At 37.2% G+C, this 51233-nt stretch carries 53 protein-coding genes (1 of these 53 only partly in view); 22 read left to right on the forward strand and 31 right to left on the reverse strand.

Annotated elements, in window-relative coordinates; all coding sequences use genetic code 11:
• From ACG94X_RS11440 to msrA, 3 genes are all read left to right on the forward strand, one after another.
• Positions 1-183 carry the 3' portion of an Lnb N-terminal periplasmic domain-containing protein gene (locus ACG94X_RS11440; protein WP_419383853.1) on the forward strand. It extends 879 nt beyond the left edge of the window, so the window shows 183 of its 1062 coding nt (coding positions 880-1062); its start codon lies off the left edge, out of view; its stop codon occupies positions 181-183.
• A 326-nt stretch (positions 184-509) separates the two neighbouring features.
• Positions 510-953 (forward strand): META domain-containing protein, encoded by a 444-nt coding sequence (locus ACG94X_RS11445; RefSeq protein ID WP_419383854.1) that lies wholly within the window; start codon positions 510-512, stop codon positions 951-953.
• 147 nt (positions 954-1100) lie between these two features.
• Positions 1101-1625 carry a peptide-methionine (S)-S-oxide reductase MsrA gene (gene msrA / locus ACG94X_RS11450; RefSeq protein WP_419383855.1) on the forward strand — a complete coding sequence of 175 codons (525 nt, stop codon included), beginning with the start codon at positions 1101-1103 and terminating at the stop codon, positions 1623-1625.
• Positions 1626-1707: 82 nt separating this feature from the next.
• Here msrA and ACG94X_RS11455 read toward each other — a convergent pair whose 3' ends face one another.
• The 5 genes from ACG94X_RS11455 to ACG94X_RS11475 all read right to left on the reverse strand — a co-directional run bounded on the left by ACG94X_RS11455 (position 1708) and on the right by ACG94X_RS11475 (position 5485).
• Positions 1708-2112: an ExbD/TolR family protein gene (locus tag ACG94X_RS11455; protein ID WP_419383856.1), complete on the reverse strand. Its 405-nt coding sequence runs from the start codon at positions 2110-2112 to the stop codon at positions 1708-1710.
• Positions 2112-2735, reverse strand: a complete 624-nt coding sequence (locus tag ACG94X_RS11460; RefSeq protein WP_419383857.1) for a MotA/TolQ/ExbB proton channel family protein — start codon at positions 2733-2735, stop codon at positions 2112-2114. The genes ACG94X_RS11455 and ACG94X_RS11460 overlap by 1 nt, the downstream gene beginning before the upstream one ends.
• A 27-nt stretch (positions 2736-2762) precedes the next feature.
• Entirely contained in the window at positions 2763-3593 is an 831-nt protein-coding gene (locus ACG94X_RS11465) for an energy transducer TonB (protein ID WP_419383858.1), read from the reverse strand.
• A 234-nt stretch (positions 3594-3827) separates the two neighbouring features.
• Positions 3828-4694, reverse strand: a complete 867-nt coding sequence (purU, locus tag ACG94X_RS11470; RefSeq protein ID WP_419383859.1) for a formyltetrahydrofolate deformylase — start codon at positions 4692-4694, stop codon at positions 3828-3830.
• Positions 4695-4792: 98 nt separating this feature from the next.
• A complete protein-coding gene (locus ACG94X_RS11475) occupies positions 4793-5485 on the reverse strand; it encodes a TetR/AcrR family transcriptional regulator (protein WP_419383860.1) in 693 nt (230 codons plus the stop codon).
• A 113-nt stretch (positions 5486-5598) separates the two neighbouring features.
• Here ACG94X_RS11475 and ACG94X_RS11480 point away from each other — a divergent pair, with 113 nt between their 5' ends.
• The 4 genes from ACG94X_RS11480 to ACG94X_RS11495 all read left to right on the forward strand — a co-directional run bounded on the left by ACG94X_RS11480 (position 5599) and on the right by ACG94X_RS11495 (position 9510).
• Positions 5599-7047 (forward strand): coniferyl aldehyde dehydrogenase, encoded by a 1449-nt coding sequence (locus ACG94X_RS11480; RefSeq protein ID WP_419383861.1) that lies wholly within the window; start codon positions 5599-5601, stop codon positions 7045-7047.
• A 165-nt stretch (positions 7048-7212) separates the two neighbouring features.
• Positions 7213-7449, forward strand: a complete 237-nt coding sequence (gene rpmB, locus ACG94X_RS11485) for a 50S ribosomal protein L28 (protein WP_053578814.1) — start codon at positions 7213-7215, stop codon at positions 7447-7449.
• Positions 7450-7461: 12 nt separating this feature from the next.
• Positions 7462-7617: a 50S ribosomal protein L33 gene (gene rpmG, locus ACG94X_RS11490; RefSeq protein ID WP_003654787.1), complete on the forward strand. Its 156-nt coding sequence runs from the start codon at positions 7462-7464 to the stop codon at positions 7615-7617.
• A 174-nt stretch (positions 7618-7791) separates the two neighbouring features.
• Complete coding sequence (locus ACG94X_RS11495) at positions 7792-9510, forward strand: cation:proton antiporter (RefSeq protein WP_419383862.1); 1719 nt, start codon at positions 7792-7794, stop codon at positions 9508-9510.
• 181 nt (positions 9511-9691) lie between these two features.
• On the opposite strand, the gene ACG94X_RS11500 is transcribed toward ACG94X_RS11495, so the two are convergent.
• The 6 genes from ACG94X_RS11500 to ACG94X_RS11525 all read right to left on the reverse strand — a co-directional run bounded on the left by ACG94X_RS11500 (position 9692) and on the right by ACG94X_RS11525 (position 15093).
• A complete protein-coding gene (locus ACG94X_RS11500; protein WP_419383863.1) occupies positions 9692-9970 on the reverse strand; it encodes a hypothetical protein in 279 nt (92 codons plus the stop codon).
• 108 nt (positions 9971-10078) lie between these two features.
• On the reverse strand, positions 10079-10582 hold the full coding sequence (locus ACG94X_RS11505) for a DUF6586 family protein (protein ID WP_419383864.1): 504 nt from the start codon (positions 10580-10582) through the stop codon (positions 10079-10081).
• A 160-nt stretch (positions 10583-10742) separates the two neighbouring features.
• Positions 10743-11111 carry an ASCH domain-containing protein gene (locus tag ACG94X_RS11510; RefSeq protein WP_419383865.1) on the reverse strand — a complete coding sequence of 123 codons (369 nt, stop codon included), beginning with the start codon at positions 11109-11111 and terminating at the stop codon, positions 10743-10745.
• Between the two features lie 145 nt (positions 11112-11256).
• A complete protein-coding gene (locus ACG94X_RS11515; RefSeq protein ID WP_419383866.1) occupies positions 11257-11508 on the reverse strand; it encodes an RNA recognition motif domain-containing protein in 252 nt (83 codons plus the stop codon).
• Between the two features lie 87 nt (positions 11509-11595).
• Positions 11596-13587 carry an ATP-dependent helicase gene (locus ACG94X_RS11520; protein ID WP_419383867.1) on the reverse strand — a complete coding sequence of 664 codons (1992 nt, stop codon included), beginning with the start codon at positions 13585-13587 and terminating at the stop codon, positions 11596-11598.
• A 366-nt stretch (positions 13588-13953) separates the two neighbouring features.
• On the reverse strand, positions 13954-15093 hold the full coding sequence (locus tag ACG94X_RS11525) for a glycerate kinase family protein (protein WP_419383868.1): 1140 nt from the start codon (positions 15091-15093) through the stop codon (positions 13954-13956).
• A gap of 345 nt (positions 15094-15438) precedes the next feature.
• On the opposite strand from ACG94X_RS11525, the gene ACG94X_RS11530 reads away from it, so the two are divergent.
• Entirely contained in the window at positions 15439-15888 is a 450-nt protein-coding gene (locus ACG94X_RS11530; RefSeq protein WP_419383869.1) for a carboxymuconolactone decarboxylase family protein, read from the forward strand.
• 187 nt (positions 15889-16075) lie between these two features.
• Here the strand turns inward: ACG94X_RS11530 and ACG94X_RS11535 are convergent, their stop codons facing one another.
• The 7 genes from ACG94X_RS11535 to ACG94X_RS11565 all read right to left on the reverse strand — a co-directional run bounded on the left by ACG94X_RS11535 (position 16076) and on the right by ACG94X_RS11565 (position 22954).
• The gene (locus ACG94X_RS11535; RefSeq protein WP_419383870.1) at positions 16076-16639 is read right to left on the reverse strand and encodes an HdeD family acid-resistance protein; all 564 of its coding nucleotides are present in this window, start codon (positions 16637-16639) and stop codon (positions 16076-16078) included.
• A 137-nt stretch (positions 16640-16776) separates the two neighbouring features.
• On the reverse strand, positions 16777-17535 hold the full coding sequence (locus tag ACG94X_RS11540; protein ID WP_419383871.1) for a hypothetical protein: 759 nt from the start codon (positions 17533-17535) through the stop codon (positions 16777-16779).
• Between the two features lie 67 nt (positions 17536-17602).
• Entirely contained in the window at positions 17603-18049 is a 447-nt protein-coding gene (locus ACG94X_RS11545) for an NUDIX hydrolase (RefSeq protein ID WP_419383872.1), read from the reverse strand.
• A 73-nt stretch (positions 18050-18122) separates the two neighbouring features.
• The gene (topA, locus tag ACG94X_RS11550) at positions 18123-20765 is read right to left on the reverse strand and encodes a type I DNA topoisomerase (RefSeq protein ID WP_419383873.1); all 2643 of its coding nucleotides are present in this window, start codon (positions 20763-20765) and stop codon (positions 18123-18125) included.
• A gap of 27 nt (positions 20766-20792) precedes the next feature.
• Positions 20793-21242, reverse strand: a complete 450-nt coding sequence (locus ACG94X_RS11555; RefSeq protein WP_419383874.1) for an ammonium transporter — start codon at positions 21240-21242, stop codon at positions 20793-20795.
• Between the two features lie 214 nt (positions 21243-21456).
• Complete coding sequence (locus ACG94X_RS11560; RefSeq protein ID WP_419383903.1) at positions 21457-22494, reverse strand: coiled-coil domain-containing protein; 1038 nt, start codon at positions 22492-22494, stop codon at positions 21457-21459.
• A gap of 214 nt (positions 22495-22708) precedes the next feature.
• On the reverse strand, positions 22709-22954 hold the full coding sequence (locus ACG94X_RS11565; RefSeq protein ID WP_419383875.1) for a SlyX family protein: 246 nt from the start codon (positions 22952-22954) through the stop codon (positions 22709-22711).
• A gap of 34 nt (positions 22955-22988) precedes the next feature.
• On the opposite strand from ACG94X_RS11565, the gene ACG94X_RS11570 reads away from it, so the two are divergent.
• Complete coding sequence (locus ACG94X_RS11570) at positions 22989-24893, forward strand: ATP-binding cassette domain-containing protein (RefSeq protein WP_419383876.1); 1905 nt, start codon at positions 22989-22991, stop codon at positions 24891-24893.
• Positions 24894-25227: 334 nt separating this feature from the next.
• Positions 25228-25443, forward strand: coding sequence for a hypothetical protein (locus ACG94X_RS11575; RefSeq protein WP_419383877.1), 216 nt, complete (start codon positions 25228-25230; stop codon positions 25441-25443).
• Positions 25444-25638: 195 nt separating this feature from the next.
• On the opposite strand, the gene ACG94X_RS11580 is transcribed toward ACG94X_RS11575, so the two are convergent.
• Both ACG94X_RS11580 and ACG94X_RS11585 read right to left on the reverse strand, forming a co-directional pair.
• Positions 25639-26616, reverse strand: a complete 978-nt coding sequence (locus ACG94X_RS11580; RefSeq protein ID WP_419383878.1) for an acyltransferase family protein — start codon at positions 26614-26616, stop codon at positions 25639-25641.
• 41 nt (positions 26617-26657) lie between these two features.
• Entirely contained in the window at positions 26658-27209 is a 552-nt protein-coding gene (locus tag ACG94X_RS11585; protein ID WP_419383879.1) for an O-acetyl-ADP-ribose deacetylase, read from the reverse strand.
• 279 nt (positions 27210-27488) lie between these two features.
• On the opposite strand from ACG94X_RS11585, the gene ACG94X_RS11590 reads away from it, so the two are divergent.
• Positions 27489-28424 (forward strand): LpxL/LpxP family acyltransferase, encoded by a 936-nt coding sequence (locus ACG94X_RS11590; RefSeq protein ID WP_419383880.1) that lies wholly within the window; start codon positions 27489-27491, stop codon positions 28422-28424.
• A 93-nt stretch (positions 28425-28517) separates the two neighbouring features.
• On the opposite strand, the gene ACG94X_RS11595 is transcribed toward ACG94X_RS11590, so the two are convergent.
• The 3 genes from ACG94X_RS11595 to ACG94X_RS11605 form a co-directional block, all read right to left on the reverse strand.
• Positions 28518-28949, reverse strand: a complete 432-nt coding sequence (locus ACG94X_RS11595; protein ID WP_419383881.1) for a hypothetical protein — start codon at positions 28947-28949, stop codon at positions 28518-28520.
• Between the two features lie 85 nt (positions 28950-29034).
• Complete coding sequence (locus ACG94X_RS11600) at positions 29035-29358, reverse strand: hypothetical protein (protein WP_419383882.1); 324 nt, start codon at positions 29356-29358, stop codon at positions 29035-29037.
• A gap of 347 nt (positions 29359-29705) precedes the next feature.
• Positions 29706-30821 (reverse strand): endonuclease/exonuclease/phosphatase family protein, encoded by a 1116-nt coding sequence (locus tag ACG94X_RS11605; protein WP_419383883.1) that lies wholly within the window; start codon positions 30819-30821, stop codon positions 29706-29708.
• A gap of 185 nt (positions 30822-31006) precedes the next feature.
• Here ACG94X_RS11605 and asd point away from each other — a divergent pair, with 185 nt between their 5' ends.
• From asd to truA, 5 genes are all read left to right on the forward strand, one after another.
• Positions 31007-32125: an aspartate-semialdehyde dehydrogenase gene (gene asd, locus ACG94X_RS11610; RefSeq protein WP_419383884.1), complete on the forward strand. Its 1119-nt coding sequence runs from the start codon at positions 31007-31009 to the stop codon at positions 32123-32125.
• Between the two features lie 162 nt (positions 32126-32287).
• Positions 32288-33700 (forward strand): type IV pilus assembly protein FimV, encoded by a 1413-nt coding sequence (locus ACG94X_RS11615; RefSeq protein WP_419383885.1) that lies wholly within the window; start codon positions 32288-32290, stop codon positions 33698-33700.
• Positions 33701-33748: 48 nt separating this feature from the next.
• On the forward strand, positions 33749-35035 hold the full coding sequence (gene fimV / locus ACG94X_RS11620) for a T4P machinery localization factor FimV (protein WP_419383886.1): 1287 nt from the start codon (positions 33749-33751) through the stop codon (positions 35033-35035).
• Positions 35036-35083: 48 nt separating this feature from the next.
• Positions 35084-36070 (forward strand): asparaginase, encoded by a 987-nt coding sequence (locus tag ACG94X_RS11625; protein ID WP_419383887.1) that lies wholly within the window; start codon positions 35084-35086, stop codon positions 36068-36070.
• Positions 36071-36078: 8 nt separating this feature from the next.
• Positions 36079-36876, forward strand: coding sequence for a tRNA pseudouridine(38-40) synthase TruA (gene truA, locus ACG94X_RS11630; protein ID WP_419383888.1), 798 nt, complete (start codon positions 36079-36081; stop codon positions 36874-36876).
• 218 nt (positions 36877-37094) lie between these two features.
• Here the strand turns inward: truA and ACG94X_RS11635 are convergent, their stop codons facing one another.
• Positions 37095-38105: an AraC family transcriptional regulator gene (locus tag ACG94X_RS11635; protein WP_419383889.1), complete on the reverse strand. Its 1011-nt coding sequence runs from the start codon at positions 38103-38105 to the stop codon at positions 37095-37097.
• Between the two features lie 228 nt (positions 38106-38333).
• Between ACG94X_RS11635 and infA the strand changes: the two genes are divergently transcribed.
• The 3 genes from infA to ACG94X_RS11650 all read left to right on the forward strand — a co-directional run bounded on the left by infA (position 38334) and on the right by ACG94X_RS11650 (position 40060).
• On the forward strand, positions 38334-38555 hold the full coding sequence (infA, locus tag ACG94X_RS11640) for a translation initiation factor IF-1 (RefSeq protein ID WP_004692529.1): 222 nt from the start codon (positions 38334-38336) through the stop codon (positions 38553-38555).
• 589 nt (positions 38556-39144) lie between these two features.
• Positions 39145-39555 (forward strand): hypothetical protein, encoded by a 411-nt coding sequence (locus tag ACG94X_RS11645; RefSeq protein ID WP_419383890.1) that lies wholly within the window; start codon positions 39145-39147, stop codon positions 39553-39555.
• A 100-nt stretch (positions 39556-39655) separates the two neighbouring features.
• On the forward strand, positions 39656-40060 hold the full coding sequence (locus ACG94X_RS11650; protein WP_419383891.1) for a hypothetical protein: 405 nt from the start codon (positions 39656-39658) through the stop codon (positions 40058-40060).
• 79 nt (positions 40061-40139) lie between these two features.
• Here the strand turns inward: ACG94X_RS11650 and leuB are convergent, their stop codons facing one another.
• The 4 genes from leuB to leuC all read right to left on the reverse strand — a co-directional run bounded on the left by leuB (position 40140) and on the right by leuC (position 44053).
• Positions 40140-41219 (reverse strand): 3-isopropylmalate dehydrogenase, encoded by a 1080-nt coding sequence (gene leuB / locus ACG94X_RS11655; RefSeq protein ID WP_419383892.1) that lies wholly within the window; start codon positions 41217-41219, stop codon positions 40140-40142.
• A 39-nt stretch (positions 41220-41258) separates the two neighbouring features.
• Positions 41259-41828: a hypothetical protein gene (locus ACG94X_RS11660; RefSeq protein WP_419383893.1), complete on the reverse strand. Its 570-nt coding sequence runs from the start codon at positions 41826-41828 to the stop codon at positions 41259-41261.
• Positions 41829-41932: 104 nt separating this feature from the next.
• Entirely contained in the window at positions 41933-42583 is a 651-nt protein-coding gene (gene leuD, locus ACG94X_RS11665; protein WP_419383894.1) for a 3-isopropylmalate dehydratase small subunit, read from the reverse strand.
• A 21-nt stretch (positions 42584-42604) separates the two neighbouring features.
• A complete protein-coding gene (gene leuC, locus ACG94X_RS11670; protein ID WP_419383895.1) occupies positions 42605-44053 on the reverse strand; it encodes a 3-isopropylmalate dehydratase large subunit in 1449 nt (482 codons plus the stop codon).
• A gap of 442 nt (positions 44054-44495) precedes the next feature.
• On the opposite strand from leuC, the gene ACG94X_RS11675 reads away from it, so the two are divergent.
• Positions 44496-44738: a DUF2061 domain-containing protein gene (locus tag ACG94X_RS11675; protein WP_419383896.1), complete on the forward strand. Its 243-nt coding sequence runs from the start codon at positions 44496-44498 to the stop codon at positions 44736-44738.
• A gap of 28 nt (positions 44739-44766) precedes the next feature.
• Here the strand turns inward: ACG94X_RS11675 and ACG94X_RS11680 are convergent, their stop codons facing one another.
• The gene (locus tag ACG94X_RS11680) at positions 44767-45609 is read right to left on the reverse strand and encodes a UCP032817 domain-containing protein (RefSeq protein WP_419383897.1); all 843 of its coding nucleotides are present in this window, start codon (positions 45607-45609) and stop codon (positions 44767-44769) included.
• 209 nt (positions 45610-45818) lie between these two features.
• Here ACG94X_RS11680 and ACG94X_RS11685 point away from each other — a divergent pair, with 209 nt between their 5' ends.
• Positions 45819-46676: a LysR family transcriptional regulator gene (locus ACG94X_RS11685; RefSeq protein WP_419383898.1), complete on the forward strand. Its 858-nt coding sequence runs from the start codon at positions 45819-45821 to the stop codon at positions 46674-46676.
• Between the two features lie 285 nt (positions 46677-46961).
• Here the strand turns inward: ACG94X_RS11685 and ACG94X_RS11690 are convergent, their stop codons facing one another.
• Both ACG94X_RS11690 and ACG94X_RS11695 read right to left on the reverse strand, forming a co-directional pair.
• Complete coding sequence (locus ACG94X_RS11690; protein WP_419383899.1) at positions 46962-47207, reverse strand: DUF2789 family protein; 246 nt, start codon at positions 47205-47207, stop codon at positions 46962-46964.
• Between the two features lie 330 nt (positions 47208-47537).
• Positions 47538-49556, reverse strand: a complete 2019-nt coding sequence (locus tag ACG94X_RS11695) for a CARDB domain-containing protein (protein WP_419383900.1) — start codon at positions 49554-49556, stop codon at positions 47538-47540.
• A 139-nt stretch (positions 49557-49695) separates the two neighbouring features.
• Here ACG94X_RS11695 and ACG94X_RS11700 point away from each other — a divergent pair, with 139 nt between their 5' ends.
• Entirely contained in the window at positions 49696-51075 is a 1380-nt protein-coding gene (locus ACG94X_RS11700) for a dihydrolipoyl dehydrogenase (protein WP_419383901.1), read from the forward strand.
• Positions 51076-51233: the final 158 nt, after the last annotated feature.

Below are 51233 nucleotides of genomic sequence, written 5' to 3' on the forward strand. Positions count from 1 at the left end.
GGTTATTTACCCAATTATTTATATGATTTAGGCGCTCTAAGCCATAATTGGACAATGAAAGAATGGTATCAAAAAGCACACATTAATCCGAGAACTGCTGAATTTGATCATTTTAAATATCAAAACAGCCGAAATTTTTCAGAAGTTATTCGTTATGGTTTACCAGTAGAAAAAGCTGAATAACTTACATTAGACTTCTTTCATTAGTTAAAAACAACCAAGTATTTACAATTAAAGATGTCATAAAACTAATATTGGTCGTTCCTTCTCCCTTTAGGAGAAGGCTAGGATGAGGAACGCTTATCAAAAAATCCTCTCCTTCTTGCGAAACCCTGTTTCTCATCCTTTAAAAGGAGAGGGAACTCCAATGAAAATCAAAATTGATTACAAGTTACTTTAGCAAGAGATGTATTGAATATTGAAAATATGCAAAGTGATACATTCTAAACCTAGAAATTAATTCATTTTTTTGTTTAGATCGTAAAAGTAAATTGACCGTGAGATAAGCCATGTTAAAAAAAATCATTATTTCTAGTTTAATCGCCTGTTCATGCACATTAGTTGCATGTACTTCTATGCCTACTGCAGATCAACAAGCTAAAAATGTCAGCCTCTTACAAAATACCAATTGGGTACTGACCCATATTGGCGCTATTGAATACAAACCTAATCCAAATACACGTAATGTACCTACTATTCAATTTAACCCTGACTTAGTCGTGAGAGGCAGCGATGGTTGTAATCGCCTCGCAGGTGTTTACGCGATTAAGGGCGAGCATATTACATTGAGCCAATTGGGTTCTACTCGTATGTATTGCGAAGAAACGGCACAACTTGCACAACAATACTCAGAAGCTCTTGGCAAAGTAAAAGGCTATCAAGTTTATGATAAAACGCTCAAATTATTAGACCAGCATGGTAATCGTGTTTTGCAATATTCTGCTCAACAATAGGTTTTAGATATATTTATCTATATTCCATCTAATAAAAGCCTTAATTTTCAGGCTTTTGTTACGTTTAAAGATAAATTATACATGATTAATTCACAAAATTTTTCTATATTAATCATATCGGTCATTTATAAATAAAAGGATTTCAACATGCAACAAGCACTTTTTGGTGGTGGATGTTTTTGGTGTTCGGAAGCAGTATTTTTGCAATTAAGAGGTGTTCACCAAGTCATCAGCGGTTATGCAGGTGGTGATACGGCTCATCCAAGTTATGAAGATATCTGTACAGGTCAGACTAACCACGCAGAAGTGATTTTGATTGATTACGACGAACAACAAATCGACTTTAAACAATTATTAACCGTATTTTTTGCAACGCATGATGCAACCACATTAAATCGTCAGGGCAACGATATCGGCACACAATATCGCTCAGTGATTTACTATTTTAACGAACAACAAAAACAAATCGCAGAAGACTTTATAACGCAACTCAAAGCAGACGGATTAGATATTGTTACAGAACTCAGCCCTGTACCTACGTTCTACCCTGCGGAAGATTACCATCAAAATTATTATGCAAAAAACCCTGCTCAAGGTTACTGTAATTTTGCCATACCGCCTAAATTAATGAAATTACAAAGTCAGTTTCAAGCTTTGCTCAAATCTGAATAATAAATAATGAAGCATAAAAAAGCGATCTTTCTAGATCGCTTTTTTTACTTAAATTGGCTGTAATCATTCGCCCATAGATAACTTAGTTATCACTCATAAATGCTAAATCATTTAGACCCGCTTCACTTGCACGAGACATCACTTGCGCTACAGTGTCATAACGAGAATTTTTATCAGCTCTTAACTGTACAGCTGGCTTCGTTGCATTTTTTCCAGCTTCATCAAAACGCTTAGATAATTCTTCTAAACTAATCAGTTGATCATTCCACGCCACTTGCCCATCTTGATTAATACTAATCGTAATCGCTTCTGGTGGTGGGGTAATCACTTCTGCTGTAGTTTTTGGTAAAGTTAATGGTATCGATGGGTTAGCAACGGTTGCTGTCACCAAAAAGATGATCATCAATACCAACATAATGTCGATTAATGGAATGAGGTTCATCTCATTCATACCAGAATCGTTGTCTTCTCCCAATTGAAAAGCCATTAAGCTTGACCTCCAACTAGACCTTTTTGTGTAGATACAGCTTCAACTTTCTGTGCAGAAGAATCTTGCTGAAGCATGGTATCAATGAGTAAGCCATGTGCTTGGTCTTGTAATTCATTTGATAATGTACGGTTGAAACGCACACAAATGTTATAAGCCAATACCGCTGGAATTGCGACTGCTAAACCTAGACCCGTCATAATCAAAGCTTCACCTACTGGTGTCGCAACTTGAGCGAGTCCTGCTTGACCACTTTTACCCACGGCAACAAGTGCATGGAAAATTCCCCAAACCGTACCAAATAAACCAACAAATGGTGCAAGAGAGGCGATTGTTCCTAATACAGAAACGCCTTTTTCAGCATTGGCTTTCTCAACTGAGATTTGACGTAATAAAGCTTGTTCTGCGACAGCTTTACGTTGATCAAAACTCAATGGTGCAAGCTTCGCTTTTAAAGCACTCACGGCTTGAGAAAGTTGAGCTTTGGCAACTTGCTTTAACTGACGTGTACCTAGAATTCGTAATATGAATACCGTCCATGTCACAATAGACATGGTTAATAGTACGAAGTACAGTGTTTTACTGACTGCATCAGCATGTTGCCAATAGACTGAAAAGTTCATATTCAGATTTCCTAATTCCTAAAAAAATTATCTACCTTTGGATACAGACAAAGTAAAATCTTGTTTAATTGCAAAAGGAACATTCACCCCATTCTCTTTATAAGGCTTGAATTTCCCTGCATATGTTTGTTTAACCACATAACTGTCTAATGCACTATTTCCACTCGATTGTAAAACAGTCACATTAGTCACTGTCCCATTCGCATCTGCATTAATTTTTAAATTAATCGTTTTCGCACCATCTTCTGGCTTCATATTACGCAATAAAGCCACTTCAGAAATTTTTGGTGAACGAACCCACGAAACATCACCAGAACTCACATTACGTGTACGATTTTGATCTGCATTACGTTGACGATCACGTTCTTCTTGATCACGTTTTTGCTGATCTTGACGTTTTTGCTCGTCTACACGTTTTTGGTCTTCTACACGTTTTTGATCATCTAAACGCTTTTGGTCTTCTAAACGCTTTTGATCATCTAAACGTTTTTGATCATCCACACGCTTTTGCTCTTCAAGCTTACGTGCCTTTTGGTCATCTACAACAGGTTTTTTCTGTTGGATAATTTTAGGCTTAACCACTGGTATAGGTTCAACTTTCTTCTCTACGGGTTTCGGTTGAACTTGCGGCTTAATCGGCTCAGCTGGAGGAGGTGGCGGTGGTGGTTCATCTTGTTTAAGTTTTACAAATTTAACTTTTAAGGGTTCTTTTTTAATCACAGGCAATTCAAATGCTTTCATTTGGCCAATAGCCCATAAAACACCCACATGCCCAACAGCAACTGCTAAAATTGCAGCAATGACTTTATTCTTCATCGATGGTGGTGTTTGAAGTGGTGCTGTGGAAGACTGACTCATATGAATCTAAATACCTAAAATTCGACATTGAACATGCTACAAATTCAAATAAATGCTTTTGCAGATGAAGCTCATCGGATAGAACAATTAAAGTGTGCTAATGATAAATGAGAAGTGTTTTCATTTGCAACTACTTTTTGGTTGTTTTTAATCGATTTTCTTAATCAAAAAGTAAAAAAAGGACGCATAAAGCGTCCTCCAGTCATCATTATTTCACTTTAAAAACACTTCATCTTATTGAAAAACAACAGTCTTATTGCCATCAACAATAATGCGATCTTCTAAATGCCATTTTACAGCACGTGCAAGTACATTTCGCTCAACGTCTTGACCAAGCTCACGTAATTGTTCAACAGTAAAATCATGGCTTACACGCTCTACATCTTGCTCAATGATTGGACCTTGATCTAATTCAGCAGTTACATAATGCGCCGTCGCACCAATCAACTTCACACCCTTTTCATGCGCTTGCTTATAAGGATTTGCTCCTACAAATGCAGGTAGGAATGAATGATGAATATTAATGATCTTCATTTCCCATATTTTAACAAATTCTTCATCTAGAATTTGCATATAACGGGCAAGTACCAATAAATCATTACCTTGCATTAACTCATCGATTCGAGCATAAGCTTCACGCTTATTTTCTTTATTGACGGGAACGACTTCAAAAGGAATACCAAAGTTTTCTACAGCTTCACGTAAATCTGCATGATTAGACACAACTTTAGTAATTTCGCAAGCCAATCCACCACGAGCATGACGCCATAATAGCTCAAGCAAGGCGTGATCAACTTTAGACACGAGAATACCGACTTTTTTGACATCGCTGACCAACGCCATGCGCCAATGCATGTTGTAACGCCCTGCAACATTGGTTGCAAAAGTTTGCAACAAACTTTCTCTACGCGCTTGTAAGTGGTCAAGTTCAAATTCAACGCGCATGAAATAACGTCCGCCCTGAGCTTCAGTCGCGTATTGATCAAGCGCAGTAATATTTGCGCCTTGATGATACAAAAAGCTCGATACAGCTTGTACAATCCCTGGCTTGTCTTCACAAGTAATCAGTAGCCGTGCTGTGTTAGCAGTCGTCATGTTCATGTTGATTGATACCACTTATAAATTAATTTTAAAAACAGCCGAATATTCTAACCCTTTTTCGCAAGCTTTCAATCATCGCGTAGGATTAACCACATATTTTAACTATGTTTGCTCGCAGATAAACTTGCAAATAATTCAGAAGAACCAAAACTTTCTAATAGTCTTTCGTAAGTCTCACGACTTTCTCCACGTAAATATGGGCCTTCTAAAAACACCATTTGACGTAAAGCTTGCCAAATCCATTTTTCATCTAAGTGGTTTGAATCACTCAAATGTCCAGACATATATAAAAAATTCGTCCAGTTGGTCAGCACGATCCATAAATTAATAATCAATGCTTCAATTTCTGTTGCCGTCATCTGCATTAGTCCTGCATCAACAAAAGCCTGATAGATTTGCTGACCTTGTTGCATGACTTTTCCAGCAAAGCGTGGATAAAGCTTTCTGAAGTCATCATTATTTTCAATTAAATGATAAACATCACGATGCAAAAAACGATATTCCCATAATTGACTGCTTAAAACTTGAAAATAACGAATTTTATCGTTGGCATTGACTATACGGTCATCTGGTAATGAAAGCATATCCAATGTTTCTTTTTGGTACTGCTCCATCAACTCTTTGATGATTTCTTGCTTGTTGCGAAAATGATAGTACAAATTCCCAGGACTGATCCCAAGCTCAGCAGCAATATGGTTTGTCGTGACCGCACGTTCGCCCCGCTCATTAAAAAGTTGCAGGCTAATTTGTAAAATTCGGTCTTTCGTTTTTAACGTTTTGGAACTTGACATCCTATTACCATTTCTAACCGTTAGCGCAGCTAACACATAAAGTGACTTGACTATTTAGAGCATTTACTCTAAAAAATATAGTATATTAACCAATTCGTAAATGGTGTTCTGTCATGAACAGTCAAACAAAAACAAATTCAATGACTCCCTTCTCGCCTGAAGTACAGCATATGCATGACATTCTTGCGCAACAAAAAATTGCGTATCAACGTTATCCAGTGCCTACGGCGAAGGAACGTATCGAACGTTTAGCTCGTTTGAAAAGAGTATTGGTAAAGTACCAAGATCAATTTGCAGATGCAATCAACCAAGATTATGGTAATCGTGCAATTAGTGAAACTAAAATTGGTGAGTTACTCACGTGTTTAGAGCAAATCAAATATTATAGCAAGCATTTAACTGCTTGGATGAAACCCTCGAAACGTCATGTTTCTATGTTACATCAACCTGCTAAAGCATGGGTACAATATCAACCTTTAGGTGTGATTGGAATTATTGCACCTTGGAACTACCCTTTACTACTTGCAGTTGGACCTTTAATTTGTGCATTGGCAGCGGGTAACCACGCCATGATTAAAATTTCAAGTTCATCAAGTAATTTAGGTCATGTGCTGGAAAATGCATTATCTGAAGCATTCCCACAAGAACTTGTTGCAGTTATCAATGGTGGTGGTGCAATTTCAGATGCATTTTCACATTTAGCTTTTGATAAAATTATTTTCACAGGCTCAACCAATGTCGGTAAAACGGTGATGTCTGCTGCTGCTGAAAATCTCGTTCCTGTGATTCTAGAACTCGGTGGAAAATCACCTGTAATCGTTCATCCATCCAGTGACTTAAAACTCGTTGCTGAACGTATTGCTTTCGGTAAATTATGGAATGCAGGTCAAACCTGTGTTGCACCTGACTATATCTTTTTGCCTAAAGGCAAAACCGAAGAGTTTATTGAAAGTTTTAGAAAAGTTACAACAACAATGTATCCAACGATTCGCGATAATCAGGATTACACCAGCATTATTAATGATAAACAATACAATCGTATTCAAGGCTATTTAGAAGATGCTCGCCAACAAGGTGCTCAGTTGGTTGAAATTAATCCAAATAATGAAGATTTAGATTCCGTCCGTAAAATTGCGCCTACTTTCTTAACGGGCGTATTACCAACAATGGATATCATGAAGAATGAAATCTTCGGTCCAGTATTGCCAATTATGGAATATGACCAAATTGATGAAGTGATTGACTTTATTAATGGCAGACCGCGTCCACTTGCTTTATACTATTTCGACTTCGATAATGCTCGTGCAGAATACGTTTCTCAACGTACTCATTCTGGGCATTTCGGTCAAAATGCTGTAGTTACCCATGTTGCACAAGACGATTTACCATTTGGTGGCGTTGGTGCTTCGGGTATGGGCAAATATCATGGCCCAGAAGGTTTCTTTGGTTTGTCGCATGAACGGTCAGTAATGTCTATTCCTAAGCTTTTCAGCTTAAAATTCATTTTACCACCGTACGATAAACCGCTAAATAAAATTTTAGAGAAGGCTTTCCTACGCTAACTGATCAAGGCATGACCTATTGAATTGGGTCATATTGCTTTTTGACGAATTCCGCTTGTCTTTTAAGCGGAATTTTGGTATAAAACGCCCCTTGAATGAATTCAATCCGTTTTATTTTGACTGGCCATACAGATTTGCTGTTGGCTAAATCAATGGAGTTACACCATGTCTAAGGTTTGCCAAGTTACCGGCAAGCGTCCAGTCGTTGGTAACAACGTCTCACACGCCAACAACAAAACTAAACGCCGGTTCGAACCGAACCTGCATCACCACCGTTTCTGGTTAGAAACCGAAAAACGTTTCGTACGTCTTCGTCTAACCACTAAGGGTATGCGTATTATCGACAAATTGGGCATTGAAAAGGTTGTTGCTGACCTTCGTGCTCAAGGTCAAAAGATCTAAGGAGTCTGAACCATGCGTGATAAAATTCGCCTAGTTTCTACTGCTGGTACAGGTTATTTCTATACCACTACTAAAAACAAACGTACTATGCCGGAAAAAATGGAAATCAAAAAATTTGATCCAAAAATCCGTCAACACGTAATCTTTAAAGAAGCTAAAATTAAATAATTTTAGCTTTCTTAAAAAATCCGACCCTTTTGGGTCGTTTTTTTTGCCTTTTTTTTATTCGAGTTGTTAAACTAAATGTGCGCTTTGGCACTGTCTGTGCTTTAAACTGAGCGCTATCATAATTTTTGAAATGATTTTTTGAATGATTTCTCCTCAATAGTTAAGGAGTATTTAGTGCCTCATGATGTAGATTTGATTGTTTTACTTGCAGTTGGTTTTGGTATAGCACTTATTTTTGGCTATATCGCTGCACGGCTACGTCTTCCTCCCCTCATCGGATATTTAATTGCTGGGATTATTATCAGCCCAAATACGCCTGGCGTAGTGGCAGATTTAGCACTTGCCAATCAACTTGCTGAACTTGGGGTGATGTTCTTGATGTTTGGTGTGGGAATGCATTTTTCCCTCAACGACCTGATGCAAGTGCGTCGTATTGCTGTACCTGGTGCAATTTTACAAATTGCAGTTGCGACTTTACTGGGTATGGCTGTTTCGATCTTTTGGGGATGGAGTTTCGGATCTGCATTGGTTTTTGGTCTAAGTCTGTCCTGCGCAAGTACTGTTGTTTTACTGAAAGCTTTGGGTGATAAAGGCTTACTCAACTCTGTTAATGGAAAAATTGCAGTTGGATGGCTCTTGGTCGAAGACCTTGTGATGGTCTTGGTTCTGGTATTACTCCCTGCCACTGCCGTACTTTTAGGTGGTCATTCTATTGAAGGAGATGCTCCTGATCAGAATATTTGGCTAACACTCGGTATTACATTATTAAAAGTCACTGGCTTCATTGCATTCATGTTAATTATTGGCAAACGACTCGTTCCGTTGATCATGCAATATGTCGCTCGTTTGGGCTCTAGAGAGCTTTTCACATTAACGGTCGTTGCAGCAGCAGTATCCATTGCCTATGGCTCATACGCTATCTTTGGCGTGTCTATGGCGCTTGGTGCATTCTTTGCAGGAATGGTGGTTAAAGAATCTGACTTTAGTCATCGTGCAGAGGAAGAAACTTTACCGTTAAGAGAAATATTCTCAATTCTATTTTTCGTTTCTGTCGGGATGCTATTCGATCCAAGAATCCTAATCGAACAACCTTTACAGATTTTGGCTGTCATCGCCATCATCATGATTGGTAAAACAATTGCAGCAATGGCACTGGTTTTATTCTTCCGCTACCCCATCAATACAGCTTTAACTGTTGGCGCTAGTTTGGCACAAATTGGGGAATTCTCGTTTATTCTTGCAACACTAGGTTTATCACTGGGTTTACTTACACCCGATGCTCAAAACTTAATTCTAGCCGGTGCATTATTCTCGATCACGCTCAATTCATTCTTATTTTCTGCTATCGAACCAGTGCAAAACTGGATTCGTGAGCGTTCACACCTTGCTCGTTTATTGGAGCGCAGTGGCGACCCATTGGCAATGCTGCCCGATGAAGTAGATCAAGATTATTTACGAGATCAAGTGGTGATTGTTGGTCATGGTGAAGTAGGAAGACGTATTACCAAGACATTAATGGATGATGGCATTAAGGTTGTGATTGCAGAAGAAAATCGTGAAATTGTAGAAAACTTGCGTGAAAAAGGTATCGCAGCAGTTTCTGGTCGTGCAACTGAACCGAGTGTTTTGATCCAAGCACATATTCAACATGCTCGCTTATTAGTGATTTCCCCAATGGATATTGTTGATATTCATAAAATTGTTGATACCGCCAAACTGCTTAATCCACAAATTCAAGTTTTAGTTTGTGCAGAGAATAAAGAAGAAGCAGAAGTCATTCGCAGAGACAATATCGGCGATGTTTACTATGCCAAAGAGGAAATGGCGAAGAATATGAGCAATTATATTTTGAATCAAATCCAAATTGCGCATCATAACGAACCAACGCATTAATTACACTGATTGAAAATACAGGTTGCACATGTTGCAGCCTGCATTGATTTATCGTAAATACAAAAAAACAAAATCTCCCCCATCCTATTTTCAATCTTACATTTTCAGACATCAATTTTCAGGCAAAGAAAAACGCACTCAAGAGTACGTTTCATTGTATTTATAATTCAGAATAAATGAGTTAACTCATAAATTGTGGTTGCTCATCGACGACTTCAGCTTCCCATTCATTACTCTGTTTTTCGATTAATGCGAATAAAGCCGCTTGTACCATCTGTTGTGCAATCATTGGGGTTTGGTCACCAAACAATGCTTTCACTTCGTCACTAAATTGAATGATGACCAAAGGTTCTTTTTCAGAGCCAGCACTACACAAAGCCACGCCTCCACCTTCGAGTTGAACCAACTCTAAAACGGCTTCTTGGTGACCAAATAACTCTTTTAACTGTTCAATTGACATAAACCCTCCATGCTCAACATGGGGCAAAATACTGAATGTATTTTGCATCGTGTAAGTATTCTATATAGTCATTCAAAACAAAATTTCAAGTAAAACTCATCAAAAAGATCAGAATTCCACCATTTCATTACGAAAACCATCAATAAGCTGCGTTAAGTCACGGTGCCATTCTCTTAAAATTTTAGCATCTGGCAACCATGCTTGGGGAGTTTGAGTCACTTTAATAATCAAGTTTGATGATGTCTCATCTTCTGGTTCTGGTGCACTCGGTTCTGGTGCGTACTGGCACAGACGGTAAGCTCGTTTTAGTTCTGCAATAAAACCGTCTTTGGCTAGTTTTTGCATCACTAAAACCTCTGGTGAAACTTGTCCTTTAGCCGCCATATTTTCTTCGATTGATTTTAACGTCGGAGAAAAATCATTTAAACGGTAATAACGGACTAACTCTTGTAAAAATGCTAAAACTGAACCATGTAAATGAAACACTGCTGCTTCACGATGAGCTTGAGCTTGTTGTACATTTTCAGATTGCTCAGCTTGAACGCATGCAAGACGCGCAAAGTATAATTTCTGATTGGTGCGGTCTGCATGAAAGCGAGCGACTCTTGACATGAAAATTCCCTATAGTTTTGGCATTTAATACACATGTAGCTTAATCTTTATTATATAAAAATCACAATCATTTTTACTCACATCTAAGATCACTTTTGTGAATTATCTTCTAAAAAATTTAAGCATTTACAAATAAACAGAGCAATTTAAAACCATTAAATTAAAACGATTCAAGTTCTAATTCCAAACGATAAATTTTCCGCTTCGCAGGAACATCTTTATTATTTTGAATGGGGCGAACATTGCTAATCACCCATGCCCAATAGCCTGCTTCCCAATAAGTTGCACAAGCTGCGTCAAACTCATCTTGTTGCCACGCATGAACAGATTCGATGTCTACGATAGCAACAATTTTACCCATATCTTCATCATTTTCATTATTGAGAAAGCGTTGGTTTTCCACAATTACTAAATTTTTAAGCGGAAGTTGCTCAGGCTGCCATGAACGAATTTCTAGCGTTTTTAAGCCCTGAGCAATTTTTGTTGCACTAGGCGCGACTATGGATAAGGCATGATATTGTCGTTTCATCTTATTTTTCCAATATCCAAGTTACTTTGTATATTCTAATGATTTTCATTGTCAAACTTTATGGTGCCTAGCCCCACAATAAATTGACAATAAAAAGGAGCATCATTCGCTCCTTTCAATTTCGATCAAACCTACATGCGTAAATTTAAGCTTCTGGCTTCTCGTCAGCTATTTTCACACGAATACCATGACCATGTAAGCGTAAAGTATTTAAGCCTTTAACCGCTCTCACACCTTCACGAACATGTGGCATTTCTACAAATGCAAAACCTTTTGACTTACCTGTACTCGCATCCAATACCAAATTACACGAAGCCACAGTACCAAATTGTTTAAATAATTCAAGTAATTCTGGTTCAGTCACAGTGCGTTCTAAATTACGAACTAAAATTTTCATCTTACAACCTTAAATATAAAATAGGCAAAAAACATCAAAAAGCACTCGCCTACTCTACTTTTCGAATAAAAACATAATGACTATAGTTTAATCCAGATCAATCCCAAAATCTAAATTAATCACCTTTCGTTCGATCAATGCACTTTTTACAGTTTGTTCACGCTGTCTATAATGCGTTTCGGTGGTACATAAATGTCGTTTTAAATCATTCAGAAAATAGCTTTCAATCTTTTGGCCTTGCTTATCTGTTTGAGTATCCGCCCAAAAACTTAAATTTTGTTTGGTCAGGATGAGTTCGTTTTGCGCACGAGTTAATGCCACATAAAGCACACGACGCTCTTCCTCAACATTATCAAAATCACCCTGCGCACGTGCATTGGGATATTGCCCTGGGGAGACATTTGCCACATAACAAACTTTTTGCTCGGTTCCTTTAGCAGAATGAATAGTGATTAACGTCACGACATCATCTTGCGACTGACGTTCTATTTCTGAAATAGAAACAGGGTCAAGCACATATTCTTCTAAAAACTCACTGAGTTGGGAATGTTTAGAAGACAATTGTTTAACTAAATCAAAATCCCCAACTCGTTTATGCCAATCTTTCTTAGCATAATTTTCTTCAAGTTGATTGAGAATTGCTTCAACACCCAATTTTACACACGCTTCTACTTCATTTTTTAACACACTCATTTGCTTCATAATCAGCAAAGTATGGTCAGGAATACGTCCAAACTTTTCTAATTTTTCAGCAATTTTTTCAATATCTGGTTCAAGCAATAACTGTTGTGCAAGCTTACTTGCACTGACATCACCCACACCATTCCAAAGTGTTAAAAAGCGCATCCAAGCAATGTCATCCAAAGGATTTGCAATCACACGCAATAAACTAATTAAGTCTTTCACGTGTGCTGTTTCAAGCAATTTCATACCACCAATAAAGCGATACGGTACATTGGCTTGAATAAATGCTGCCTCGATATGACGAGCAGCAAAGCCTGAACGCACCAAGACCATGTGGTCATTCCATGCAGCACCTTCTAGTAAATGACGCTCTTTAATATCTATAGCGATCCACTTGGCTTCATCAAATTCATTCGGAAAAACGTGCATGCGAGGTTTTATGCCATCACCACGATAAGCTTCGAGTTTCTTATCATAATGAATGTGGCTCTCATCAAGCAGCCAATTGGAAATATCTAAAATTTCTTGCGTTGAACGGTAGTTTTTTTCTAATTTGAAAATCTGAGTGTTTGGAACACGTTCTTTAAAATGGTGAATATTTTCAAAATCGGCACCACGAAATCCATAAATCGACTGAGCATCATCACCCACACAAAACAGGGATGTTTTATCTTTTAAGGGTTCAAGAATCGCCCATTGTAAAGGATTAGTATCCTGCATTTCATCGACCAATAAGTGTTGGCACAACGACGCAACATAATCGACTAAACCTTCAGATTGAGCCAAAGCTGAAGCAACAACTGCAAGAATATCATCGTAATCCAAGAAAGAACGCGCTTGTTTACGTGCCTCGTATTCTTTCATTATTTCGGCAATTTGATCTTTATATTCTAAAAACTCAGGATGCTGTTTTTCTAAAGCTAAACTGAGTTTTTGACGTGTATTTCGAGCAAAAGAATATACGTCACACAATTGTTGAGGTTTTGGTAAGCCATTCGGATGCTTTTTGTCATCTTTACCACGAATCAAACGGAACAGCATCAATTGATCATCACGATCTATAATTGAAAATTGCTCTAACCCAAAAGCTTTCGGTACACGGCGCAATAAATACATGCAAAATGTATGAAATGTGGATGCACGTAACCCTTTCGCTTGATCACCTAGAGCCAATTCAACACGTGCCACAATTTCACTGGCTGAGCGACGAGTAAAGGTTAGAATTTGAATTTGGTTGGCAGGTACACCTTGATCAATCAGGTAAGCTGCTCGTGCCACAATGGTTTTAGTTTTGCCACAACCTGCTCCAGCAAGTACCAAGCTGTGTTTTGACTCTGTTGTTGCAGCTTGCTTTTGTTGCGGATTTAATTCATCAATCAGGTTGGCTAAACTCATTTTTACTCATCGGTGGGTGGATGAGGATAGTTTAACAGAGCTTGTTGGATATAATCCGATTTCAAAAAATGATAAGTCTGCATTTAACGTACTTGATTATTGAATCTGCGATTTTAAATTTTGTAAAATAAAATGAATAAAGATCCTATTGACCAATTTTTTAATTTTGACACTGAGAGCTGGGATCGTAACTAACTCATTCACCAATAAGTCTTTAATAACAAAAATAGTAAAAAAGCTGAATATTATTAAAATGATATATGAATACATAGATTGAAAAATAGACCATTTAAGTCATCATTGAATCAGTAAGAAAATTGCCTTTCTTTTGGAAGATACTAAGGCGGGGCCAAAATCACAATATATTCAAAGATTCATGCTCAAAATCCTCACCACATTTTCACATGTCCTTTCCAAATTTTTCTCACCATTTCTCAATGCTGTTTGTAAATCGCAAGCTCCTTCAACAATACCAAAAATTGCAGTAAAGCCTTCATCATAGAGTTCTTCAATACCCTCACCGATATAGCCTGAAAAAGCAATCGCGGGTTTATTTAACCGCTTTGCCACTAGTGCCACACCAAAAGGCGTTTTACCAAATTTGGTTTGAAAATCAATCCCACCCTCGCCAGTAAACACATAATCTGCTTGGGCAATTTTTTCCTCAAGTCGGGTTTCTTTAATCACGATTTCGACACCTGAACGGATTGTCGCTCCTGCAAATGCCATGAGCCCAAAACCCAAACCACCGGCTGCACCTGCGCCTGCAACATCTTGCTTCTGGAGATTTAACGTCGATTCTACAAGTTCGGCAAAATACTGAAGATTTTGCTCCAAAATTTCAACCATTTTGGTACTTGCGCCTTTCTGCGGTGCGAAGACTACCGATGCGCCATTTTCACCATACAATGGATTATTCACATCACTGGCGATAATAATGTCTATATTTTTTAAACGTGAATCTAAGTTTGAAATATCAATGCGTTGAATTTGATTGAGCTGCCCACCACCCAAAGCAACGTCGTTATCATGCTGATCTAAAAATTTCGCACCCAAAGCCTGTGCCATTCCTGCACCTGCATCATTGGTCACACTACCACCTAGCCCAATAATGATTTTAGTAACAGCTAAATCTAGCGCAGCTTTAATCATTTCACCTGTACCCAACGTCGATGTGATGAGTGGATTACGTTGTGATTTTTCAATCAGGTGAATACCATTCGCCATCGCCATTTCAATGACAGCCGTTTGATCATTTTCAATTAAGCCAAAATAAGTTTGAATTCGCTGATGTGTCAATGGCCCTGAAACTTCTATTGCAACTTTTCGACCATTCCGAGCTGCAACCAACGCATCGACAGTGCCCTCGCCTCCATCGGCCATCGGTACATGGATAAATTTTGCATCAGCAATGACTTTTTGAATACCACGTTGCATTGCGAAACACGCTTGTTCAGCAGTCATACTTTCTTTAAATGAGTCAGGCGCTAATAAAAAGGTTTTCATTATCCATAACTTTTAGGAAACTAAGATTATTAATAGCATAATTTATAATTTTGTATGGTCTTCTTTTTTATTTAAATATTGCTTTTCTTCATTTCTTAAATATAACTAGCAGACAAGCGTGATAAGTGTTGCGACAATTCCAAGAATTACACCTGTCCCCAGATCAATACTCATACTGTCCTGCTGTAAGTCTTTAACCATATAGTATATCGCACTCACCACTGCAGTAAGAATAAAGGAAATCTTATAAGTCTTATTCATCTTTTTATAAGCACAAATGCAACAAAGTGGGCATAATTTTATCGCTAAAATAAGAAATAACAACTCACTTAGAAGTAATAATTTATGCAACGTGTAAACCTTGGTAAGACCGCCCCAGAACTATATAAAACTGTCATCGAACTTGAAAATTTATCTATGCAAAAAGTTCAGCAAGCTGGGCTTGATGTTGGATTCTCTCATTTACTTAAATTAAGAGCGTCGCAAATTAACCAATGTGCTTTCTGTGTTCGTATGCATACCCAAGATGCAATTAAAGCGGGTGAATCAACTGATCGTATTGCGTTGATTAGTGCTTGGCGTGAAAGTGAATACTTTACGGAAAAAGAACGTGCGGCTTTAATTTTAATTGAAGAGATTACTTTAATTGCCAATCAACATTTTCCAGATAGCGCTTATGAACAAGCTGCACAGCATTTATCCAGCGATGAAATTACCGCGATTGAATGGATTGCGATTGTGATCAACACATGGAACCGTATCGCCATTTCTAGCCAATATAAAGTCGCGAAATAAGCTGAATTTCAATACTTAAATCATTTATCTAGGTAACACCTCGCTTTTCAGGAATGTTAATTGAGATAAGATTTAACTGAATACTGCTCTAGTTGCATAAATATTTACGCCAAAATACAAAACGCCTGATCTCATTGATCAGGCGTTTTGTTAAATACACATACGATTTAAAATATTAAGTGAAACCTTAATGACTCGCGGGTGGGATTTTTTTAATTGCCGCAGCAAAGGTCAGATAGTTCACTCCTTGAAATAAAATATCTACAGCTAAAAATAGACCAAGCACCCAAAATGGTGAATCTGGTGAAGCTAAAATAATTGCACCTGTTGCCAAAGTTAAAAGCCCTGAAAATAATGTCCATCCCCAACCAGACATTGGTTTTAGTATAAAGGCATTGAATATTCGAACAAATCCTGCGATCAACAGTGCAACAGCAAGTAAATTCGTTAAAATAACAGCCGTCGTAATAGGTGATTTAAAAGCATAATAGCCTGCGCCAATATACAACACGCCAAACAGCGCCCATAACCAGCGTAATCCACCATCAAAGATTTTAAATGCTGCAATCAGGTGTAAAACTCCACCGATCATCATTAAAGCACCAAACAATGCAACAACCGTCAATGTTGCCATACCCAGTGAAGCCAATAGCACTAATCCAAAGATCACCAATAAAGCTCCAAGCAGAAGATACCATTTACGGTTTTCATGGAGTTGATGACGAACTAAATCATTTCCTACAGTACGCATAATTCTTCTCTTGGTTGTTATTCATTCATTTTATTGTTGATCTAATTCAGGTGTTTGTCTGTATAAAATCTGCATCTATACCAGAATAAAGCTTTGTTTGAGCAGAATCTAAGCGATAAACAGCACAGCTCTATACGCTACTTCACCCACCCCATTTCTTGTGCAGTGAGTCGACTGATCATGGTATCTTCTAAATCTTCAGGTGTCTTGCTTTTGCTTTCTGAAAGCGCAATATAGCCGCCCATAATTTCTGCACGCTGTTGTGGATAACGTGGTTGTTGCTCAGGATTGGCATAGCCCGTCGGATAGAGTGGCTGTCCCGTTGTAAAATCATATTTGTCTTTTGCACCAAAGGTATGCAGTAACTCATGTACAAGAACGACTTTATTACTCGAACTTTGCTTTCGTGATGCAAATAAATTCACTGAGCCAATACGCCCACGTTCCAATGCAGTGGAGTGTTTCAATACTTTCTGCAATTTGGGATCATAATAATTTAAATACAGGGTCACCGATGGTGAGCCATCTTCGCCTTGATGTTGTTTCCACGCATAGAATCTAAATTTCAAACTCCATAAAATATTGTTCAAGACACTCTTTTTTTCAGGAAATTTGGGTGGTAACGTGGTCAGTTCTCGTCCCAGTTGAAAATGAAAAGCAATGGGTTGATCACGAAATTCCTTAGATTGGGTTTGCAGATAATTGACCATTTCACTCAAATCATCTGTAGAAATTTGTTGAATATATTGTGAAGTCGCTGCTTGTCCATCGGCATTTATTGGGTGCAACAAAACAATGATTGGTTTTGTCCAGTCTTGATGCATATCTCGCCATGTATCAACGGCAACAATCAATAAAATACATAAGAGCAAACTAACACGAATTTTTTTCCACATTTGACATCTGCCCTTATGAATAAATACAGCAATTTCCAATATAATGAGTACGCTTAAAATGTAAAAATTATTTGATTTCCAACATCATATTTGGCTCGTGTAACACGAAGTTTTCCCAAACAAAATCATAAAGTTTTCTTTGATTGGAAAATACGACTAAGCCTTTTGCTTCTGTTAAATTACACCACTTATATTCTGTATGCTCATGATTTAGAACCACAAGCTGATTTTCCTTACAAAATCCAACAAAAGCAGGGATCATTTCAATCACATTCAAACTAGCTTCATAAAACTGTTCCAAATAATCGGCACTAAATAATTGCTTCACCTGAATTGCTGTTTCTTCACCAATTTCACGCAAGATTGCTTGAGGCGCTGTTTCATTTTCTTCTATTTTTCCCGCAACATGACACCAAAAGTCACCTTTGACACGCTTCATCAATAAAATTTTTAACTCACCCTCTATTTCTGAGAGTAAAACACCCGATACAATAATTGAACGAATAGGAATCATAATAAGCCTACATTTTTAAATTTTAGATATAAAAAATGCTAACCGAAGTTAGCATTTAAAGATGAATCAAAGCTTAAGCTTCAACCCATTTTCCATCACGGTAAACCATACTCCACTTGGTTTGTTTACCTTCAGCATTTTCAGAACCGACATATTGCTCTTGGTTCTTACGACTGAATTTTACCAGTGTTGGATTACCGTCTGGATCTTGATCAGGTGCATTCAATATAAATTGATACTTTGGATCTAATTGCTCTGCAACACTACGAAGCTCCGAAACCTTTGGTGCACGTGTTTCACGGACTTTAGGAAACTTACTTGCTGCCAAGAATAAACCTGCAGCACCATCACGAAGGACAAAAAAATCATCGTGTTTGGTTGAACGCAAATGTTCCATTTTAATTGGGTCTACACGCGGAGGCGCAGGTTGACCACTCTTTAAAACTTTACGCGTATTGTCACAACTGGTACAAGCGAAGTACGGACCAAAACGCCCTGTCTTCAATTGCATTTCACCATCACATTTGTCACATGGAATACTTGGGCCATCGTAACCTTTAATTTTGAACTCGCCTTCTTCAAGCTCAAAACCATTACAGTCTGGGTTGTTACCACAGATATGTAATTTACGACCACCATCGATCACATAGCTATCCATTGCAGTTTCACAAATTGGACAACGTTTTTTCGACATTAAATCGGCAGTTTCCGCACCATCATCATCAGAAAAAGCAGCCAATGACTCGACTGGCATTAGATTTAACGTACCCTTACAGCGTTCTTTCGGTGGCAAGTTATAGCCCGAACATCCTAAGAATACACCAGTCGTGCCCGTGCGAATCTGCATTGGACGATCACATTCTTTACAATGTACCGCTTCAACTTCTACAGGTAAATTACGGCGCATACCGTTTTCACCCTGTGCAGTCGTCAAACGTTTCTTAAAATCGCCATAGAAGTTATCGAGTAGCTCTTTCCAATTACGTTCACCATCGGCAACTTTATCCAACTGAGCTTCAAGATCGGCTGTGAAGGCATAGTTCATAAGGTTGTTAAAGTTTTCATCCAAACGGTCTGTCACAATCTCGCCCATCTTCTCTGCATAGAGACGACGGTTATCGAGTTTGACATAACCACGATCTTGAATGGTAGAAATAATGGCAGCATAAGTCGATGGACGACCAATCCCTTTTTTCTCTAATTCTTTAACCAATGATGCTTCGGTAAAACGAGCAGGTGGTTTAGTAAAATGTTGTGATGGATCAAGTTTTTCAAGTTTGAGTACTTCACCAACTTTTACAGCAGGCAGTAAAACATCATCATCAGCTTTGTTGGCGCCACGAACTTTAGTAAAACCATCAAAAACTAAAGTACGACCTTTCGCTTTCAACTCAACGCCATTGGCATCGACTAAAATTGTAGATGATAAGTATTCCGCAGATGTCATTTGGCAAGCAACAAACTGACGCCAAATTAAGTCATAAAGACGCTGTGCATCACGATCTACACCAACCAGCTGATCGCCTTTTAGTGCAACAGTCGATGGACGAATCGCTTCATGGGCTTCTTGTGCGCCTGCTTTATTACCATAGTAATTAGGTTTCGCAGGTAAATATTTTGCACCAAACTCAGTCTCGATATGACCGCGTACCATGCTCACTGCATCATTACTTAAGAAGGTTGAGTCAGTACGCATATAGGTAATAAAACCTGCTTCATACAAACGTTGCGCCATCGTCATGGTTTTCTTCACAGAGAAACCTAAACGTGTACTTGCCGCCTGTTGTAAAGTCGAGGTGATATACGGCGCGCTTGGATTCACCTTGGTCGGCTTATCTTCACGAACTGAGACTTTATATTCCGCATCATTCAGTATTTTCAATAAAGCATCTGTTTGTGCTTTATTTTGCAATTTTAAGGTTTTACCACCTTGTTTAACTGCTTCTAAACGAATGTCATCTTTTTTAGATTTTGTATCTGCAAAAACTTGCCAATATTCTTCAGGAATAAAAGCACGAATTTCTCGTTCACGTTCAACGACAAGTTTTGTTGCAACAGATTGTACGCGACCTGCCGATAAACCACGGGCAATTTTTTCCCATAGCAATGGTGAAACCATAAAGCCAACGACACGGTCTAAAAAGCGACGTGCCTGTTGTGCATTAACTTTGTCGATATCAAGGCGAGAAGGCTGTTTAAACGCTTCCTGAATGGCATTTTTAGTGATTTCGTTAAAGACCACACGTTGATAACGTGATTCATCTCCACCAATCACTTCTTTTAAATGCCAAGCAATTGCTTCCCCTTCCCTGTCCATATCCGTTGCGAGGTAGATTTCGTCAACTTGAGAAGCCAGTTTTTTCAGTTCAGCAACAACATGCTCTTTACCTGGAAGAACCTCATATTTGGCTTTCCAGTCATGTTCTGGGTCTACACCCATGCGGTTAACTAATGCCGATTGAGCTTTTTCAGCTTTTTGTTCATCGGTCAATTTGACACGTGATACAGGTTTTTTTTCTGAAGTTTTACTTGAACCACCCGTAGGTAAATCACGAACGTGACCCACAGACGATTTTACAATGTAATTTGAACCCAAATATTTATTGATGGTTTTCGCTTTTGCAGGCGATTCCACAATCACTAAGGCACGCTTTTTTTCAGCAGTGGGAGTCGTTGCTGTTGTGCTTGTAGATGCGGACCGAGGAGCTTTCGCCATAAGAACCGGTAATCCTATTATTAAAAGTTAAATTTCAGCCAAATGAAGTAAATATGCTTTCATATCTTCTAACTGTGTCGCTCTGAGATCAGATTCTTCATCCCAATACATGCCCACACAGTTTGCCTGCATATCAATAGCATAAATCCCTTTTAATGCAATGGGAAAATCTTTAAATTTCTCGTCACCTTGAATGACTTGAAGTTTTTGATCTTCTACACGAGCTCGCATTAACGGAAGACGTGCTTCTGGTTTCAGGACACTATAATAAGCAACCATACTTGCACGGTTTTCTGTTGCTTTTGGAATACCTGTCCACTCTGGTGCAGCCACCAAACGTGGGTGTAAACCCATTTTTCGTGCTTTATCACGCATTAAGCCCAAAGCTTTCTCTCTCGGACTTACTTTTAAGCCGAAAATTGAGCCTAATACAAAAACAACGATGATGATCGCAACCCAAAGACCCGTGTGTTCCATAGTTCACCTTTTTAATCCTATATTAGAGTTGCATAAGCTGAATATAAAACGCAAGTTTGTCAGATAAATTAATTTACACGAGGGTTAAACCAAATTGATTAAAAATGTGCTAATCAATTGAATTAAATATTTTTTATATAAAATAAAAGCACATTACCGTCGTTAAATTCAAAACAAAAAAATTAAACAATTTGACCTATCTAGCGTAATTAACTCAATTCAAATACATTTCGTGGCTATAGATCACTTCAAGTCCATTCCAAGAAATGTAGCCTTTTTCAATTAATTCTTTCAGTAGTAATCGGATATCAGACTTAGGAAATAACTGTTCCAAAACATCACGTAATTCATAAATATCTTTCGGTTTATCCGATTTTAATTGGTTTAATTTATGAATCATTTGCATTTGTACGGGATCAATTTTATTGAAATTTTTAAACAATACCTGTTGTACTGCTTCAACTGAATCCTGTTGTTCTATTTCATTTGAAATTTGCTTTGAATCAAAACGGATTTTTTCTAAAATTTGGTCAATTTTTTCTAACTTCAAGCGAGGCTGAACTTTTGAGCCATTGGCAATATCTAAATCACTTTCAGCGCGCCACAACTCTAGTTCCGTCCATTTTTTCAAGATTTTTTTACGATATGAAACTTGTTCATTAAGTCGTTTAACAATTTTTAAATTAATGAGTAATCCAACCATGTGTTGGGCATTTTCAGGAACAATTTGTAGAATATTAACAATAGAATTTTTTAATTTTTCAACCGTATTTGGCTTACCTGACATTTCCCACAAAGCATCACAATACTTCTTAACCATCTGTAAATAAGGTTTTCCGTGAATGGTTTCTAGTCTCGGAATAACAACATTGTCGGCTTGTGACTCTCTATCTAATTGAATTTTTATCAAACTACAATCTAAATCTGAACTTTGCAGCAACTCAATTAATAAATCACTGTTTGGCATTGCCGAAACCACTTCAACATGCGTATCAGACTCAAGCAGTGCCATGAGTTGCCCAACGACAACAGCATAATCATATTCTTTTAGCGATGCTTTCGGTGTTTCTAAAATAACGATTTGACCGCTACTCACCCAATCAGAAAATTCAGTTAAATCTTCAAGTGAATATTGAAATTGCCCCGTACAATTAAACATATATAAAGTTGGATAATGCTCAACAATATCTCTCAACATTTGTGCTGAAGGCATATTTTGTTCAAGATCCATTAAAACAACTTTATTGTGCATGGTCAAAATTAGGTCATATTTTAGAAAGGGAGCATTACAACGAGCTTTAAACAAAAGGTCAAATAAAATAGTCAAATAGTTTTCTATTTTATTCACCTCAAATTCTCAAACGAGATCCTTTTAGCTCTTTACATCGCATGCTTATAGCAGCCTGTTGTCGAGCAAAAAACCTCTATTTGCAATAAAAATAAAGCCACTATAGAAAATCTAAAACTTAATAATGCGGTGGACGGTTGCTCATTGGGTCAAATACTGCAATACCTTCTGACAAATCAGAGGATTCCATTCTTTGATACAATATTCGCATTTGTTTTTGTAAATCAGCTAGTTCTAAGCTTTGTTGTGCAACTTGGTCATTTAATTGTTCGACTAAATCATCTAAAAATGCAATTCGGACTTGCAAATCTTCTATGGGTGCGGACAATGGCGCCTGATCATCAAAATTTTTATGTTTAGTCATTTTAAGTCCTCATTGGGGATGTTTAGGAAACTGTATGGCCTATATTACTTTAAGGGATGTCCAACTTGCGTTTGGTGGACCCGCCCTGCTCGACGGCGCAAACTTCAATTTAGAACGTGGCGAGCGAGTCTGTTTGATTGGTCGTAACGGTGAAGGTAAGTCTACTTTACTCAAACTGATAGAGGGAAGTTTATTACCAGATCGTGGTGAAGTTGCCTTACAAAATGGTATCACCATTTCCATGCTTGCACAGGATGTCCCGATGGACTCTGGCAAAGTTGCAGACATCGTTGCCGATGGTGCAGGTGAAGCTGCTCAAGTGCTTAAAGAATACCATGAAGCAAGCGATGCTTGTGTATTGGGTGATATGGAAGCTTGTGACCGTATGGGTAACCTACAGCACAAACTTGATTTATTAGATGGTTGGGCTTTAGAAACTAAGGTCAATTCTATTCTAAGCAAAATGGGTCTAGACCCTGAAGCCGATTTAGCCGATTTATCAGGTGGTCGTAAACGTCGTGTGTTACTTGCTCGTGCTTTATTGACGCAGCCAGACGTTTTACTTCTAGACGAACCAACGAACCATTTGGACGTTGAAAGTATTGAATGGTTAGAAAAATTCTTACTTGATCAGAATAATTTAACGTTACTGTTCATTTCGCATGACCGTTCATTTGTAGACAGTATTGCGACCCGAATTGTTGAATTAGATCGTGGAACTTTGCGTAGCTATGAAGGTAACTATTCACGTTACCTAGAATTAAAAGCAATGCAAATGGAAGCCGAAGAAAAGCAAAATGCTTTATTCGACAAACGCTTAGCAGAAGAAGAAGTCTGGATTCGTCAGGGTATTAAAGCCCGTCGTACACGTAATGAAGGTCGTGTTCGCGCACTGAAAGACTTACGTGAAGAATCTAAAGCACGTCGTTCACAGCAAGGCAAAGTGAACATGGCAACGCAAGATGCTAACCGCTCGGGTAAATTGGTGTTTGATATTGAACATCTAAGTGTTGCCTTTGGTGATAATGCACCGATTATCAATGATTTCTCTGCTTTGGTTTTACGTGGCGATCGTATTGGTTTAGTTGGCGACAACGGTGTTGGCAAAACAACATTGGTCAAAGCAATTCTAGGCGAGCTTGAACATGGCGGTACTGTTAAAACAGGTACACAGCTTGAAGTTGCTTATTTTGACCAGCTTCGTAATGCTTTAGACCTAGAAAAAACTGTTCTAGCAAACGTTTCAGAAGGTTCTGACTTTGTTGAAGTAAATGGTGGTCGTCGCCATATTTACAGCTATTTACAAGACTTTTTATTCTCTCCTGAACGTGCCCGCACACCTGTAAAAGCACTTTCTGGTGGTGAACGTAACCGTATTCTTTTGGCAAAACTACTACTCAAACCATCGAACTTAATTGTCATGGATGAGCCAACCAATGACTTGGATATGGTGACTTTAGAATTACTCGAAGAAATGTTGAGTGGCTATAAAGGTACATTATTGCTGATCTCGCATGACCGTGCATTTATGGACAATGTCGTGACATCGACATGGGTATTTGACGGTAAAGGTCACATTGATGAATACATTGGTGGTTATCAGGATTATTTAGAACAACGCCCTGACCAAACTGCAGTAGACCAAAAAAATGATATGAAAAAAGCATTGGCAAAAGCGGAAGCAAGTGCTGCCGCTGCTGCACCCAAAAAAGTCAAACTTAGCTATAAAGACCAACGTGCTTTAGAGCAATTACCTGCGGAAATGGAAGCTCTTGAAAAAGAACAAGCGGACATTAATGCAAAACTTGCTGATGGCACTCTATTTGTTTCGGATAATGCCCAAGCGATGAAGCTTTCTGCACGTTTAACCGAGATTGATGAGCTGCTACTTGAAAAATTAGAGCGTTGGGAACAATTGGAAGAAATGACGAAAGGTTAATGCTTTTCTGATTCTGATCGTAAAAACTCCGCCATAGTGCGGAGTTTTTTACAGGTTTTGAAAATATATGATCACAATCCACTCAATCTGTACGATAAAATTAAGCCATCATTAAGCTTGTAACAACAAATAAAATCGAGCTGTATTATTCAAACGAAACTTAAACTAACTTTAAAAAATCATTAAAATTACCATAGCGCTAAAATTTTACAATTTTTCTTTTCATTCCAACTATTTAATACTACATCAGCTCCATGATATTTCCACATAAATCATTCAATATAACATTATCGAATCTAGCTCAGATCTCGAATAATTCAATGAGAATACGATCATGAAAAAAGTTACATCATTATTAATCGCAGCATTCACTACAGCAATTTTCGCAGGTTCAGCAATGGCTGCAACACCAGCTCAACACTCCACCCAAAAAGTACAAACACATCAAGTTCAGAAACAGCACAAAAGCAGCCACATGCAAAAATCTCATGCTCCTGCACAAAAAACAACAGCTAAAAAAGTAGAGGATAAAACACCAACAGCGAAATAATGATCTTATAAAATTTTGATCTTATTAAACTTTGACTGTCGAAATACCGCTTTATGAAATTCTTATCCTCATGCTTAAAAGCTACATCTGCGATGTAGCTTTTAAATTTTTATTGAATATTATTTTTTAACATTATTTTTCAGAATCATCTTTAAAAATTATTCATAGAAAATCTTCAGAACTCAAATCATTGGCTTACTTTAAGCCTAATTTTTCTACAGGCTTCATCAACCACAACGACATTTTTCTCAGTAAAGTATCAAAACAGGATTGCTGCAAGACCCAACAAGTGGCAGCTGATAAAATAATACAAATCAATATTTCTACAAAAATATTAAAATCCAAGCGCCAATAACGTGCAATCGACATCACCACAAAACCATGTAGCAAATATACAGGCAAAGTATTTTTACCCAATTGAATGAAATATGAATTAAACAATTTGACCAGTGCAAAAATAGCAAAAATACCGAAGCTAGAAATAAATAGATAAACCATTCTCATCCACATTCCATTCCATGCACTCACTTTGAGTTGTTGATAACTCAAACTACCATAGAGCCAAAATGGGTTTAATTGTGAAATATAGACAAAACTCGCAATACCCATGAAGATGAATATTCCGAGTAATTCGGCAAATTTAAACTGCTGAACTTTTTGCATGATTACTTTGCCATAAACAACGCCTATGACAAAAAATGGGAAGAAAGTAAAAATCCGTCCAATTGAATATTGATAATTATTCCAAGGACTTAAACCTATACACAATGCCAAAACAAGTGAAATAATAACGGCAAATTTTGTTTTAATGAGGAAATGTGTGAGTAATGTCCACACTATCATCCCCAGTAAATACCATAAAACCCAATAAGGTCTTGCAAATAAGTTCCAATTGATTTGAAATTTCCCTGTCCAGACCGCATCAAAAGCAGCAAATAAAATTTGAAAAGGAAGATAAATCGCGATAAAAAATAGAATATTTTTGAACCAATTTTTATCTTTATACAACATCCCTGAAATAAAGATAAATGCGGGCATATGCACAAAATAAATACTGCCCAATAAAGCATGATCTATTGGGTCTTTCCAACCGATCATACGTTCTAGAAAATGCCCCAAAACCACGAGAAATATCAGGGTTGCTTTGCAACTGTCTAAGTAAGTATCTCTCATGGTCGGCTAATCTAGAATGATGAATGAATGCGTAATTTCAATTATATACCCAAAACTTGGAATTGTTTTTGATCAATCGCAGCAAGATATTGTCGATAAATTTTAAAATTTTCCAAATCAAAGCACACGAAATTGATTTCTTCTAAATGTACCGTATGTTTTAAAAAATCAACCACTGTTTCAATCGCAATAAACGCTGCGTCTAATTTTGGAAAATGATAAACCCCAGTTGAAATATTGGGGAAAGCGATGGTTTTTAATTGATATTTTTCTGCGAGTTTCAAACTACTTAAATAAGCTTGGCTCAGTAAATCCTTTTCTCCATGCTGTCCATCTTGCCATGTGGGGCCTACTGTATGAATTACATAGCTGCTTGGCAATAATCCTGCGGTGGTAATAACAGCCTCACCAATCGCACAACCACCTTGTTTAGCTCGAATTTTCTGACAATCTTCAAGGATTGCCGAACCACCTTTACGATGAATTACACCATCGACGCCACCACCGCCAAGTAAGGATGTATTGGCAGCATTCACAATAGCATCTACTTTTTGAATGGTGATATCGCTTTGAATCAAACGCAGGGTTTTCACAAAAATATCCTTATCTTCTAAATTATTAAGCTTAAATATTTACACTACAATTCAATGATGCTCAGAACATTGAAAAGATAAAAATCTAAACGGCCAATACTAATTTTAATATTCAAATTGATGTATTCCATGCTCAGATAGATACGATTTGACGATTTTTAAAGTATGTGTCCTTTTTGATTGATATTTTTGAAACGTCAAAGACTGTATTTTCTTCTTTAAACGGGTTCATGCTACACTTCTTTCAGTTTAAACTTACCCCAAATTTACAAAATTGCTATGAGCAAAAAGCATCAATACGAACCTGGAAAATTTTATTGGTCATTCTTACTGCCTAAATACTGGGGCGTTTGGATAGCAATTATACTTTTCATGCTTCTTGCGATCTTACCTTGGGCAATCCAACATCGTTTAGCGGCACTGTTGGCTAATGCTGCATTTAATAAGCTTAAATCACGCCGTGAAACGACTATTCGAAACTTAGAAGTATGTTTTCCAGAATGGTCTCATAAACAAGTTTTGGAAAAATCGAAACAGGTTTTTGTGGATCAAATGATTGGTGTATTTGAAACTTTAAATGCATGGTATTCGCCGCAATGGTTTAAAAACCGTATGACGATTGATGGTTTAGAACACATCACGCAAGCTCAGCAGCAAGGTAAAGGGATTCTTTTACTTGGAACGCATAGTACTCTGCTCGATGCAGGTGGATATTTGTGTGGTCAATTTCTAAAACTAGATGTGGTCTACCGCCCACAAAACAATCCACTATTAGACATGCTGATTTATCGTGGTCGTGCAACGATTTATAAAGCTCAAATAGATCATGATAATATGCGTGGATTGATTCGCCATTTAAAAGAAGGCGATGCAATTTGGTATAGTCCAGATCAAGATTTTGGTTTAAAACAAGGTGTGATGGCACCATTTTTTGGTACGCCTGCTGCGACAGTTACAGCACATAGACGTTTATTAAAAATGTCGAAAGCTGTTGCAATTCCACTGTATTTTTATCGCGATGGTGATATTAAAGATCCAAAATATCATGTGCTCATCGAGCCTGTCGTTGATCTATTACCCAGCGACGATGAATTGAATGATGCCATTCGAGTCAATAAAATCATTGAAAATCAAATAAGAATCGCACCAACACAATATATGTGGTTCCATCGCCGTTTTAAAACACGTCCTGAAGGTTATGAGAAAATCTATTAAGCATTAACTTTACAATAGGAATCAAAATTAAATCATTGAAGTTAAAGTATACTTTAACTTCTCTTTATTAACTATTTAGGCCACATAAGTCATTCATTCATCATCAAATGTCAAAAATTGATATTGATTAATATTATGATGCTTATCTCTAATTTTAAGCTGATATTCATCTAACAGCATTAAGTCTAGATCTTCATTTTTAAACCCACCAGATCCATCATCCCAATTAATATCTATTTTCATGCCATCCTGTGTTTTATAAAATGCTTCAATAAATCCTGTTACATCAGGCGTAAAAATTATGTAATAACTGTGAGCTTTCGAGAAACTAATTTCTGTTAAATCTTGACGCGGACATGGTTTTTCACAACGATAAATTCGATGATCCAAACGCTCCCAAATCATATTTATTTCAGCATCATTTAAATTTTGTTCTGCCTGTTGTTCTTTCTCAGTCTCAAATATGGTCTCTTTACAACTTGCTAAAATTAAACTCAAACCGAACAACATGATTATTTTTTTCATTCAATCCTTCTTTACTCTTCAAGTTGACATATTTTTATCAATTCGAACATAGCATTACATTTTTCATCTAAATCACTAAAAATCATTAACCTTTCCATACCCGAAAACGAGCCATCGCCCAAATCACATAAGGCCAAAAAATCATATTCACAATGCTATGAATACTTTCCCAGATACGCCAGTATCCTCTGCCAAAAATATCTGCACGTGCATTAAAGATTTCAATTGCAAAGGCAAATACGACGGTGGCAATGATCGCAAGATTTGATTTAAGTTGTCTTTTATGTATTGCAGCAGCAATAAAATAGATGATTAAACCAGCATAGATAAATAAAGCATCGCTACTTAAGCTTAAGCCGGTAAAATGTTTAAGACTTGAAGCAAATTCTTGAATTTTGGTTAGAAACATAGTCACTCTTTTTTTATTTTCAATCTTGTATATTATAAATTATATACCATAAATAAAGCATAACCCGAGTCCTGCATCCTGCAAAACTCGGGTTCATGAGGTTGTGCTTTCAAATCTTATTCTTATTTTATTGGTTATCCATTCCAACATCAAATCCATGATGACTATCCATCGGCTTTGTCTTCCATAGTGGGACTTTTCCTTTCCCGTTCCGTCTACCGATAAGTGAAGATTAAGGCTAAACCTCATTTGATACTATCCGCTTGAGGACTAAATCCGTGTAAGCAATTTCTTACAAATAACGATCAATTACAGCTATTTTTGTCTAACAATTTAAAATCATATTTTCAATTCATTTTATAATCTTGAGCGATTTCATCGGTCACCATTTTTTCTTCACGTTCTGCTTTTTCAATTCCTTCTTGAATTGCCTGTTGTGCTTCTTGCTCGTCCGCATCCGATTGTTCCAACTCATCTTGAACCTGTTCAAAAATACGCCCTGTTTGTAAAACAACATATATTGGGAAGTGGTCAGAACCAATATGCGGCAACCGTTGCATATGAACCAATGCAAAATCCGTACTATGAAATAAATGATCCAGTGACCATCTTAAAAACTTATAATCTGCATGAAACGTATTGACATATTGACGACCAACACGTGGATCTAACAAACCACTAATGCGTTGAAATAAGCGTGTTGTACGTGACCAAGCCACATCATTTAAATCGCCCATAACAATGCAACTTTCATCTAAATCTTTAATTTGATCTCCGACCATTAATAATTCTGCATCGCGTAAAGTTGAATCTTTAGCTTCTGTTGGACTCGGCGGTTTTGGATGTAAGCAATATAATTGTACAGGCTGCCCAGAACGTAAAATAACAGAACAATGAATAGAAGGAATTTCATCACTTAGAATAAATTTAACCTCTACATCTTGTAATTTAAGCTTACTATACAAGTGCATACCGTATAGATTATCTAGTGGCACAGGAATACGATAAGGATAATTCTTCTCAATACTAGAGAGTTGATTCTGCCATGTCTGATCAGTTTCAAGTGTGAGCACAATATCGGGATGATGCTTTTCAATTTGTTCAATCAGCAAATGATATTTGTTATTCGGTGTTAAAACATTTGAAACAATGACTGAAATTTGTTGATCTAGATTGAGTTGATCTTTAGTCACCTGTTTAACTTGTTTCTTCCAAACGAAAGTATAAGGCAAAACCATTTTTAGCTGAAAAGCCAAAGCAGCAATAAGCAGTAGTAAAATCACGCCACGTATCCAATCCCACGGCGCAGTCCAAAACAACAGCAATACAAAAGTAATAAATCCAACAGCTAAAATTTGTAATCTTGGAAAATCTGCACCACGAAACCACCACTCATCCCGTGGGATAAGCGACCAGAAACTTAGCCAAATCACAATAGCAGCAAGCACTTCGATCAAGATCATATTCTGTAACTCTTATATTCTTAATTTTTTATCTATTCATAAATTTATATCAGTTTTGCATGTAACATAAACAAGATATATTGCACAATATAATTGTGTTTTCATTGTGTATGCTCTTGCAGTTACACACTCTTTTGATACACTCAAACCCCTTTTGATTTTTTAACTCACCGAGGCAAAGTGGCATGAAAGTAGGTCTGGTTGGTTGGCGCGGGATGGTTGGTTCTGTCCTAATGCAACGTATGGTTGAAGAGAATGATTTTGCTCATTTTGAGCCATTCTATTTCTCTACCAGTAATGCAGGTGGTCAAGCCCCTGCTTTTGGTGGTAAAACTGCTCCAGCACTTATGGATGCAACAGACATTAAGAGTCTGAAGCAAATGGATGTCATTATTACCTGCCAAGGTGGTGATTATACGACCGAAGTCTTCCCTAAGCTTAAAGCTGAAGGTTGGAATGGTTATTGGATTGATGCTGCATCTACATTGCGTATGGATGATGAGGCGATCATCGTACTTGATCCAGTGAATATGAATGTCATCAAAGACGGTTTAGTGAAAGGCACGAAAACATTCGTGGGCGGTAACTGTACTGTTTCATTAATGTTAATGGGTTTAGGTGCTTTATTCCAAAACAATCATGTGGAATGGGCAACCTCGATGACGTATCAAGCCGCATCAGGTGCTGGTGCACAAAACATGCGTGAATTGATCTCAGGTATGGGCTATTTATATAACAATACCAAAGATTTATTAGACGATCCTAAATCGCCAATTTTAGATATTGATTCTAAAATTGCGGCATTACAACGTGGTGAAGGCTTCCCTTCTGCAAACTTTGGTGTGCCATTGGCAGGTTCTCTAATTCCATATATCGACAAACAGCTTGAAAATGGTCAGTCGAAAGAAGAATGGAAAGGTCAAGTTGAAACCAACAAGATCTTAGGCAATCAACAAATTGTACCGATCGATGGTCATTGTGTTCGTATTGGCGCAATGCGTTGTCATTCTCAAGCCATCACTTTAAAGCTTAAGAAAGACATTCCACTTGACGAAATTGAAGATATGATTCGTCAGTCTAGCCAATGGGCAAAAGTCGTTCCAAACACTCGTGAAGCATCGATGACTGATTTAACACCTGTTGCTGTAACAGGTACGTTAATTGTTCCAGTCGGTCGTTTACGTAAAATGAATATGGGTAAAGAATATTTAGGTGCATTCACGGTAGGTGACCAACTACTTTGGGGTGCTGCTGAACCTTTACGTCGTATGTTACGTATCCTAATTGACTATAAGGATGCTTAACGTCACAAAAAAATACTAAACATTGAAAAAGCCGATCTATCTAGATCGGCTTTTTTATGTAACTATATTTATGTAACTACTATGTTAAAAATTTACATTTAGACTACAGCGAGTTATTGTATAATTACACAGCCTTGTACTTCGTCACAGCAATGGATAGAGATGACTGTATATAACAAATTAAAAATCGCCATTTTAACAATCATGTCTTCGCAAACCATTAGTGCGATTACAATTGATCCAATTCAAGTTCAATCTGGGCCTGGGGATTTACTTTATGCCGAGATGAAGTTTCATAATGCCGATCCAAATGCAAAAATTGAAGCAGGATTGGCAAATGCTGATGAAATCATGTCTGTCGGCATTGCCAACCAACCACCTGGGCATTTGAATTTTTATACCCGCCGTTCTGGTGACGGGACAGGTGTGATCGTTATTACCTCTTCACGCCCTATTATTGATTCTGAATTGAATATTTTATTAAAAGTAAAAGAAGGCAATGCCACTCACATTCAACAAATTAAAACGCCGTTAACACGTAATAAATCGAATGCATCTGCACCTGTACTGAATACTACAGCGAATGAAAAACGACTCACACCACAAATTATTGTGAGTGAAAAAGATATTGCACTCAACCTACCGACAAGTATGCACTATCAGGTCAATACGTCGTCAACAACAACGACTGCTCCCAAAACCATAATAAATAAACCTATAATTGAATCCGATCAGCAACGCCCATTAACGATTAGTGTTGTTGCGCCACCGACACTAAAAACTGAAGTAAATACAACAGGAACTGTTGCGATTGAAAAAGTACCTATGACGGCGGAACAAGTTCAAGTCAAAGTTAAACAAATAGAACCTGAACAGGCTCAAGTAAAAACTGAACAAACTCAGCTAAAAGCCCCTGAACCAGAGAAAGAAAAGCCTCAAACAACAGAAAGTAAAACACAAACTGCAAAATCGAATGCTGTAGCCAAAAAACCTGTTCAATCTGAAAAGCGTGCAAACAACCAATCTACAGATAAAGGTCAAAAGCATATTGTTCAAGCCAACGAATCTCTATGGCGAATTGCATCTAGAATTGCGGCAGATACTAATCAAAGTATTCCTGTTGTTATGCAGCAAATTAAAGAAAATAATGCCAGTGCATTTATCCAAGGTGATGTGAATCGTATTCGTCGTGGTGCAGCTTTAAACCTTGCAACAACATATAAACCTAAACCTATCACCAAATACCAAACACCGAATACACAGATCAGTACGAAAAAGCAGTCTGGTTCAGAAAAATATCGCTTAGATCAGGCTGAGATGAGTTTAATTACAGACAATGAGCAAAGCTCAGCACAAGGTTCAGCTAAGAAAAATACGCAAGTGAATCAGACGACTACTGAATTATCTACAAAAGTTATGACATCTCGAGAAAAAACGGTTAAATTACAGAAGAGTGTGAACCAACTTGCAACGGCTTTACAACAAAAGAATCAGCGAATTCAATTATTAAATGCTCGACTTGCTCAGTTGCAACAGCAATTACAGCAACAAAATGTAAAGAAGCCAAATAGTTAAGATATATCAAGGATATTAATTCATTGTGCTCAATGAAGGGGAAATAATATGTTGTTGTACGTGATTCCATTTATTTTATTATTGGTCGTTGCCGTCGTTTTAAAAAAACGTGAAGATGCAAATAAAGAACAAGCCAGTTCTAGTGCAAAGACAAGCAAGAATAAAAAGTCAACGAAAAAAAATGTAGCGCGTACAGCTCGCACATCACAAAGACTACAAAGTAATGTCGTTGAAGATGAAGTTATTGTTAAGCAAGCCACTAAACCATTAAGCGCAGACTTAAAGAAAAGTATTGAAAAGCTCATTGCAGAAAAAAATTATTTTTCAGCAGAAGCAAAAATCAACCAAGCTTTAAATCAAGACAATGCACAACATGAACTATATCTCTACTTATTAGATATTCATTTCGTACAAAAAGATGACTTCGCTGTTAATCAGCTGATCAATCATATTCGCTCATTAGGCTTAGATGAAATTGTTACTCAAGCTGAAGATAAGCAAAAAACAGCCCAAGTCGCAAATCCAGTTGAGTCGATTGCATTTGAATCTGCTCAGCCAGCTGTGCCTGAAGTCAATAAAAACAATGCAGCATTTGATGCATTAATTGGTACGGCAGACGCTGCTACTCAAACAAAACGAGCAGATCCAATTCAAGCTGATGCACTAGAATTTACACCATCTGAAACACCGAAGCACGTACCACAAGAACCCATTCAACCTTTAGAATTTAACTTTACGCCAAGTACACAGCAAGCAGCACCCGTTGCCGCTGATTTAACATTTGAAGTACCCACGCGAGTCCCTGCTGAAGAAGCAAAATCTGAGCCTGCTGCACCACTAGAGTTTAGCTTCACACCAAATCAAGCAACACCACCCGTCATTGAAAAAACTGAAATAGTTGAAATTGCATCTGAATTTACTCTTGATTTTGCAGAACCACTGGTTTCTCCAAACGCAGAACCAACAGCTAAAATTTCGAACGACTTAGATTTTAAATTAACGCCAAGCGAAGCTGATTCACAACCGACCTTTCGCTTTGATTTAGATCAAACCGCCGAAATTATTGAGCCTGCGACACCTACACTTAATTTTGAAGCACCAATTCAGCCAACAACGGAAACGATTGGCGCTGTTGATACCAATGATCCATTGGTGAAGTCATTCCCAGAATTAGCTCAAATCAATGAAACGCAATTGAATTTAGATCTGGCTCAACAATATATCGATTTAGGTGCTTATGCGTCTGCACGAGAGCTTTTAAGTCAAAATGTAGATCAATACACAACTGATCAACGAGAACTATCTCAAAATTTACTGAATCGAATAGCATCTTAGAAGCATTCGATTTAAGATAAAGCAGTCATTCATGGCTGCTTTTTTATTATGAACAAAAAAATTGCATTGATTTATATGGGCGGAACTTTTGGCTGTATTGGTGAGCCATTAGCACCAATGACTGAAACTGAATTTATCCCACAACTTAAACACGTATTGCCTCCACAATTTAAAATAGAATGCTTTAAAGCACCATCAATCAAAGACAGTAGTGCTTGTACTGCACAGGACTGGCTTAAACTGATACAACAAATACAAAGTCTACAACTGCAAAATTTCCAACACTTTGTGGTTATTCATGGCACAGATACTCTGAGTTACGCAGCAGCGACATTGTCCAGATTTTTAGCTGAATCGTGTCATGTGGTGATTACGGGTAGCCAATATCCGTTATTGAATGTCCAAGGGGATAATACTCGAGAATTCACCGATGCCATTGATAATTTAAATACAGCATTACATGCCGTGTTAGATCTACCTGTAGGCGTATATTTGGCTTTTTTCCACCAAATAATTCATGCTCGAAGTGCTTTAAAGGCACACAGCACAGAATTAAATGCTTTTAGTGGTCTAAACGCCGATCGAAAAATCACGGTAGACAAAACAGTGATGAATGTTCAACTTTCACATATTGAAAAAGCCAAACAACTTAATCTAATCAATTGGATGATGTTACCTATAGTGCAAGATCAACTCTCAACTAATTTAGATCTGGTCTTATCTCACCCACCACATTTTCTTATTATCCAAGCGTATGGTGTGGGCAATCTCGCGGTCAATGACGCTATTATCCAACAATTTAAAGCACTTCAATCTAAAGGTTGCCAAGTGATTCTCTCGACTCAAGTGCCTTTAGGCGGAATAGATCAACGTTATGCGATTAGCCAATGGATTAATGATGCGAAAATTTTAATCAGCGATGCGCTCAGTCAAGCAGATCTTTATGCCAAAATTTTGAAAATTTATTTACAATACCCGACCTCAGAACAATGGCATGACCATTGGTATGATTATTTTGAAAATCAGCCTGAATAGAGGTATATATGCAACGCTTTGCAATTGGTATTGAGTTTTGTGGCATTCGTTTTAAAGGTTGGCAAACTCAGCAAGCTGGTGTCCGAAGTATTCAGGAAACCATAGAAAAAGTACTGAGTAAAATTGCGGATGAACCGATCATTTTACATGGTGCAGGTCGTACCGATGCAGGCGTACACGCAACCAATATGGTGGCACACTTTGATACCAATGCGATTCGCCCAATACGTGGTTGGCTGATGGGCTCAAATAGCCAATTACCCAAAGACATTGCCATCCAATGGATTAAAGAGATGGATAATGACTTCCACGCGCGCTTTAAAGCAAAAGCACGTCGTTATCGTTATGTGGTTTATCAGTCTGCAAACCGCCCTGCACTTTTATATAAACAAGTTACCCATGCTTTTTATCCACTTGATGTCGATAAAATGATTGCAGCAGCAAGCAAATTTGAAGGTACGCATAACTTTGAAAGCTTCCGTGCAGCCGCTTGCCAATCTAATCAACCTGTACGACATATCAAGCATTGTCGCTTAATTCGTCATGGCAACTATCTCGTCCTCGATATTCAAGCAGATGGCTTCTTACATCACATGGTGCGTAACATCATGGGATGTTTATTGGAAATTGGACAAGGCTTGTATGAGATTGATCATATTGATGAAATTTTTGCTGCTGAAGATCGTAAAGCAGCAGGAATTACAGCACCGCCTGATGGCTTATATTTCATCCATGCAGATTATCCTGAACAATTTGAATTGCCAAAAATGCCTTTAGGACCCCATTGGCTAAATATGCCTGATTAATCATAAAAATTTAAATATCCCTCAGACATTGAGGGATAAATTAATTGAATGTCGCACATGCTATTTATCTGTTCTATATTTTATTCTCTTTTATAAATCTCGTCTTCTTTGGCAATGATATTGATCATGACGGATTTATTCGTCTTGCAAAACACCACCCAATAAAAAAGCTTCAGATCTGATGATGTGAAGCTTTTTTATACTTAAAATTCTACAACTCAACGCTGTTTACGTTTTCTATATTCTACTGGTGTCTCACTCGTCCAGCGTTTAAACGCTCGGTAGAAAGTACTTGGTTCTGAAAAACCTGTCAGATAAACAATACGTTCAACACTTTCACTGGTATTTGCCAATAATTTCTTCGCCAAACGACAACGGTAGTCGGATAAAATTTGCTGAAAACTGGTATTGGCTTCAGAAAGCTGAGTACGCAAACGACGTGAGGTAATATTTAACTGAGCAGCAACCGTTTCTAACGTGGTTTCACCACTCTCTAAGGTTGAACCAATCGCACGGCGAACTTCACCGACTAAATCATAACGTGCCAACTCTTGAAGTTTTTCAATAGCGAGCTGTTCATGCAATTGTAATAATTCAGGTTCAGCTTGCCATAAAGGATAATCTAGAATTGAAGGATCAAAATACAAGCGGGTTTCTTTTTGTCCTAAACTTACGGGACACTCATAAACACGGAAATATTCTGCATCTGAAGCGCCATCCGAAAAGTTAAAGTCGATATAAATCGGCTCAAAACGACCTTCTGTGATGAATTTAAAGAAGCGTAAAATTCCTGAAATTGCACATTCAGAAAAATGACGATTGACAATACTCTTGCCCCAAGGCTGTTCACCATTGGTTAAAAAGCAGCGCCCTTCATCATCAATGATCAGTTTTGCATGAAAAGCATCGCTAATTAGACGCTGATAAGCCAATGCACGTTTTAAACCTTCACCAAAATTTTCACTTGAGATAAATAAATGTTCAATCACTTGCCCACGATACAGGGGTAAATGCTCTCCTAGATGCAAACCGATATCAGGATCATTACTGACTTCCTCTGCAGCAAGCCAAAAAGCGTATTGTGCATTGAGAGGAGTACGTGCATTTTGATCGACCTGATTCAATGCCACACCAGCTTTTGTTAATATTTCTTCTGTTGGCAATCCTGCACGACGGATCGCTTGATAGCCTAATCGTAAAACAACCGAAGCATCAGTTAGCTGACTCACGCAGTACCCTTCCTTGTGTGTTATTGATTTATACTTAAAACTTGAGAATTAGATTACAGACGATTGACTTAACTGACAATATTTATCCTCACTTTTTTGTAGAAATTGTTTAACAATATGTTCGCTTACTTTCAAGTCATCCGCGACCATCAAAAGCGGAATAATCTTGTTTTTCTATAAAAAATTGCCTATAATTTGCCCCTTTCCAATTTGATCATCAGGTAGGCTATGGCCAATAAAGAGGAACTCATCGAGTTCGAAGGCGTTGTCACCGAAACGCTTCCTAATACTATGTTCCGTGTGCGTCTAGAAAACGGTCACGAAGTGATTGCTCACATCTCTGGTAAAATGCGTAAACATTACATTCGTATTTTAACTGGCGACAGTGTTAAAGTCGAAATGACTCCATACGATTTAAGTAAAGGTCGTATTACTTACCGTGCACGCTAAGTTTTAGTGTAAGCAAAAGCCACATACCAGTGGCTTTTTCATTCACCAAGCTTTATTTTTATTGCTCCTCGATCCGTTGCTATCGTTTGGCAACAGTCTTCCTTACACATTAAAATTTGCTTATCCATCTTATTTTTATGGTCTTGCTACATATTTATTTTTGTGTTTCAAGTCAATATCTAGAACTACGCTATTACACATTGCTTTTCTGTCGCAAAACCAACTGTGAATAGTGAAGTAAACTTTGCTGATTTTTAGTTAATCATATTTTCAATATCACATAATTTAGTTTTATTACCATCCTTCAATACATCACTTTCTGTTGCATACACAATAAGTTCTGCACTTTAAGCTAAAATTTTCTCACGTTGCACATTACTGCTGATTACGAAAACTTATATTTTTCCGAAAATAGATATCAAAATTATATGTTCAAATACCATCATTCTAAATCTCTGACTTAATCCAAATCGGAATGATATTTTCCCTTTTATCTGATTTTCACTTTTCACACTCCACAATGGGTATATTTATTAAACGTGAAAAGTATTACGCTATAAATCAAGATATATGCCAAGGAGGTTTTATCATGAAGACTCAACGATTGTCTGTTCTAGTCGCATTTTTCTTTATAGTGCCTATCATCGGCTGTCAAACGCAGCAATATCGAGAACAAAATTTAGACCAATATCTACAAAAATTTATTGGCTCAAGTCGTGCGGATATTCAAAATAATTTAGATTTCAAAGCCTTGGGATATCAGACCAATAAAGAGGTTATTTCTACAGATCAAGAGCTGAGCTACACCATTCTAAGACCGATTTATATCCCTATGGCAGGCAGCAATACAAGTATTGGTGCAAATGCAATGGGTGTACCTGTCATTCGCTATGACACCACATCTACGCCAAGTTATGACATTAACTTTAACTGTAAAGTAACCTTTAATCTGAAAGATGATATTGCACAATCTATTCAATACTCAGGTAGAGCATGTTAAAAATGCGGTCTTTATTTTAAACAGATATATGAGAGTGATTTGTTTTGTTGCCTTATTAAAAAAACGATATAGAATCAAATTTTAATTTTCTAAACTAAAAATGAATACAACATTAAAATATTTAATGCTTATACTCAGCCTGAACTGTCTAGTTGCTTGTGATACAAGCACTCGAGTCAGAAATCAGCCAATCATACAACAATTAAATCCATACATAGGGAAATCACCTGCTCTGATTGAACAACAACTCGATTTACAAAATATTGGAATTAAGTTTATAAAGCAGCCAATGTTAGAAGAAAACCGTCTCACCTATACATTTCAAAGAACACTTGCCACAGCAATTCCGACTGGAATTTCTACCCCAAGTGAAAAAGGAAAAATGCTTCAAACTCAAATTGCAACGACATCAGATTCACTTAATAGCCTAATGTCGTGTCATATTATTTTTAAAATTGAAAATGGAGTTGCCCAATCCTATCAATTTAAAGGTAGAGCATGTTAATTTTTGATGTTTTAGAATAAGTCCATTTTCAATAAAAAAAACGCAGCCTAATCTAGCTGCGTTTTTTTTATAGATCTAATTAAGCAATAGCAGTAACGACAGCATCACCCATTTCAGCCGTACCCACTTTATTCATACCTTCAGACATAATATCCCCAGTACGTAAACCTTGGTCTAGAACATTGCCTACAGCATCTTCAATTGCTTTTGCCGCAGCTTCTTCACGGAAGGTATAACGCAGCATCATTGCAACAGAAAGAATCGTTGCAAGTGGATTCGCAATATTTTGACCTGCAATGTCAGGTGCAGAACCATGGCAAGGCTCATACATCCCTTTACCATTCTCATCCAAAGATGCCGATGGAAGCATACCAATAGAACCTGTCAACATCGCTGCTTCGTCAGAAAGGATATCACCAAACAAGTTACCCGTCACAATCACATCAAACTGTTTAGGTGCACGTACCAACTGCATTGCAGCATTATCTACATACATATGTGAAAGATTAATATCCGGATAATTTTCTTCTTTAAATGCAGTAACCGTCTGTTTCCAAAGTTCTGTCACTTCAAGTACATTGGCTTTATCAACTGAACAAACTTTTCCACCACGTAAACTCGCCATGTCAAAAGCAACTTTGGCAATACGTTTAATTTCAGATTCTGAATAAACATCTGTATTGAAACCTTGCTTCTCACCATTTTCAAGTACACGAATACCACGCGGCTGACCGAAGTAGATACCGCCAGTCAATTCACGAACAATCAAAATATCCAATCCTGAAACAATTTCAGGTTTTAAACTTGAAGCATCTGCCAGTTGCGGGTAAAGAATAGCAGGACGTAAATTCGCGAATAAATTCAATTCACTACGAATTTTTAATAAACCACGTTCAGGACGAATTGAGCGTTCAATCGCATCCCATTTTGGGCCGCCAACAGCGCCAAGTAGAATAGCATCTGCCTTTTTTGCTTGCTCAGCAGTAATAGCTGGATACGGTTCGCCATGGGCATCAATTGCTGAACCGCCCAATAAACCATGTTCCCAAGTAAAACCTAAATTAAATTTTTCATTGACACGTGTCAGTACTTTTTCAGCAGCAGCAACGATTTCAGGGCCAATGCCATCACCTGCCAAGATCAAAATTTGTTTAGACATTTGTATTTCCATTTATATTCAGCACATGCTGACTTTAGATTAAATTTTTTGTTCTACAAATTCGCTTACACCAGTCACCACATTGTGCGGTCGGCAGAAACGACGAATAGTACGCTTTTCTTGAAGCATATCTACACATAACGGAGTAGGTGCAGAAACGTTCAATAAACTTCCTGAACTTGGCGATCTTTGACGATACATTTTGAATGTATATTTTTGATTTGCTTTGAATTGATGAATCACATGAAACACTTCAGCATGTTGCTTGGTGATTGGATAAAAGCGAATCACCATTTCGAATTGCTGAGGAGGAATCGTCAAATACGTACCATTTTGATCTAAAGGTTCACCTGTTAATTTCAAATAACCCTTTTTAATGGCTTTACGATTTGCTCGCTGTGCATTTTCATCAACAATGCTTAAATCATTTAATCGTGCAAATTCACAATGTTCTGCGCCTGAACAATAAATACTGACTGTATTTTTTAAGTGATGCTTTTCATTAAATTGTTTAATATGCATTAAATCAATTGTTTGAGTCGATTGGCAAGCACTCAAAACTAAGCTCGATAAACCGATAATAACGCCATAGCTTAAAAACTTAGTCATTGTCCAAACCCAACCTCACTCCACTGAGTAAACATTCATTTTGTTATATTCAGTATGTTAGCAAGAGTTGGGCATTCACGCTATATTTAAAATGTTCGAACCGATTAGCCTTTAATTTCAGCAAAAACCCACGGACGTGATTGCTTGGTTTTTGCCTCGTAAGTACGGATATCATCTGCAACTTGTAAAGTTAAACCAATATCATCTAAGCCATTCAATAAACAGTGTTTACGGAATGGATCGACTTCAAATGTAAATGCTTCACCACTTGGTGTACGCACTTCCTGCGCTTCTAAGTCGATGGTTAACTGATAACCTTCGGTTGCAGCACATTCATTAAATAATTGATCGACAATTTGTTCAGATAAAATGACGGGTAACATGCCATTTTTAAAACTATTATTAAAGAAAATATCGGCATAACTTGGTGCAATCACAGTACGAAAACCATACTCTTCCAATGCCCAAGGTGCATGTTCACGGCTAGAGCCGCAACCAAAATTAGCCCGTGAAATCAATACGGTAGCCGCTTGATAACGTGATTGGTTCAATACAAAATCAGGATTTTTCGGGCGCTTGGAAATATCCTGTCCCAAATAGCCTTCGTCTAAATAACGTAATTCATCAAATAAGTTATCACCAAAACCTGTACGTTTAATCGACTTTAAAAACTGTTTTGGAATAATTAAATCTGTATCTACATTGGCACGGTCTAATGGTGCAACGATACCTTGTTCAACGGTATAAGCTTTCATGTCTTTGCTCCTGAGCCAATATTAGAATGAACGTACATCTACAAAATGACCTGCGATTGCAGCCGCAGCAGCCATTGCAGGGCTTACCAAATGCGTACGACCACCATTGCCTTGACGACCTTCAAAATTACGGTTCGAGGTCGATGCACAATGCTCACCTGGTTGTAATTTGTCTGCATTCATTGCCAAACACATCGAACAACCTGGTTCACGCCATTCAAAACCAGCTTCGATTAAAATTTTGTCTAAGCCTTCTGCTTCCGCTTGCGCTTTAACTAAACCAGAACCTGGAACAACCATTGCTTGTTTAATACTTGAAGCCACTTTTTTGCCTTTGGCAACTTCTGCCGCAGCACGAATATCTTCAATACGTGAATTGGTACATGACCCAATAAATACACGATCTAATTGAATATCAGCCAAAGCCTGACCTTCATTTAACCCCATATAAGTATACGCACGTATCCAGTCATTACGCTGCACTTCATCTTTAGCCTGTGCCAAAGTTGGAACAGCTTGTGAAACTGCAATCACCATTTCAGGAGAGGTTCCCCATGAAACCTGTGGCTCAATTTCTTCACCTTGTAATACCACAACAGTATCGAAATGCGCACTTTCATCCGAATGTAAAGTATTCCAGTATTCAACTGCTGTATCCCACTGTTCATCTTTTGGTGCATAAGGACGATCTTTGACATATTCAATCGTCTTATCATCGACAGCGACCATACCTACACGTGCACCACCTTCGATTGCCATATTGCACACAGTCATACGACCTTCAATCGACATATCACGGAACACTTGACCACCGAATTCAATCGCATGACCTGTGCCACCCGCTGTACCAATTTTACCAATGATTGCCAATACAACATCTTTAGAGGTCACGCCCTGACCCAATACACCGTCAACGCGAACCAACATATTCTTCATTTTTTTCTGAACTAAGCATTGGGTTGCCAATACATGTTCAACTTCAGAAGTACCTATACCATGCGCTAAGCAACCGAAAGCACCATGTGTTGCCGTATGTGAGTCGCCACAAACAACAGTCATACCTGGCAAAGTTAAACCCTGTTCAGGACCAACCACATGAGCAATACCTTGACGAATATCATTAATATCAAATTGAACAACATTAAAGGTTTTACAATTGTCATCTAAAGTTTGTACTTGAATACGAGACGTATCATCTTCAATTCCTGCAATCCCTTCAGAACGCTCTTTGGTCGATGTCGGAACATTATGGTCAGGTGTTGCGACGTTAGCGCTTAAACGCCAAGGTTGACGACCTGCAAGTTGTAAGCCTTCGAATGCCTGAGGAGAAGTCACTTCATGTAATAAATGACGGTCAATATAAAGTAATGCGGAGCCATCATCTCGTTGTTTTACTAGATGGTCATCCCATAATTTGTCATACAATGTTTTTGCAGATTCTGTTTTAGCTTTTTGGTTTTCGCCTGCCATGTCGATTCGCTCCACTGGACTGGGTAATTCTATCATTCACTCAATTATAACCACGTTTTCACATAAATCTAATTTATCATTTTTATTAATTCAAAAACTTTTTGGAATCTATTTGATCAAAATAAATAACCTCGTAATCACACCATAAATTATCCAACTTATCTGTTATTAAGCTAAATTAGATATTTCCAATAATATTAAAGCACTTAGATTAGTCAACAATATAAAGATATAACTTAGACAACAAAGTTATGGTCTTAACTGCATAATAAGCAAGTTTATTTTTTAAAAAAATTGGATAAATGAAATAGCAACAATCGCTATGCAATACTTAAAAAATAAAATATCGCTTTATCCAATCAACATTAATCAAAAAAACCTTTTTACATTACAATTGATAATGATTATTATTCAAATAACGAATTAAATAAGTGGTGATCTCATGGCGGGTATCCAGAATTTCTTACAAAACAATCAACGTATTTTCAAAAAAACCTTAAGTTATTACATTATGCACATCACTGTAGCGATGTTAGTTGCTTATGCAGTAACAGGTAATTTTTGGATGGCTGTGACATTAAGCTTACTTGAACCGACCGTACAAGCATTTGCATTCTTTTTCCATGAAAAGGCCTGGAATAAGCGAGATCAAAAAGCTGCTCAAAGCACTGAAATCAAAGCCTAAATCATATATTTTCCTATGCCGAAAGATGCTAATCACCACCTCCTCCACAGCTGCTACAGCTACTACAAGAAGATGAAGAGTCTGAACCTGCACTATGTGAATGGCTCGAATCACTTGATGAACTTGAACAAGAGCTAGAAGAACATGAAGATGTTGCAGAAGCCTGAGGAAGATCCGAGGTTGAGCTTATCATTTGCCTATACATCGTAATCATAAAAGGGAGACTAAAAATTAAACCTTGTTCCCAGCCAATATGAGCATCAACCTGAAAAAGCCGCGGTAAAATTTGAGTGTTTTGTGGATTCAAATGATGTAAATAACATGCGCCTTGCCAAGTATTGAGCAATTGCTCTCTTTGAGCAGCTTGTTGTGATTTAGTTGCATGTAAATCATGCGGTTTATGAATCAATTTATAGCCTAAAAAACCTTGACTCATCGACTCATAAAAGTCATCAAATTCCTCAATCAATATATGCCATAACGCATCCACTGAATGTGAAGGCATTGCATAAGCTCCCTTACGACATAAATGAAGAGCAAAATAGTCTTTAAAACCGTCTTCGATAAATGGATATGAAGATTGTCGAATATTCGGATGTCTTTGTTTAAAAGCAAGCCAAATATGATTTGGGATTTTAAAGCTCTCCAAATCTCTCATTTTTCTTAAGCGATTTAACCGAAGCTTCAACCAAATTATGCTGAGAATAGCGACGATAATGATGGGGAAATAGATATTAAAAAAATATACACAAATTAAACCTAAACCAGAAAATATCAGTATCGTGGTAAAAAATCGAAGCCAAGTTTTAGAGAAGGTATTTCTAGTATGTTGTTGAAAATAGTGAATGGTGGTGTTTGTAAGTTGATTCAAATAGCTTTCCTTTTGTTGTTTTTATGCGCTGACTATAAATGAGCTTTATTTAAATTGTATAGCTAAAAGTTGTATTAAAATTTTTCAAAAATACAAATAGAAAATATCACTAACTGCAAAATAAAAAAAATAAAAAAATTACTTTGATTTATTCTTAAAAATTCTAAATAATGAATTTAGTATAAAAAATCTTTATGGATGATTGAACAATGAATTTAGCGGCCTTCGAAGCTTTCGTAAGAGTAATGGAAACGGGATCTATTTCCATGGCAGCAGAACTCCTGTTTATTACCCAACCTGCAGTCACCAAACGAATTCATAGTTTAGAAGATTATTTTGGCGTTAAACTTTTTGAATCTGCTGGGCGTGGTATCCAAGCGACTCATGCTGCACACTCATTATTACCTAAAGTTAAAAACTGGTTAAATGAACTCGGTGATATTCACCACACACTCAGTCATGAGCAAGGTGAAGTCCGTGGTAAATTAAAAATTGGAACCAGCCATCACATTGGTTTGCACCATTTACCACAACATTTAAAAAAATACGTTCAACAATTTCCAGATGTAAAACTGGATGTGCATTTTGTCGATTCTGAACAGGCACATGAACAAGTGCTTGCAGGTGATTTAGAGTTAGCTTTTTTAACGCTTCCACCACAAGGCGATGACCGTTTAAGTTATATTACCATTTGGAATGACCCTTTGGTATTTGTTGTCGCACCATTTCATCCTCTAGCACATAAGAAAAATCTTAAACTTGAAGATTTAATTGAATATCCAAGCTTATTACCAGCGGCGCAAACCTATACCAGTCAAATCACTTTAGCTGAGTTTGAAAAACAAGGTTTAAAACCTAAAATAACGATGAGTAATAATCCTTTAGATTCAATCCGAATGTTGGTTTCGATTGGTCTTGGTTGGTCTGTTTTACCTAAAACTTTACTGAATCCAGATTTACAACAATTGAATATTGATCTTGAAATGAACCGTCAATTGGGGATGGTTTGGCACCCTGCTCGTACACAGTCGAGAGCCGTTTTAGAACTGATTGAAATGATGAGGTAACTTATTCATACACGAATTATCCCGAGTAATAATCTTTGAATTACTCGGGATCAAATCAGCCTTCTAAAAATATTCCTACACTGACAAAAGCGAGTACAATTCCTCCCTTTTCGATTGCGGTGAAACTAATTTATGATTTGGAAATGATGGCGGTAATATGCTTTTATTCTGATTCATTATTTTCCTACCTTAATTTATTATTTTTTAAGTATTTATATTGTAATAAAACAGCATAAAATACTGTTTTATTACAATCATCTAAACAAAATTCAAGACTAGCTTAAATTATAACTTTACAGAATCTTCATGCAAAGCTTCATTTAACTGATCGACCACCAAAGCCCATTCGCCATCTGATTTAATTTTTTCAGATAAAAACTGACGTTGAGATTCAGACCAAATATTGGCTTGCACAATCGTTGTATCTGCATCTAACTGATGTGTGACAATAAATTCTTGAATACCCACCTCACTAGAATCCAAACCCAATTGTTCAAATAAATTAGTCATTCTTGGACGTACGCGGCTCATTTTATTTTCTCCATCAACTTAGAATCATTGACACCAACATAGCATTTTTATCACCTAAATGAAGTACAAAACATTTATTTATCAGAATATTCAGCTATATCTGTCAGTACTAACTAAAAATCAATTCAAGTTTTAAAATGACCTATCCTAGTCAAATTTTGATGAATTTGATTATTAATTAACACCACTAAAGCATTACATAAGGCTAAGTGGCTATTTACTCACTTAAGCCTCTTCGAAACTTAATGAATTACGATCAGTCTTTGAGGAGGTATCAGACACATATAAAGTAAAACAGCGCCGGAGCGCTGTTTTTCGAAGCACTTCTCCCTATTTATATGCAAGAATTATCGTTGAAACCTTACCATCAGGAGCAGCAACTGACACCTTGAACATATCACCCACCGCACACTCTTTTAAGCGATAGCCATATAAAGTCTGTGTACTATTTTTAAATGTTGTTGGTGTTAATAGGTTAAAAACACTTGCTACTGGAGAGCTTCCTTGCACTAGTTCAGCTGAACAGGACAAATTATTGTCTTTGGTATTATCTTCAGGTGTAACACTTACAGTAGAACCTGTCGGCATAGGAACACTTTGCATACTGTTCGCATATAAATTAAAAGACAATGAGCTACCGCTAGCAGTCACATTTGTAAATGTTGCTGTATTTTCTGAAAATGCAAATAGTAACTGCTGACGGAGAACAGCACTTAAACCACTATTACATGTACCTGCAATATTTGGTTGATCTATTGTAGAAAGACCACATAATGCGTTTCCAAAACTACGTTTATAAATATATTCACCAAAATTTGCATCATATTGATTATTTTCATTATCATCACGAAAGAAATCACCAATATTCGTATTTTCTTCTACTAATTTTCCAGTACTATCATTTACCAATTTAGCAAATGGTTCACCTTCATCATAAAGATTATTACCATTCTTATCAATGTACTGCTTCTCCCCTTCAACATAAGCTAAAACAGTAACTCGATTATCTAAAGGTCGAGGATCTTGCACTGATAATGTTACTGAACATCGTCCATCTGTAGTAGAACAATTAGGGGTAACAACACCGCCCTCACTAATAAAACTAACAACTGTACCATTTGGTACAGGATTGCCAGTACGATCCCTCAGCATCACATTGATCGTTGCACTATCACCATCAACCTTGTTCTGCAAAGCATTTTTGCTAACAGATAAACTGAAACCGTCTTGAGTTACTCTACCTGTAGAAACTGCTACATTTTTAGATAAAGCGGAGACTGTATTATTCGATGCCAGTGTTGCTTTTATTTCCACAGGCCCAGGTTTATCTCCTGGATATAAAGTTACAACAACTTTACCATTTGGATCACTTTTTACAGTTTTAATCGTACGATTACCTAAAGAGATAAAACTTAAATCTTCTGGAGCACGAACCAACTCAATATTCACATCTTTATTCGCGGCTGGTGTGCCGTTAGCGTACAAAGTAAATTCAATTTGACCTGATGCAGCAGAACCACTATTTTTTATACCTAAATTTACAGCATTAGTCGTTGTATAAACTAAAGAATTTGCTTCGATAGCGGCTATATTTACTTCAACTCTTGATTCAGGAATATTTGAACCAGAAGCTCTAATTGTATGTTTACCCTCACATAACTTCCCATCAGTCCCAATCGCTTTATAAGAAGTCGTGACATCACCTTGATTTGAAGAAGCAACAATTGCTGGTTCAAAGGTCCCGCATGATGCACTAAAATTCACAGTAACGTTATTTTGATTAACTTTTGTATTTGCATCTTGTGTTTTTAATGTAATATTCGTTGATGCTCCTGATTCTAAATCAGCCGTTGCTGCCACCATCCCAAATAAAATAATATTTGCTGCTTGTAAAGTAAAACTATAAGGACTGGTTGTCGCAGAAGTTCCATTATAATTAGCAGTAGCAGAAATCTGATATGCACCAGTTGTATTTATATCCTGAGGTTTAATTGAAATGCTTGCTTCACCATCAGCATTGGTAAGTACTGCACCATTTGTTGTACCAAAGATTACCCCTTCCCCACTAAAGGTAACAATCGCACCACTAATACCTTTGCCAGCCTGATCTGTTACTTTTACTTTTGCTGTTGCACCTGCTGCAGTAACAGAATTTGTAGTCGTGTTATTTAAATCATATAAAGTAATAGTTGTTATATTTACAGCTTCAACTGTAGTTCCACCATTACCATTTCCATTACTATTTCCGTTATCATTTTTGTCATAATAACCGCCCCCACCACCACAACTTGCTAACAAAATTGAAATTGCAATAGCACTTAATTTTCCAGTAAATTTTCTAGTATCCATAATTTTACTCAACGTAAGACCCCAAAGTTGTTGTAGATTATTTTGAGTGCTATGTAACCATAGTTATTCATATGTGTAAATATGCTATTTTAAAATGTTTTTTAATGTAATTTTTATTATTCAAAGTCAGGTTAATATTATGTACGACATTATTATCATTGGCGCTGGAACGGCAGGAATAAGTGCCTATAAAGAAGCCATCAAACATACTAACAATATCCTGATCATTAATAGTGGTGCATGGGATACTACATGTGCACGTGTTGGATGTATGCCAAGTAAAATACTTATTTCTACAGCCAACAGAATGTATGATATTCAACATTCAGATGAAGTTGCTTTAAATACCAAAGCAGAGATTGATACATCACAAGTTATGCCATACTTAAGAAAACTTCGTGATCGCTTTACTCAAGCTACACTCAAAGATGTTGAAAGTTGGAATTCTTCACACAAAATTTCAGGCTTAGCCAAATTTATCAATAACAATACCGTTAAAGTAAATGATCAATTGTACTCTGCAAAATCATTTATTATCGCTGTAGGCTCTACCCCCAATTATGAATCTGCGTGGAAACAAGAAATTGGTCATAAACTTATAACGTCGGATGAAATATTTGAATTACCAACCCTACCAGAATCCATAGCCGTTATAGGAAGTGGGGTTATTGCTATCGAATTAGCACAAGCTCTACAACGATTAGGCGTAAAAACAACAGTATTTGCTAGAAGTAAAAAAGTAGGTGCGCTTAGCAGCCCACAATTACAGAAATTAGCACAAGTAGAAATTTCAAAAGAGTTAGATATCAAATTTGAAATACTGCCAGAATCCATTCAGAATACAATGAACGGTGTGAATATCAATTTTATTGAAGACAATGAATTAAGACAGATAAATGTGGAATTTATTTTAAGTGCTACGGGTCGTCAAAGTAATATAACATCATTAAATTTAGAAAAAATCGATCCATTATTTTCAGATTTGAAAAAATTGCCTGTTGATAATAGAACTAAACAACTTGCAAACTTTCCAATATTTATTATTGGGGATGCTTTTACTCAAACGCCACTTCAACACGAAGCTGCTAATGAAGGAAAGTTAGTGGTTTCCAGTTGTCTAAATTTTCCTGAAACGACTTATCTAAATAATCTAACAACACTTGCAATCGTATTCAGTGATCCTGAAATGGCAACAATTGGTCAGAGTTATTCAGGCCTGACTAAATTAAATACCGAATTTATAATAGGCTATTCATCTTTTGAAAAACAAGGACGTGCATTGGTTTTAGGTAAGAATAAAGGTGCTGCTGAAATTTATGTTGATAAAAAAACAAGAAAAATACTGGGTGCTGAATTATTTATGCACTCAGCAGAACATATAGCGCATTTACTTGCCTGGATGATTTCTGAAGAAAAAACGATTGATGAGATTTTAGAAAAACCGTTTTACCACCCGACATTAGAAGAAGGCTTAAGAACAGCTTTAAAATATGCCCGCAGGCAACTTGATGTTAATTGATTTAAATCCGCCTCTGGGTGTTTTATAGGCTTTTTTGATTAAATTTCATTCATTTCACGTATTATTTTGTTATTTTATAAAATATTATGCGCAATAAAAAACACCCCCTCTGCGTTAGCGGAGGGGGTGTTTAAATTTAAAAGCTGGCGATGACTTAC

Origin of the sequence: Acinetobacter psychrotolerans, from assembly GCF_048552595.1 — a bacterium.
Classification (GTDB): domain Bacteria; phylum Pseudomonadota; class Gammaproteobacteria; order Pseudomonadales; family Moraxellaceae; genus Acinetobacter.

Bases quoted from the DNA above. Each gene is read 5' to 3' on its own strand.
- ACG94X_RS11605 (WP_419383883.1), bottom strand. From the start codon at position 30,821: ATGATCTTGATCGAAGTGCTTGCTGCTATTGTGATTTGGCTAAGTTTC.
- ACG94X_RS11590 (WP_419383880.1), top strand. From the start codon at position 27,489: ATGAGCAAAAAGCATCAATACGAACCTGGAAAATTTTATTGGTCATTC.
- ACG94X_RS11555 (WP_419383874.1), bottom strand. From the start codon at position 21,242: ATGGAACACACGGGTCTTTGGGTTGCGATCATCATCGTTGTTTTTGTA.
- ACG94X_RS11645 (WP_419383890.1), top strand. From the start codon at position 39,145: ATGAAGACTCAACGATTGTCTGTTCTAGTCGCATTTTTCTTTATAGTG.
- ACG94X_RS11565 (WP_419383875.1), bottom strand. From the start codon at position 22,954: ATGACTAAACATAAAAATTTTGATGATCAGGCGCCATTGTCCGCACCC.
- ACG94X_RS11625 (WP_419383887.1), top strand. From the start codon at position 35,084: ATGAACAAAAAAATTGCATTGATTTATATGGGCGGAACTTTTGGCTGT.
- leuB (WP_419383892.1), bottom strand. From the start codon at position 41,219: ATGTCTAAACAAATTTTGATCTTGGCAGGTGATGGCATTGGCCCTGAA.
- purU (WP_419383859.1), bottom strand. From the start codon at position 4,694: ATGAACATGACGACTGCTAACACAGCACGGCTACTGATTACTTGTGAA.
- ACG94X_RS11520 (WP_419383867.1), bottom strand. From the start codon at position 13,587: ATGAGTTTAGCCAACCTGATTGATGAATTAAATCCGCAACAAAAGCAA.
- msrA (WP_419383855.1), top strand. From the start codon at position 1,101: ATGCAACAAGCACTTTTTGGTGGTGGATGTTTTTGGTGTTCGGAAGCA.
- fimV (WP_419383886.1), top strand. From the start codon at position 33,749: ATGTTGTTGTACGTGATTCCATTTATTTTATTATTGGTCGTTGCCGTC.
- ACG94X_RS11475 (WP_419383860.1), bottom strand. From the start codon at position 5,485: ATGTCAAGTTCCAAAACGTTAAAAACGAAAGACCGAATTTTACAAATT.
- ACG94X_RS11675 (WP_419383896.1), top strand. From the start codon at position 44,496: ATGGCGGGTATCCAGAATTTCTTACAAAACAATCAACGTATTTTCAAA.
- ACG94X_RS11530 (WP_419383869.1), top strand. From the start codon at position 15,439: ATGCAACGTGTAAACCTTGGTAAGACCGCCCCAGAACTATATAAAACT.
- ACG94X_RS11615 (WP_419383885.1), top strand. From the start codon at position 32,288: ATGACTGTATATAACAAATTAAAAATCGCCATTTTAACAATCATGTCT.
- ACG94X_RS11525 (WP_419383868.1), bottom strand. From the start codon at position 15,093: ATGAAAACCTTTTTATTAGCGCCTGACTCATTTAAAGAAAGTATGACT.
- leuD (WP_419383894.1), bottom strand. From the start codon at position 42,583: ATGAAAGCTTATACCGTTGAACAAGGTATCGTTGCACCATTAGACCGT.
- ACG94X_RS11695 (WP_419383900.1), bottom strand. From the start codon at position 49,556: ATGGATACTAGAAAATTTACTGGAAAATTAAGTGCTATTGCAATTTCA.
- ACG94X_RS11690 (WP_419383899.1), bottom strand. From the start codon at position 47,207: ATGAGCCGCGTACGTCCAAGAATGACTAATTTATTTGAACAATTGGGT.
- rpmG (WP_003654787.1), top strand. From the start codon at position 7,462: ATGCGTGATAAAATTCGCCTAGTTTCTACTGCTGGTACAGGTTATTTC.
- asd (WP_419383884.1), top strand. From the start codon at position 31,007: ATGAAAGTAGGTCTGGTTGGTTGGCGCGGGATGGTTGGTTCTGTCCTA.
- ACG94X_RS11460 (WP_419383857.1), bottom strand. From the start codon at position 2,735: ATGAACTTTTCAGTCTATTGGCAACATGCTGATGCAGTCAGTAAAACA.
- ACG94X_RS11510 (WP_419383865.1), bottom strand. From the start codon at position 11,111: ATGAAACGACAATATCATGCCTTATCCATAGTCGCGCCTAGTGCAACA.
- ACG94X_RS11575 (WP_419383877.1), top strand. From the start codon at position 25,228: ATGAAAAAAGTTACATCATTATTAATCGCAGCATTCACTACAGCAATT.
- infA (WP_004692529.1), top strand. From the start codon at position 38,334: ATGGCCAATAAAGAGGAACTCATCGAGTTCGAAGGCGTTGTCACCGAA.
- ACG94X_RS11580 (WP_419383878.1), bottom strand. From the start codon at position 26,616: ATGAGAGATACTTACTTAGACAGTTGCAAAGCAACCCTGATATTTCTC.
- ACG94X_RS11465 (WP_419383858.1), bottom strand. From the start codon at position 3,593: ATGAGTCAGTCTTCCACAGCACCACTTCAAACACCACCATCGATGAAG.
- ACG94X_RS11560 (WP_419383903.1), bottom strand. From the start codon at position 22,494: ATGCACAATAAAGTTGTTTTAATGGATCTTGAACAAAATATGCCTTCA.
- ACG94X_RS11570 (WP_419383876.1), top strand. From the start codon at position 22,989: ATGGCCTATATTACTTTAAGGGATGTCCAACTTGCGTTTGGTGGACCC.
- ACG94X_RS11500 (WP_419383863.1), bottom strand. From the start codon at position 9,970: ATGTCAATTGAACAGTTAAAAGAGTTATTTGGTCACCAAGAAGCCGTT.
- ACG94X_RS11445 (WP_419383854.1), top strand. From the start codon at position 510: ATGTTAAAAAAAATCATTATTTCTAGTTTAATCGCCTGTTCATGCACA.
- ACG94X_RS11515 (WP_419383866.1), bottom strand. From the start codon at position 11,508: ATGAAAATTTTAGTTCGTAATTTAGAACGCACTGTGACTGAACCAGAA.
- ACG94X_RS11685 (WP_419383898.1), top strand. From the start codon at position 45,819: ATGAATTTAGCGGCCTTCGAAGCTTTCGTAAGAGTAATGGAAACGGGA.
- ACG94X_RS11660 (WP_419383893.1), bottom strand. From the start codon at position 41,828: ATGACTAAGTTTTTAAGCTATGGCGTTATTATCGGTTTATCGAGCTTA.
- ACG94X_RS11600 (WP_419383882.1), bottom strand. From the start codon at position 29,358: ATGTTTCTAACCAAAATTCAAGAATTTGCTTCAAGTCTTAAACATTTT.
- ACG94X_RS11595 (WP_419383881.1), bottom strand. From the start codon at position 28,949: ATGAAAAAAATAATCATGTTGTTCGGTTTGAGTTTAATTTTAGCAAGT.
- ACG94X_RS11480 (WP_419383861.1), top strand. From the start codon at position 5,599: ATGAACAGTCAAACAAAAACAAATTCAATGACTCCCTTCTCGCCTGAA.
- ACG94X_RS11505 (WP_419383864.1), bottom strand. From the start codon at position 10,582: ATGTCAAGAGTCGCTCGCTTTCATGCAGACCGCACCAATCAGAAATTA.
- leuC (WP_419383895.1), bottom strand. From the start codon at position 44,053: ATGGCAGGCGAAAACCAAAAAGCTAAAACAGAATCTGCAAAAACATTG.
- rpmB (WP_053578814.1), top strand. From the start codon at position 7,213: ATGTCTAAGGTTTGCCAAGTTACCGGCAAGCGTCCAGTCGTTGGTAAC.
- ACG94X_RS11540 (WP_419383871.1), bottom strand. From the start codon at position 17,535: ATGTGGAAAAAAATTCGTGTTAGTTTGCTCTTATGTATTTTATTGATT.
- topA (WP_419383873.1), bottom strand. From the start codon at position 20,765: ATGGCGAAAGCTCCTCGGTCCGCATCTACAAGCACAACAGCAACGACT.
- ACG94X_RS11455 (WP_419383856.1), bottom strand. From the start codon at position 2,112: ATGGCTTTTCAATTGGGAGAAGACAACGATTCTGGTATGAATGAGATG.
- ACG94X_RS11535 (WP_419383870.1), bottom strand. From the start codon at position 16,639: ATGCGTACTGTAGGAAATGATTTAGTTCGTCATCAACTCCATGAAAAC.
- ACG94X_RS11650 (WP_419383891.1), top strand. From the start codon at position 39,656: ATGAATACAACATTAAAATATTTAATGCTTATACTCAGCCTGAACTGT.
- ACG94X_RS11545 (WP_419383872.1), bottom strand. From the start codon at position 18,049: ATGATTCCTATTCGTTCAATTATTGTATCGGGTGTTTTACTCTCAGAA.
- truA (WP_419383888.1), top strand. From the start codon at position 36,079: ATGCAACGCTTTGCAATTGGTATTGAGTTTTGTGGCATTCGTTTTAAA.
- ACG94X_RS11700 (WP_419383901.1), top strand. From the start codon at position 49,696: ATGTACGACATTATTATCATTGGCGCTGGAACGGCAGGAATAAGTGCC.